52 protein-coding genes and 3 tRNA genes (1 of these 55 running past the window's edge) are annotated in these 57,671 nt (G+C 41.5%); 34 read left to right on the top strand and 21 right to left on the bottom strand.

The genetic code is table 11. The features are described 5' to 3' along the window. From PHF18_RS09600 to PHF18_RS09575, 6 genes are all read left to right on the top strand, one after another. A protein-coding gene (locus tag PHF18_RS09600; RefSeq protein WP_300101725.1) for a KUP/HAK/KT family potassium transporter crosses the window boundary here: on the top strand, positions 1–776 show its end. It extends 1,036 nt beyond the left edge of the window; the window shows 776 of its 1,812 coding nt (coding positions 1,037–1,812); its start codon lies off the left edge, out of view; it ends in the stop codon at positions 774–776. Between the two features lie 569 nt (positions 777–1,345). After that, positions 1,346–2,176 (top strand): phosphatase PAP2 family protein, encoded by an 831-nt coding sequence (locus tag PHF18_RS09595; protein ID WP_300101723.1) that lies wholly within the window; start codon positions 1,346–1,348, stop codon positions 2,174–2,176. Then, positions 2,148–3,293 carry a UDP-N-acetylglucosamine--N-acetylmuramyl-(pentapeptide) pyrophosphoryl-undecaprenol N-acetylglucosamine transferase gene (locus PHF18_RS09590; RefSeq protein WP_300101720.1) on the top strand — a complete coding sequence of 382 codons (1,146 nt, stop codon included), beginning with the start codon at positions 2,148–2,150 and terminating at the stop codon, positions 3,291–3,293. Before PHF18_RS09595 ends, PHF18_RS09590 begins: the two co-directional genes overlap by 29 nt. A 39-nt stretch (positions 3,294–3,332) precedes the next feature. Then, on the top strand, positions 3,333–4,361 hold the full coding sequence (locus tag PHF18_RS09585) for a flippase-like domain-containing protein (RefSeq protein WP_300101718.1): 1,029 nt from the start codon (positions 3,333–3,335) through the stop codon (positions 4,359–4,361). A gap of 892 nt (positions 4,362–5,253) precedes the next feature. Further along, positions 5,254–5,523, top strand: coding sequence for a winged helix-turn-helix domain-containing protein (locus tag PHF18_RS09580; protein WP_300101715.1), 270 nt, complete (start codon positions 5,254–5,256; stop codon positions 5,521–5,523). Positions 5,524–6,013: 490 nt separating this feature from the next. Beyond that, positions 6,014–6,568 (top strand): rhodanese-like domain-containing protein, encoded by a 555-nt coding sequence (locus PHF18_RS09575; RefSeq protein WP_300101713.1) that lies wholly within the window; start codon positions 6,014–6,016, stop codon positions 6,566–6,568. Between the two features lie 566 nt (positions 6,569–7,134). Here PHF18_RS09575 and PHF18_RS09570 read toward each other — a convergent pair. Next, complete coding sequence (locus tag PHF18_RS09570; RefSeq protein WP_300101710.1) at positions 7,135–8,085, bottom strand: PGF-pre-PGF domain-containing protein; 951 nt, start codon at positions 8,083–8,085, stop codon at positions 7,135–7,137. An 853-nt stretch (positions 8,086–8,938) separates the two neighbouring features. On the opposite strand from PHF18_RS09570, the gene PHF18_RS09565 reads away from it, so the two are divergent. Then, positions 8,939–9,199, top strand: a complete 261-nt coding sequence (locus PHF18_RS09565; RefSeq protein ID WP_300101708.1) for a hypothetical protein — start codon at positions 8,939–8,941, stop codon at positions 9,197–9,199. Between the two features lie 552 nt (positions 9,200–9,751). Next, positions 9,752–10,150 carry a DUF356 domain-containing protein gene (locus PHF18_RS09560; RefSeq protein WP_300101706.1) on the top strand — a complete coding sequence of 133 codons (399 nt, stop codon included), beginning with the start codon at positions 9,752–9,754 and terminating at the stop codon, positions 10,148–10,150. Positions 10,151–10,730: 580 nt separating this feature from the next. On the opposite strand, the gene PHF18_RS09555 is transcribed toward PHF18_RS09560, so the two are convergent. Continuing rightward, positions 10,731–10,874: a hypothetical protein gene (locus tag PHF18_RS09555; protein WP_300101703.1), complete on the bottom strand. Its 144-nt coding sequence runs from the start codon at positions 10,872–10,874 to the stop codon at positions 10,731–10,733. Here PHF18_RS09555 and PHF18_RS09550 point away from each other — a divergent pair. Beyond that, positions 10,833–11,048, top strand: a complete 216-nt coding sequence (locus PHF18_RS09550) for a DUF356 domain-containing protein (RefSeq protein WP_367279179.1) — start codon at positions 10,833–10,835, stop codon at positions 11,046–11,048. The two genes, PHF18_RS09555 and PHF18_RS09550, sit on opposite strands and share 42 nt — an antisense overlap. A 36-nt stretch (positions 11,049–11,084) precedes the next feature. On the opposite strand, the gene PHF18_RS09545 is transcribed toward PHF18_RS09550, so the two are convergent. Further along, a complete protein-coding gene (locus tag PHF18_RS09545) occupies positions 11,085–11,426 on the bottom strand; it encodes a MarR family winged helix-turn-helix transcriptional regulator (protein ID WP_300101804.1) in 342 nt (113 codons plus the stop codon). A gap of 231 nt (positions 11,427–11,657) precedes the next feature. On the opposite strand from PHF18_RS09545, the gene PHF18_RS09540 reads away from it, so the two are divergent. Both PHF18_RS09540 and PHF18_RS09535 read left to right on the top strand, forming a co-directional pair. Further along, positions 11,658–12,200: a flavodoxin family protein gene (locus tag PHF18_RS09540; protein WP_300101701.1), complete on the top strand. Its 543-nt coding sequence runs from the start codon at positions 11,658–11,660 to the stop codon at positions 12,198–12,200. 40 nt (positions 12,201–12,240) lie between these two features. Further along, on the top strand, positions 12,241–13,596 hold the full coding sequence (locus tag PHF18_RS09535; protein WP_300101698.1) for an MFS transporter: 1,356 nt from the start codon (positions 12,241–12,243) through the stop codon (positions 13,594–13,596). Between the two features lie 127 nt (positions 13,597–13,723). On the opposite strand, the gene PHF18_RS09530 is transcribed toward PHF18_RS09535, so the two are convergent. Continuing rightward, entirely contained in the window at positions 13,724–14,179 is a 456-nt protein-coding gene (locus PHF18_RS09530; protein WP_300101696.1) for a MarR family winged helix-turn-helix transcriptional regulator, read from the bottom strand. Positions 14,180–14,377: 198 nt separating this feature from the next. Between PHF18_RS09530 and PHF18_RS09525 the strand changes: the two genes are divergently transcribed. Continuing rightward, positions 14,378–15,154, top strand: coding sequence for a hypothetical protein (locus tag PHF18_RS09525; RefSeq protein ID WP_300101693.1), 777 nt, complete (start codon positions 14,378–14,380; stop codon positions 15,152–15,154). Positions 15,155–15,441: 287 nt separating this feature from the next. Here the strand turns inward: PHF18_RS09525 and PHF18_RS09520 are convergent, their stop codons facing one another. Both PHF18_RS09520 and PHF18_RS09515 read right to left on the bottom strand, forming a co-directional pair. Further along, positions 15,442–16,935 carry an acetate--CoA ligase family protein gene (locus PHF18_RS09520; RefSeq protein ID WP_300101691.1) on the bottom strand — a complete coding sequence of 498 codons (1,494 nt, stop codon included), beginning with the start codon at positions 16,933–16,935 and terminating at the stop codon, positions 15,442–15,444. Positions 16,936–17,142: 207 nt separating this feature from the next. Next, positions 17,143–17,499 (bottom strand): helix-turn-helix domain-containing protein, encoded by a 357-nt coding sequence (locus PHF18_RS09515; RefSeq protein WP_300101688.1) that lies wholly within the window; start codon positions 17,497–17,499, stop codon positions 17,143–17,145. A 147-nt stretch (positions 17,500–17,646) separates the two neighbouring features. On the opposite strand from PHF18_RS09515, the gene PHF18_RS09510 reads away from it, so the two are divergent. Beyond that, positions 17,647–18,318 carry an NAD(P)/FAD-dependent oxidoreductase gene (locus PHF18_RS09510; RefSeq protein WP_300101685.1) on the top strand — a complete coding sequence of 224 codons (672 nt, stop codon included), beginning with the start codon at positions 17,647–17,649 and terminating at the stop codon, positions 18,316–18,318. A gap of 94 nt (positions 18,319–18,412) precedes the next feature. Here PHF18_RS09510 and PHF18_RS09505 read toward each other — a convergent pair whose 3' ends face one another. Beyond that, positions 18,413–18,769: a helix-turn-helix domain-containing protein gene (locus PHF18_RS09505; RefSeq protein WP_300101683.1), complete on the bottom strand. Its 357-nt coding sequence runs from the start codon at positions 18,767–18,769 to the stop codon at positions 18,413–18,415. A 146-nt stretch (positions 18,770–18,915) separates the two neighbouring features. On the opposite strand from PHF18_RS09505, the gene PHF18_RS09500 reads away from it, so the two are divergent. From PHF18_RS09500 to PHF18_RS09475, 6 genes are all read left to right on the top strand, one after another. After that, entirely contained in the window at positions 18,916–19,575 is a 660-nt protein-coding gene (locus PHF18_RS09500; RefSeq protein ID WP_300101680.1) for an NAD(P)/FAD-dependent oxidoreductase, read from the top strand. Between the two features lie 191 nt (positions 19,576–19,766). Next, positions 19,767–20,105, top strand: a complete 339-nt coding sequence (locus PHF18_RS09495; RefSeq protein ID WP_048127382.1) for a cupin domain-containing protein — start codon at positions 19,767–19,769, stop codon at positions 20,103–20,105. A 44-nt stretch (positions 20,106–20,149) separates the two neighbouring features. Next, positions 20,150–20,494: a CGGC domain-containing protein gene (locus PHF18_RS09490; RefSeq protein WP_300101801.1), complete on the top strand. Its 345-nt coding sequence runs from the start codon at positions 20,150–20,152 to the stop codon at positions 20,492–20,494. Positions 20,495–20,662: 168 nt separating this feature from the next. Then, positions 20,663–21,118 carry a hypothetical protein gene (locus PHF18_RS09485; RefSeq protein ID WP_300101676.1) on the top strand — a complete coding sequence of 152 codons (456 nt, stop codon included), beginning with the start codon at positions 20,663–20,665 and terminating at the stop codon, positions 21,116–21,118. Between the two features lie 78 nt (positions 21,119–21,196). Then, positions 21,197–21,565, top strand: a complete 369-nt coding sequence (locus tag PHF18_RS09480) for an ATP-binding protein (RefSeq protein WP_300101674.1) — start codon at positions 21,197–21,199, stop codon at positions 21,563–21,565. Between the two features lie 141 nt (positions 21,566–21,706). Then, the gene (locus PHF18_RS09475) at positions 21,707–22,528 is read left to right on the top strand and encodes a TrmB family transcriptional regulator (RefSeq protein ID WP_300101671.1); all 822 of its coding nucleotides are present in this window, start codon (positions 21,707–21,709) and stop codon (positions 22,526–22,528) included. Between the two features lie 30 nt (positions 22,529–22,558). On the opposite strand, the gene PHF18_RS09470 is transcribed toward PHF18_RS09475, so the two are convergent. After that, positions 22,559–23,125 (bottom strand): hemerythrin domain-containing protein, encoded by a 567-nt coding sequence (locus PHF18_RS09470; RefSeq protein WP_300101669.1) that lies wholly within the window; start codon positions 23,123–23,125, stop codon positions 22,559–22,561. Positions 23,126–23,347: 222 nt separating this feature from the next. Here PHF18_RS09470 and PHF18_RS09465 point away from each other — a divergent pair, with 222 nt between their 5' ends. The 7 genes from PHF18_RS09465 (at position 23,348) to PHF18_RS09435 (ending at position 32,753) form a co-directional block, all read left to right on the top strand. Continuing rightward, a complete protein-coding gene (locus tag PHF18_RS09465; protein ID WP_048127390.1) occupies positions 23,348–23,710 on the top strand; it encodes a carboxymuconolactone decarboxylase family protein in 363 nt (120 codons plus the stop codon). Between the two features lie 217 nt (positions 23,711–23,927). Beyond that, positions 23,928–24,944, top strand: coding sequence for a prephenate dehydratase (locus PHF18_RS09460; RefSeq protein WP_300101664.1), 1,017 nt, complete (start codon positions 23,928–23,930; stop codon positions 24,942–24,944). Between the two features lie 267 nt (positions 24,945–25,211). After that, positions 25,212–26,108, top strand: a complete 897-nt coding sequence (locus tag PHF18_RS09455) for a hypothetical protein (RefSeq protein WP_300101660.1) — start codon at positions 25,212–25,214, stop codon at positions 26,106–26,108. 223 nt (positions 26,109–26,331) lie between these two features. After that, a complete protein-coding gene (locus PHF18_RS09450) occupies positions 26,332–27,306 on the top strand; it encodes a MoxR family ATPase (protein ID WP_300101657.1) in 975 nt (324 codons plus the stop codon). 216 nt (positions 27,307–27,522) lie between these two features. Next, entirely contained in the window at positions 27,523–28,404 is an 882-nt protein-coding gene (locus PHF18_RS09445; RefSeq protein ID WP_300101654.1) for a DUF58 domain-containing protein, read from the top strand. A gap of 3 nt (positions 28,405–28,407) precedes the next feature. Further along, positions 28,408–30,285 carry a BatA domain-containing protein gene (locus PHF18_RS09440; RefSeq protein ID WP_300101651.1) on the top strand — a complete coding sequence of 626 codons (1,878 nt, stop codon included), beginning with the start codon at positions 28,408–28,410 and terminating at the stop codon, positions 30,283–30,285. Beyond that, a complete protein-coding gene (locus PHF18_RS09435; protein WP_300101648.1) occupies positions 30,282–32,753 on the top strand; it encodes a VWA domain-containing protein in 2,472 nt (823 codons plus the stop codon). Before PHF18_RS09440 ends, PHF18_RS09435 begins: the two co-directional genes overlap by 4 nt. Before the next feature lie 226 nt (positions 32,754–32,979). Here PHF18_RS09435 and PHF18_RS09430 read toward each other — a convergent pair whose 3' ends face one another. From PHF18_RS09430 to PHF18_RS09395, 8 genes are all read right to left on the bottom strand, one after another. After that, complete coding sequence (locus PHF18_RS09430) at positions 32,980–33,576, bottom strand: diacylglycerol/polyprenol kinase family protein (protein ID WP_300101645.1); 597 nt, start codon at positions 33,574–33,576, stop codon at positions 32,980–32,982. 109 nt (positions 33,577–33,685) lie between these two features. Further along, positions 33,686–34,741 carry a flippase-like domain-containing protein gene (locus PHF18_RS09425; protein WP_300101642.1) on the bottom strand — a complete coding sequence of 352 codons (1,056 nt, stop codon included), beginning with the start codon at positions 34,739–34,741 and terminating at the stop codon, positions 33,686–33,688. Positions 34,742–35,524: 783 nt separating this feature from the next. Continuing rightward, positions 35,525–36,703 carry an NDP-sugar synthase gene (locus PHF18_RS09420; RefSeq protein WP_300101639.1) on the bottom strand — a complete coding sequence of 393 codons (1,179 nt, stop codon included), beginning with the start codon at positions 36,701–36,703 and terminating at the stop codon, positions 35,525–35,527. Positions 36,704–36,777: 74 nt separating this feature from the next. Further along, positions 36,778–37,176: a hypothetical protein gene (locus PHF18_RS09415; RefSeq protein WP_300101637.1), complete on the bottom strand. Its 399-nt coding sequence runs from the start codon at positions 37,174–37,176 to the stop codon at positions 36,778–36,780. A 172-nt stretch (positions 37,177–37,348) separates the two neighbouring features. Next, positions 37,349–37,843 (bottom strand): peptidylprolyl isomerase, encoded by a 495-nt coding sequence (locus tag PHF18_RS09410; RefSeq protein WP_300101634.1) that lies wholly within the window; start codon positions 37,841–37,843, stop codon positions 37,349–37,351. Between the two features lie 130 nt (positions 37,844–37,973). After that, entirely contained in the window at positions 37,974–38,525 is a 552-nt protein-coding gene (locus PHF18_RS09405; protein ID WP_300101631.1) for a peptidylprolyl isomerase, read from the bottom strand. 3 nt (positions 38,526–38,528) lie between these two features. Continuing rightward, positions 38,529–39,008, bottom strand: coding sequence for a peptidylprolyl isomerase (locus tag PHF18_RS09400; RefSeq protein WP_300101628.1), 480 nt, complete (start codon positions 39,006–39,008; stop codon positions 38,529–38,531). Positions 39,009–39,125: 117 nt separating this feature from the next. Next, the gene (locus tag PHF18_RS09395) at positions 39,126–39,776 is read right to left on the bottom strand and encodes an SdpI family protein (protein WP_300101625.1); all 651 of its coding nucleotides are present in this window, start codon (positions 39,774–39,776) and stop codon (positions 39,126–39,128) included. A gap of 652 nt (positions 39,777–40,428) precedes the next feature. Here PHF18_RS09395 and PHF18_RS09390 point away from each other — a divergent pair. Then, positions 40,429–43,110, top strand: coding sequence for a PGF-pre-PGF domain-containing protein (locus PHF18_RS09390; RefSeq protein WP_300101622.1), 2,682 nt, complete (start codon positions 40,429–40,431; stop codon positions 43,108–43,110). Positions 43,111–43,393: 283 nt separating this feature from the next. Here the strand turns inward: PHF18_RS09390 and PHF18_RS09385 are convergent. Further along, positions 43,394–43,465 (bottom strand) — tRNA-Ala (locus PHF18_RS09385). 227 nt (positions 43,466–43,692) lie between these two features. Here PHF18_RS09385 and PHF18_RS09380 point away from each other — a divergent pair. Both PHF18_RS09380 and PHF18_RS09375 read left to right on the top strand, forming a co-directional pair. Beyond that, a tRNA-Ile gene (locus PHF18_RS09380) sits at positions 43,693–43,769 on the top strand. Between the two features lie 62 nt (positions 43,770–43,831). Beyond that, positions 43,832–43,905: transfer RNA gene (locus PHF18_RS09375), tRNA-Ile, on the top strand. A 930-nt stretch (positions 43,906–44,835) separates the two neighbouring features. Here PHF18_RS09375 and PHF18_RS09370 read toward each other — a convergent pair. After that, on the bottom strand, positions 44,836–45,249 hold the full coding sequence (locus PHF18_RS09370; protein WP_300101620.1) for a transcriptional regulator: 414 nt from the start codon (positions 45,247–45,249) through the stop codon (positions 44,836–44,838). Positions 45,250–45,940: 691 nt separating this feature from the next. Next, entirely contained in the window at positions 45,941–46,342 is a 402-nt protein-coding gene (locus PHF18_RS09365; protein ID WP_300101617.1) for a transcriptional regulator, read from the bottom strand. Positions 46,343–46,937: 595 nt separating this feature from the next. Between PHF18_RS09365 and hdrA the strand changes: the two genes are divergently transcribed. From hdrA to PHF18_RS09345, 4 genes are all read left to right on the top strand, one after another. Next, positions 46,938–49,415: a ferredoxin:CoB-CoM heterodisulfide reductase subunit HdrA gene (hdrA, locus tag PHF18_RS09360; RefSeq protein ID WP_300101614.1), complete on the top strand. Its 2,478-nt coding sequence runs from the start codon at positions 46,938–46,940 to the stop codon at positions 49,413–49,415. After that, a complete protein-coding gene (hdrC, locus tag PHF18_RS09355) occupies positions 49,412–50,122 on the top strand; it encodes a ferredoxin:CoB-CoM heterodisulfide reductase subunit HdrC (RefSeq protein ID WP_300101611.1) in 711 nt (236 codons plus the stop codon). The genes hdrA and hdrC overlap by 4 nt, the downstream gene beginning before the upstream one ends. Beyond that, entirely contained in the window at positions 50,076–51,020 is a 945-nt protein-coding gene (hdrB, locus tag PHF18_RS09350) for a ferredoxin:CoB-CoM heterodisulfide reductase subunit HdrB (protein ID WP_300101609.1), read from the top strand. Before hdrC ends, hdrB begins: the two co-directional genes overlap by 47 nt. A gap of 403 nt (positions 51,021–51,423) precedes the next feature. After that, positions 51,424–51,747, top strand: a complete 324-nt coding sequence (locus PHF18_RS09345; RefSeq protein WP_300101606.1) for a hypothetical protein — start codon at positions 51,424–51,426, stop codon at positions 51,745–51,747. Between the two features lie 510 nt (positions 51,748–52,257). Here PHF18_RS09345 and PHF18_RS09340 read toward each other — a convergent pair. After that, on the bottom strand, positions 52,258–52,677 hold the full coding sequence (locus tag PHF18_RS09340) for a pyridoxamine 5'-phosphate oxidase family protein (protein WP_300101604.1): 420 nt from the start codon (positions 52,675–52,677) through the stop codon (positions 52,258–52,260). A 273-nt stretch (positions 52,678–52,950) separates the two neighbouring features. Between PHF18_RS09340 and PHF18_RS09335 the strand changes: the two genes are divergently transcribed. After that, complete coding sequence (locus PHF18_RS09335) at positions 52,951–53,790, top strand: metal-dependent hydrolase (RefSeq protein ID WP_300101602.1); 840 nt, start codon at positions 52,951–52,953, stop codon at positions 53,788–53,790. A 720-nt stretch (positions 53,791–54,510) separates the two neighbouring features. Here the strand turns inward: PHF18_RS09335 and PHF18_RS09330 are convergent. Next, positions 54,511–57,339, bottom strand: a complete 2,829-nt coding sequence (locus PHF18_RS09330; protein WP_300101599.1) for an NACHT domain-containing NTPase — start codon at positions 57,337–57,339, stop codon at positions 54,511–54,513. Positions 57,340–57,671 lie beyond the last annotated feature (332 nt).

The following is a 57,671-nucleotide window of genomic DNA, read 5'->3' as shown; positions in this document are numbered from 1 at the left end:
TTATTTCCGTCTTATTTATGATTTTTGAGTTCAGGGACTCTCACAGACTTGCGGCTGCATATGGGCTGGCAGTTACAGGAACCATGTCAATTACAGGCCTGATGATGACTTTAATATTTTATTTCAAAAAAATGCCGGTCAAATCTTTTGTATCCCTTCTTGTGACCGGTATCGACATAGTATTTCTTCTCTCAAACACTTATAAAATCCCGCATGGGGGTTACTGGTCCATTGTCATAGCAGCTATTATCTTTTCTCTGATCCTTATATATACTTCAGGACAAAAAAGGCTTTATGAACTGATGAAGCCCCTGAAGATTAATAATTTCCTTGAACAATATAAGCAGGTGTATGCAAGCGAAAATAAAATCAGTGGGACTGCTCTTTTCTTTTCCCGGGACATAACTAAAATCCCTCAATACATTTCTCACATAATGTTTGATAATAATATTATTTATGAAGACAACATCTTTATTTCAATTGTCAGGTGTGAAAGCCCATTTGGAGTAAAAAGCTCTTTCACAAAAGAGCTGGCAAAAGGCTTGAGAGTCTTTGAAATAAGTATGGGGTATATGGAAATTATTGATGTCGTACAGATCCTGAAAGACAAAGGCATCCATGAAAAAACAATCTTTTACGGAATAGAAGACATATTTACGAATAACTTGATATGGAGGGTCTTTTCCGTAATTAAAAAACTGTCCCCTTCTTTTGTCCAGTTCTACAGGCTCCCTACTGATGAGCTTCATGGAGTTATGACAAGGTTTGAAATGTGAAAGTAAGGAGGATGCTTCACTTTCTACTTACTTAATTATTGATCTGGGCGTAGTGGAATATTCAGGCCAAAAAAGAGTTTTATGGTCTGAATTCCTTTTATTTTATCATTTTTTACTTGGTTTTCAGATTCATTTTCTACTATGTTTCTGAATTTGTTCGCTTTTTCCTGTCAATTTTCTAAGCTTCACTCAAAATTTTTTAAGAGACGTGGCTTTATTCATAGAATGGAAGATTAAATAACTGATTCCAAAAACAATATCTATCGCCTGTAAATCTAAGGAGGAGCAGTCAAAAAAGTGAAAATGTGGACTTCCTCTCCACTTGTCATATATATTTAGTTCTCCTAAAGGGGAGCAGTCAAAAAAGTACAAATGTGGACTTTCTCTCCACTTATCATATATATTTAGTTCTCATTACGTAGAAGGAGCCAGATAGATAGTGTTAGAGGTGAAATACAGTGTTAGAGGTGAAATACAGTGTTATAGGTAAAATACGGTGTTACAGGTGAGATATTTAGTAACTGGCTATTTTTCGGATTAATTTATTCAAACATTGGGGCGCATGTGAAATGATATCTTCAAATCAAATGGACTTTATGATGATACTTTCCCTGATTTTTTCAGTAGCAACCGGTTATTTTATTTTTGTACCGGAGCCTCTTAAGCCTAAATATTACTATAAGAGTCAGAATTCATCCGGAATTTCGGAGTTCCTGCCTTATGCAATTTTGGTGGTCCTGATCTTTATACTTATGGACTCACAAACAGCCATTTCAAATTTCCTGGGCCTCAATCCTTCTCGAAATTATGATCAATATATGTTGATTCTGGAAGGCAATGAAGTGAGTCACTTCCAGAGTCTGGCTACTCCCATGCTGACATATTTTAGCGGAGTCATTTATTTACTGGGCTTTTCTTTCCTTTTGCTTTTCACATTTGTGGCGCTCCTGTGTACCCGGAATACCGAAGCTCTTAAAGAATATGTAATTGCTTTCACGCTCATATATCTGGCAGCTTACCCATTTTACATATTTTTCCCTGTAGATGTTACCGGAAATGTGCTGCCTGGCATGATCCCTCTTCTGTATCAACTGAATCCTGCCATTTTGCGAATAGTAACTATCTGTGATCCCAGCCTTAACAACTGTTTTCCCAGCCTGCATGCTGCACTCTCAGTAATGACAACGCTGTTTATACTTTTCAGGACAAATCTTAGTCGTTACAAAATTTTTGCGGTTGGGACAACCATTTTCATCCTTTTTGCGATACTGTATCTGGGCATACACTGGATCACGGATATGATTGGTGGCATCATACTGGCTTTTATCGCTTATTTTATAGCTACTCGAATTTTCAAAACGAGGTTCAAAGATGAAGATATTAGTCTTTATATGCGGTGAAGGGCTGGGTCACACGAGTCGCTGTATCGCGCTTGGCCAGGAATTATTGGCTGCCGGTCATGAGGTTTATTTTGGAGCATATGGCTATTCAAAAGAATTTATCGAAAGAAAAGGATACCAGACCCTTGAGATCCCTCCAGAGATCAAGCTTGTAGGCGAGTCTGGTTCTTTGAACCTAAAAAAGTCAATCATAGCCACTTTGAAAAGTGGAACCGCGTCTGGGATTTTTAAAGTCCTGAACCTGCTAAAAGAAACAAAACCTGATATTGTAGTCTCAGACAGTTATTTTACAGGAGTAATCGGTTCTAAGGTCCGAAGAATTCCGGTTTACTTAATGGTTAATCAGTCAAACATGGAGGATTTCTTTAAAAAAGGAGGTATGCCCCTTCGAGCCATTGGGGGGCTAATTAAACATTTTTACAGCTGTATTTTCAGAAAGGTTGATGGGATCATAGTCCCTGATTTCCCAATGCCTTATACAGTATGCAGGCGAAACCTTGCCTTTGAAACTGAAATCACCAAAAATATATTTTTCAGTGGTCCCCTGGTTTTAAAAAGATCAGATAATGTAAAAACCGCAAATCTACAAAAACCTCATGTGTTATCCCTTATAGGAGGTTTTGGATACCGGAAACCCATATTTACCAAAATTATCGAAGTTGCAAAACTCGACAGAAGCATAAACTACACTCTTCTTTCAGGGCCGAATCTGGATCCTGCTGTCTTTTCAGACCTGCCGGAAAACGTTACTATTGAGTGTTTTATTGACGATCAGTTTCCTTATCTTAAAGCCTCAGAACTTGTAATTGCTCCAGGAGGGCACAGCACCATAATGGAGGCTCTCACTTTTGGCATTCCTGTGCTTTCATTTCCTGACATGAACCACAGTGAGCAGGAGAGTAATGCCGATGTGGTAGATTCTGAAGGTTATGGCAGGCGCCTGGCTTACAGCACGCCTCCGGAACAGATCCTTAATTCGATCAGGGAGCTTATAGAGGACAAAAAAATCCACCGGAAAGTAGGGAATATGAAAAAAATGTCTGAGGATCTGAATGCTGCCTCTGCGATACAAAAACTAATCGAGTCAAATAGTTCAATTTCCAAATTAAAAGTTTGAATAGTCTCGAATCAAGTTTAATAACTGGATTGTGCTTTCATGAAAAAGTTCACTAAGTGGGTAACAAGCTCAATTTTGATTAGTATACTTTCGATAGCAATTGTCCTTATCTTCACTCTGGACACGACAACAACTGAAATTGTCAGGAAGATTCGGCCCGAATACATTTTAGCGGCTTTTGGTGTCCACATGCTTTCCTTCATTATCTGGGGCCTGCGCACAAGATCAATGGCATCTGCACTCGGGCATAAAATAGGAATTATAACAGCTCTCGAAATTGTAATCTCCAGCACTTTCGTTGCAGCAATTACTCCTTCTTCCATAGGTGGAGAACCTTTGAGGATTCATCTCCTCAACCAGAACAAAATGCCTATTGGGAAAGCTACTGCTGTTGTTTTGGGGGAACGTTTACTGGATGCGATACTGATCCTGCTAATCGCACCTTTTTCGTTACTTCTATTTCATGGTATAATGTCAAATCCAACTCTGGATATTGTGCTTATATCAGGAGAACTCCTTTTAATCGCTAGCCTTGCCCTCGTGTTGTATGCGGTCCTGCGGCCTCAACATGTTAAACTTGCCATAAATGTTCTTGTGGGATGGATTATCCGTCTTGGTGGAAAAAAAACAGGAAACAAACTGTACAAACTATCGGAGTCAATTGACCGGGAAATGGATGAATTCCATAAGAGCATACACATCTTTTTCACAGAAGGGCGTGCAGGCTTATTTTACGGGTCAATGTATACGGTTATATTCTGGATTGTTGAGTTCTCTCTCCTGCCGGTAATTCTTCTGGGCCTCAATCAAGCTCCTTCTGTGATGATTGCTTTTGCAGCACAGGTAATTCTTATGATTGTTCTGATTGTACCTTTGACTCCCGGTTCAAGCGGGGTGGCTGAATTTGCTGCAAGTACCCTCTTTTCATTCTTTGTGCCGGCAAACGTCCTTGGAATTGCAGTGGTGGCATGGAGGGCTTTTACTTTTTATGCGAATCTTTTAGTCGGAGGATTTGTGAGTTTTAAGTTACTGAAAGAGACGGAGCTGATACGGAAGTATATAAAATGAGCTTTGAGTTCTCTTTGAGGTTTATAAAATGAGTTTTAAGGGGTCTTTGAGGTCTATAAAATGAGTTTTGAGGGATCTTTGAAGGATATCTAAAGTGTTTTAGAAGGATATTGTGTTTTTATACCGACTGAAATTCCTCTGTACAGATACCTTAATTCTTTTTTTGCAATGCCTGTCGAGTCATTATATATTAATAATATAACGAAGTGTTATGAAGTGTTATTATGGATCCTGAATTCTTAGAACCTTTGTTCTTGATTGATTCCATTTATACCTTGATTTTGGTTATAATTTCTAGTTTAATTTATTCAAAACTTAATACTTATTATGGGCTAACAGCTTATGAGGGTTTGAAATACTTTAAAAATTCATTCATAACCCTGATATTTTCTTTCCTGATAATCTATGTCTTGAAAGCAATTGAACTTATTGAAAAAATGGATTCACTCTTTGAGGTCTACACTGCTATCAACGGAGAGTTATTATTACTGAGTTTACTCACAATTTCCATTTTATTGTTCCTATACTACTATTATATGACTTTCTTTTTTAATGACATCAAAGAACTAAACAGGACCCTCTATCTTATATTGAAAAATGAAAAAGTAGTCTTCCTGTGTATAATCGTATCCGGAATATTATTTACTCCTAAAATCGATCTTATAATTTTATTACTCCCCTGTCTCTCTTTTTATCTGGTCTACAGAAAAATGAAAAAAAGCCAGAAACGCTTGAATTATTTCATCATATATAACCTGCTAATTCTGTCTTATACAATAAACCTGATCCAGTTGATTCTCTTTGAAATCAGAAACTATTTTTTCATTGACATCCTACTGTATATTTTTCAAATGTTTATCTACGTGAAAATCTGGAATGAGGTTAAGAGTTGATGAAAAAAAGAGAAAGACTGGAGATAATATACGATATACTGGTTCTGATAAACAAAAATCATAACCAGATAAAACCTACTCCCCTCCTCAGGAAATCCAATCTTTCTTCAAGCCAATTTGATAAGTATATTCTGGAGCTTATTGAAAAAGATTTCATAGAGATTTGTATCGTTGATTCAAAAAAACATTATAGCCTTACTAAGAAAGGTTTTGAGTACATCAATAAATACAGAATAATCTTAAAAATTATAGAAGACTTTGATCTCTAGCTTTTAAACGTAGTCAAAGAATGGCTTAATATACACAATCTCATTGATGAATAAGCCATCAAACTTTATTAGCTTCGCCTTCATAAATGTCATCCTCTTTTTTCTGTCAATCCAGAGCTAATTCTCAGATAAAAACCTCACGCAATTAAACTTTATTAAAAGTATGTGGGTAAAAAAATAAACTGGATACTATATAATGGACAATTATTATAGGGAACAATTATTCCTAATACCATATATATTTTCAGTTAATACATTATGTAATTATTGAAATCCATATTTTGGTTCCTTGCTTTTTTGTGCCAATTTACTATACAATACGACAGATTGTAGCTAGTGGATATTGACAAATATCTGTATAAAGCAAATAACTGTCACTTCTGGGTACTATTTCAGAATATGGATTTTAACAATAGTTACTATGTTTAAATGATTTAGCCTAAAAATCTCAATATTTTAAAGTGGGAAAACTGGATCTGGAGGAGTTTAATTGAATAAGCGATATTTGTCGTATTTTGCTACAATTCTTTTTGTGCTTCTCATAATCGCACCTGGCATTGCGGCAGCAGATAAATGTACATACACAACTCAATGCACACACACAACTCAATGCACATACACAACTGTGAATATCTGTGACGCTAAACAGATGGTCGAAAATAAAGATGTATTTCTTCTGGATGTACGTATCCCGACTGAATATGACTCAGGGCATATTGAAGGGGCAACATTGATACCATTAAGAAATATTAAACTACCAAACCCACAGTTGCCTGATGAAGAGCTATTACCAGCAAGAATGAAAGAATTGCCGCATAATAAAAATACAAAAATACTCGTTTATTGTAAGTTAGGAAGCAGAAGTGCTGAGGCAAGCAACCTCTTGGTAGAAGCTGGATACAAAAATGTGTATAACATGGACAATGATGAGGACAGCACAAACAAGAATGGTGGAATCGCCCAGTGGGTAAGTGAAGAAAACCCAATTGTAGCTACCTATGATTCATGGACACATGAATGGTGTAAATTATTACCGCCGGAGTAAAAAGTATTAAAGGTGATAATAAAAAATCTGGAATCAGTTCCAAAATATTACGATCCCAAAAATATTAAATAATCAATTGCTATTGGATCATATACTGTGAATTATATTTCGTGATTCAATGAAAAACTCATTGAATCCCTTTACTTTTTTATATCTAGTAAAAATGTTTCATCCACATCTTGGAATTTAATTGAAACTTGATTTTCAACTAAAATTCCTGGTTTTACCTTTACATAATCCTTCAAATCTGCCCTCAAATACCTGTCAATTTATCAAAAGTTAATTTTCAATTGACGGTAATGATCTTGAAAATTAAGGTATCCAATCGAAACATGTGCATAGTTTGTTTTGTGACGACTCGTAAGAGGATGCTAAATGACATCAAATGGAATTCTAAGAAATTTATTTAAATAACTTAAAATCAAAATTATAATTAATATATAAAAAAAGATATTAATTGAGGTATTGTACCAACCACAAAATAAATTTAGAATACAGGTGAAAAGAAAAAGTCAGGCTAATTTTATCTGTTTACGCATGATACTTCATCAAAAAAATAAGGGAAATTAGTTTCCCTTAAGATATGAGAGAATCATTTCAAGTATATGTATTATCTCACTTTTTGTTAGACCATTTGTTTCTTCTGTATTATTATTCGAAGATGTTGATGTAAGAGTACTATCTACAGTTATTGTTTTGCTTGTAATTGCAAATGTGGAATATTCAGATACTTCAGCTGTAAAGTACACATACGTTGAATCCTGTCCTGTTATTGTAATTGGTACTGCTACCCATTTATCATTATCATACATATTCAGGACAATGGATGATTTCTCAAGACCATTTGCTTGAAGCCATGTCTTTTCAACTTTAAAATTAACAGCTGCATCTTCAATATCATTTGCATTATCACTGTCGATCCGTATGTTAAATGACTTGTAAATATCACCTGTTGGTTTCTCAACTAAAGATGTATCATCTTTCAGATCTTCAATAACAACTTTTGCCTTGCCTGAATCTGTTGTTGATTCAAAATATATATTGTTGACAACTGAATTGTCATTCTTAACATCAACAGTTACCTTCTGACTATTATCCATGTTTACCTGTGTTGTTTCTACATACTGGATATTAGTCTGTGATGAATCCTCTATATTTGTGACATCACCATTATATACAGAAGAATTGTTCGCTGTGATGTAATCATCGTCTGTGTTTACAGATGTAATAATATCATCATCTGAATACTCAGAATTATATTCAGTGTCAGAATTGTAACTATTGTTATTTGTTGACATTATTGTAGTATCAACTACAACAGAATCCTCTGCAACAATAGTATCTTTTTTTTCAACAGAATTTTCCTTAGTGTCATCAGAAACATCAATAATAGTAGTTTCCTCTTCAATAGTCGAATTGTCTCCTGATGAATTTGCCTTCGCCCCTGCAGTAGCGCACGGGAGTACAGCCCCAAAAATAAGGACTGACACTAATAGTATTGACAGATATTTTTTCATCCTCTATACCTCTTCCAGGGGATTACCTGTATAATTGTTTTGCAAAATATGTTTTTCAAAATTTTGGCTTTTGATCTCACCAGGAACTATTTTTCTCCAATAAGTACGTCCTGGGTTTATTGAGCCTATGGTTTAATTCACTTTCGGCCGGCTTACTGCAGTAAAATTATGGGAATTTTGTCTTCCAATTGCGATATTGTTGAAATCAGGATAATAGCTTCTGTATTTCTCCCGGCTTTTCCTTTGTATCATTTGTGAAAACTCACTAAAAAAATATATCTTAGGGATGGCAATATACTGGTAGTTTATTAAGAGTTGAGAAACACTACTTTTCTTAACTCCTTTTCAGGTCTCCCGCTAACCTTAAAATTATTTTATGTATAGAATTATTCATAACATTCTAAAAAAATCAAACTTAAAATTAAAATTGCAATTCTTATCCGTAAAAATTATATTTATTTGAGAAGTAGTGTTTTGAGGGCATAAGGAGCACAGGAGTATAATCGGTGAGATTACTTTTCCAGTGAGAAAGCCTTTTCGTCAGCTATCCTCAAGGGTCATCTTAAAAAGCCGGCTGGAGCTTTACCCTTTCTTGTGCTGTGACTTTTAGCTATCTGGCTTATTCTTATTGTTTTAATTCAAATTCACAAACAGTCAGTTTTTCAGGCTCATGGCAAGCCAGACATATCGTTTTTCCGAATATCCCTATACTCCAGACTATCACTACTGGAGGGGAATCCCAGCGGCCTCTATTATGTTGATGAAAACCGGCTGCTTAATTTGACTTTAACCGGGGGAGCTGTCCCTTATACGCTAAAGTATCTGGGCCAGTATATGGCCGATGGCCGGCCTGATGGGCAATGTGGAGGGGTATGAGATAAATTCTTCCAGAATAGACTCTCCGGTACTTTATGTCGAACTCGGAGGAGGCTTTGGCGATTACGGCGCGTGGTGGTACGAAGATGAGGTAGGAGAAACGAACAGCCGGGTTACTACTATAAGCTGGAATAACCAGGGGCGCGGTAGCCTGTTGATCGATCGCAATTCCTCTGAGTTATGGGCACTCATAGATGATTGGGTGGCTGGAAAACAACCAATAAAAAAGATCACATAAAAGATGAAAACAATCCTGTGTTAAATCAAGAAGGCAGTGCACCCCAAAAAAGGATAATTGATTCGCACCGCCTTTTTGATTGATGCGTTTACCTTTTCTTTTCCAGTGAACTACCCCACGCTAAAGCTGTGAGGCTTCCTGCTTCATACCTCGAACTACCGTTCACAAGTCCACAGGCTCTACCCTCTGTCCCAGAGGGGAAAAATTATTTAATACAAATATTTTTGGTTTCCTTGGCTTGGTTATCGCTTAGGAATTCAGTACATCGTAGAGGACTGAATTGTATTTCAAGGTTAGAGATAGCGAAAATGAGAGCAGTTTACGCCATTCATCCCGCAAGCTAAAGCAAGGGACTTTATGCCTGTCACAAGTAAATATCTGAACTCTACTAATATTTAAGTTGAAGATGGTTATGTCGATAAAATCTGGTATGAGGAGACCTGCTGAATATTCAAAAACTCATTTTTCACTGAAAATCTGATTTTTTGAGAAAAAGTTGGAAAAATGTTATATGGTTTGGGGGTGACTTCACAGGTTGTTGGTGTGTAAAAAATGAAATCTTTTGCATTAGTCCGGGCAGATGACCCGGTAAAAGTAAGAATCGCATTACACGATCTGGAAACATACGGAGACATTCAGTTTTCAACGAATCCCAGATGTATTGAAACTGATTATGCTGATGCGCTTCTGGTTAGCGTAATGGGAGTATCTCTCAGGTCAAGATGTAACTCTGCTGCACTTGTGGAACTGAAAAATAATGCAGGGGCAGCGATTAGCAGGTTGAAGAAAATTCATCCACCTGCACATGTAGTTATCATCAGTCCGAAACACCAGATATTTGAGGAGATTACAGGCGAGTTCCAGAAGTATCCTGAATTTGATCGGTTGTTCAGTCAGGAAGGATTGAATAAGGCTCAAGGAAAAGAGGAAGCAGACAAAAATGAAGAATGAATAAATAACCCGGTTTGTAGAAGTCCTGGCAGTCTCTGATTTTCATTATAATCTCCATGACTTCTGTATTTTCTAAGCGACAGACCCGACGCTTCATACCCCCATTCTATATTCGCCAGTTCAACATAAAATCTTAAACATTTTTAATGATGGTGTTTTTTAAACATTGTATTAATATATCGTGTATTTTAGGCGGATTAACATATAACCAAAATCCCACGACATATATAAACAATGAACCATTTTTGCAATAATGTTTAGGAACGATACAAATATAATATCAAGGATTTTGTTGCCAAGAATGGTTATTTGGGGAAATGGAACTGGAAATCGATTCCCAAACTGAAATTTAGAAGTTATATATTTATCATTCCTTAGTATCAGGGATAATGTGTTAGGGATAATGTGCCATCCCGTAAAAACGCTATCATTAAAAACGTTCTGAAAAAAACAAGTTATCTGCCGAAAGCAGGAAATTGGGTTTTATATTATTTTTTTCCGCTGCACAGAACTGCTGCCGCTCGGACCACGCTTTCAGGGCTGAAAAATACCGGCATTCCGGTGGCTGTAAAAGCTGAAGTCATTTCCCGGCTGAACTTTCCCCCGGAGAGCTGATCAGGATAGGTTTTCCGCAGCTGTCGGCAAAATCCCGGATTTTTTCCGCAACCCCCCCGGTAAGAAGATTCATCCCCCGGCGCATGTAGTCATTATCAGTCCCAAACATAAGGTATTCGAGGAATTGACGGACAAGTTCCGGCACTATCCGGAATTTGACCGGGTGCTGACCCCGCGGGAGCCTACGGAAGCCCCGAATACTGTTAAGGAAATGGCGGAATCAGGTAAACAGGAAGAAGAAAGCAAAGAATTGGTTGCAGAAAAGCCGGTTCAGAGTGAATAATGGCATGTGATCCGGTTTTGTGGAAACTTTCTCGTTTCACTCAAAAATCCCGGATACATTCTGCTCCATTCTTTCCAGAAAAGCAGCTTGTAACTGCTTTTCTTCTTTACTGAAACCTGACAATACGATAGAATCCCATTTTAGGGCTATTTCCATCATTTTTTCTTCCATACTTCTCCCTTTTTCAGTAACGAAGACCCTGTATGCCCTTTTATCTTCCGGGTCCTGCTGCCTGTACACGTAGCCGACATCTTCCAGCTTTTTTATTGCCCGTGCAGCGGTGGATTTGTCCATTTTATACTTTCTTGCAAGGTCTTCCTGCCTGACCCCTTCCTTTACCAGAAGGGACATCATAAAACTAAACTGTCCGCTGCCAATGCCGTATGGTTCCAGTTCCCTGTCAAGGAAGATCCGCTGATACCTGTAAATGTACGAAATTATTTTGCCTATCGGTTTTGAAGGGAAAGTTGTTCCTTATGCTTTATTTTTCATCTTTTTGTACATCCATAATTGTTGCATACGCAACTTTTTTATACACACTGCCGCGTTAACACCTATAGTTGCAAGCGCAACAATCGGTGACAATCTTTTGGAAAAGGAGCAATCTTCATGAAAGTTCTCGGATTGATAGGAAGTCCTCGGATTAAAGGAAACACTGCGAAACTCGTAAAGGAAATCCTTGCAGGCGCCTCGGAAAACGGAGCCGAGCCCGCCGTGTATAATCTCGCAAAAATGAATCTTAGTGGCTGCAATGCCTGTTCCGCCTGCCTGAAGAAAGGGACCTGTATCCTTGAAGACGATATGCAGGAACTCTACAGGGAAATAGAGGAAGCCGATGTCCCGGTGCTTGGTTCTCCCGTCTACATGGGGGAAATCAGCGCCCAGGCCAAACCTTTTGTGGACCGCTTACATCCCTTTGTCCATGACAGTTCAAAACCCCTGGCCGGAAAGAGGCTCGTGCTCGCATACACCCAGGGCAACCCCAATGTAGATATCTACGGTAAGTATTTTGAGTATCTGGAAGGAATCTTTTCACATGTGGGGTTCGACGTGAAATGCACAGTTGCCGCGGCCGGGACCATAGGGATGGACGACATTCTTGAGCAGGAAGAGCTGCTGGTAAAGGCACGGGAGATCGGAAAGAATCTGTAATAAAAGGATCCTTGAAAAACAGAACAATGAGAGTACTATTATGAAAACTAACAAAAAAATCCATCTTTTTATCATCTGCCTGACGGTCTTTTTTGGGATGTCGGCCGGTGCTCTGCTGGGGCCCGTGTTTCCGGAAATGGTAGGACCCCTGCAAACAACAGCGCAAAATATCGGGATGTTGGTTTCGGCCATAACCTTTTCCACAGCGCTATTTTCTCTGGTCCTCGGCCCCTTTACGGACCGCATACCGCGCAAAAAGATCCTTATTTTCTGCCTTGTTCTCTATGGATTTACAGGGCTTGCGGCTTATTTTGCAACGGATCTCGAAACCCTTCTTATCCTTCGTTTCCTTCAGGGAATAGGGGTTGCAGGCATGATGCTGGTCTCAATGCTGCTGATAGGGGATCTCTACTCTGGTCCTGAAAGGGTGCATGCTACAAGCAGGGTGGGCATGACAAATGCCATTGGTTCGGTGTTTTCCCCCCTTATAGGAGGCCTGCTTGCCTCACATAGCTGGAACCTGCCCTTCCTTTTCTATACCCTTACCTTGCCCCTGGCTCTATTTGCGGCGGTATGCCTTCCTGAAACAAATTCCTTAGGGCCGGAGTATAGAGGAAAGGAATGTGGAAATCCGGGCAGAGAAAATGGCAGAGAACAGAACAGAGAAAATGGTAATAATAAGAAAAACGGAACACCGAACAGAGCCCGAAACAAAAAGACTTTTGCGGAACTTTTAAAGCCATTTCTAGACATTAAAATCTTTTACACCATATTCCTGAGTTTTGCGGTTTTTTTCCTGCTCTATGCGCTGGTATTTTATCTGCCTTTCATGCTCAAGGCCGAATTCGGGTATACGTCACAGGAATCGGGGCTTGCATTAAGCCTTATGGGAATAACGGTTATTCTGATGGCGTCAAGGGTGAAGGTTCTTGCGTTAAGGTATCCTCTGGTTTGCCTAATAGGCGCAGGTTTCGGTTTTGCGGGCCTTTCCGTGGCAATGATAGGCATTGTACACTCAAAAATCATAATCGTTTTTCTTTTGCTTCTCTTCGGCATGGGCTACGGGCTTTCCCAGATCATAGCTGATACCCTGATCCTCCAGATTGCACCGGAGGATTCCAAAGGCAGTATAATATCGGTGTACAATGCCATGAAATACCTGGGACAAACCCTCTCCCCGATTGTATTTGGCTTTGTTCTGGCCAGTTCCGGGCTTGAAACGGTCTTTCTGTTTGCGGGAGCTTTTGGGCTGGCAGTCGCGGGCCTGAGTTGGCTTGTAAGGGGCAAATTCAGGGCTGGAAATGGACATGAAGAAGTAGGGGAGAATACACGCGAACATAGAAATGTACACGAACAGGAATATGAAACCGGGTCTTTGTTTGTGGGAGAGAATTAACTTTTGTTGCAGGAATGTAGCTAAGCTTTTCAATCTAGTACTTACGCAGTTGAACTGAAAAACAAAAAAGGAAAACACTTAACTGTATAAATCATAATACTATTGATAAGGCCGCATGTACTTGATTTCATTTGTCAAGTGCGTAAGTCCTACAATCAAAAAGTTCAGTTATATTCTGCTCCATCCTTTCAAGAAACGCAGCGCTAAGTCTTTTTTCCTCTTCACTGAAACCTGCTATCACGATATCGTCCCATTTTATGGCTATTTCTTTCATTTTTGCTCCTATGTCCTTTCCTTTTTCAGTTAAAAAGACATTGTATGCTCTTTTGTCTTCTGCATCCTGTTTCCTGTAGACATAGCCCGTGTCCTCCAGCTTTTTAATTGCCTTGGCAACCGTGGCCTTATCCAATTTATACGTCCTGGAAAGGGTCTCCTGCTTTACTCCGTCCTTTAAGTAAAGCGACATCATAAAGCTAAACTGCCCGCTGCCGATGCCGTAAGGTTCCAGTTCCTTGTTCAGGAAGATCCGCTGGTAGCGGTAAATGTATGAAATTACTTTGCCTATTGGTTCCAGTTTTTCCATTTCAATGTCCTCTTTAAATTGATATTCGGAGATTTTTTGATGTTGAGTGGTCTGGTTGGTTGTATATGCAACAAAGCTACTTTAAGCTACTTCATGCCGGAAAGGTTCGGGGGAATTCTTCAAACCTCTGGTATGTGTATATAGTTGCCAACGCAACCTATCTGTCCTCTGTCGCGTAAACAACTATTTGGTGATAAAATGGAAAGCAAAATTGCCAGTTCATTCAACCTTTCTTTTGAGCCGGTGACTGTTCTCTGGAGTGATGAAAAACCCGATGGGGCTCTTCAGTTCAAGCCTGGAAAGCATTCCTGTAACCGAGATTCCTTCCAAGTACGTGATCTTCAAACCGTTCCGGGAAGCAGGGGTCGGAGAGGAGATAATAGGCATCTTCTTTTCCGTAAATGCCCTCCAGTTCTCGGGGCTTGTGTGGTTGTTCAGGGCTTCGGGGCTGTTGGGAGGCAAGCTGCCCGTTTCTTTAACCAGAAAGGAGCTGTCCTTGTGGGAGTCGCCGATTCCAGGGGTACGGTCCATGACCCGAACGGGCTTGATGTGGATGTCCTTATAAGGCTTAAGAAAGAGGGCAAAAGTGTGCTTGACTATCCCGGAGAGGAAAAGCTTGGCATTGATGCAGTTCTTGCTGTTCCCTGCGATATCTGGATTCCGGCAGCCCGCCCTGATGTGATCAATGAGAGTAACGTCCATCTTCTGAACACTAAACTGGTGGTTGAGGGGGCAAACATTCCTGTCACGGAGGGAGCGGAAAAGAGCCTCTATGAAAAGGGGATTCTTTACGTGCCGGACTTTATAGCAAATGCGGGTGGAGTGATCTGTGCGGCTTCAGAGTACCAGGGGACTACCAGATGTACCGCTTTCGGTTCAATTGAAGAAAAGGTTAGAAGCAATGTAGCACAGTACTGGAAGCTGCAAAAACACAAGGAATCCAGCCACGGGAAGCTGCCGTGGAACTTGCCGTGAAAAGAGTTAAGAGGGCTATGAAGTACAGGCGCTGGTCAATCTTTTCGTCCGCCCCGGGATTTGTGTAACCTCTGCGAGATTTTCCGATTCAATCCTTTATTTTTTCAAACTTTGGGCAATTTTAGCTTTTTTTCGGCTCAAATTTTATTTTCAGTCGAATACCCCGCTAGCTTGCTGCGGGGATGGAAAACTTCCCCGGTAACCGTTAATAATAATATGATTTATCAATTCAATTTTTTGGTTGTTAACTCCTGCTCAAACTAAAGTTTTTAGGGTTATTGTCTTCTTTAACGGAATTTGGAGCGGTGGCGCGAACATACCCCGTTGCTTGCGGCGGGGTGCGCCAGCGCAACTTTGATTTCAGCTTGCCATTTTCCTCCGCAAAGCACGGCTGCCGCTCGGACCACGCTTTCAGGGCTGAAAAATACCGGCATTCCGGTGGCTGTAAAAGCTGAAGCCATTTCCCGGCTGAACTTTCCCCCCGGAGAGCTGATCAGGATAGGTTTTCCGCAGCTGTCGGCAAAATCCCGGATTTTTTCCGCAACTCCCCCGGTAAGAAGAGGTGGGCCCCAGAGCAGGCTGACAATTGCAAGGTCGTATTCTCCTTCGGGAGCCTCTTTCAGGGCAGCAATATAATGTTCATCCCGTACACTGCCTGTCAGGTCTATAGGGTTTCTTACGGAAGCAAAAGTCGGAAGCTTTTCTTTCAGCTTTCTTGCTGCAGCTTCGGAAAGTTCCGGGACTTTGAGCCCTGCTTCCTCACAGGAGTCGGCAATGGAAATGCCTATTCCTCCCCCGTCAGTTATTATCAGAACCCTGTTTCCTTCTACAGGGGAATACCTGTTGAGAACTTTGCAGGCATCTTTCAGCTCTTCGTAACTGGCAACCTCTATTATGCCTGTTTTCCGAAAAGCGGCTTCATAGGCTTCATACATCCCGCTAATAGCGCCGGTGTGGGAACTCGCTGCCCTTGCTCCCGGCTCCCGTTTTCCAACCTTAAGAGCCACCACAGGTTTCCTTTTTACGCAGCTGGAAGCAACTTCAAGGAATCTCCGCCCGTTTCCTACGGACTCAATGTAAAGGGCAACTGCCTTTGTGGCTTCGTCCTGTGCAAGGAATTCAAGGCAGTCGCTTTCGTCAACATCAACCTTATTCCCATAGCTTACAACCCTTGCAACGCCTGCCCCCTCATTTGCCAGTTCATCCATAATCATAGCGGCAAAAGACCCGCTCTGCGTAAGCACGGAAACTCTACCTCTGGCAGGTCTTTCTATCTTTTCCCCCTCTATGAAAAATGTATCTACTTTTGAGACTGTGTCATATATTCCAAGGCAGTTGGGTCCCATAGCCCTGATACCTTTCTCTATTAAAAGAGCTTTCAGCTCGTCTTCCATTTTCTTCCCGCCAGCTCCCATTTCCCTGAAGCCGGAGCTGACAATTACGGCTCCTTTTATGTTTTCGACAGGCCCTTTCAGAATTTCAAGAACAGCTTTAGCCGGGACTGCAAAAATAGCAATATCGATTCTGTCCTTAATCTCTCCGGGAGCCGAATAACATTTAAGCCCCTCAATCTCCCTGTAACCCGGGTTTACAGGATATATCTTTCCTTTAAAACCCATTTTCCTGAGGCTTTCCAGAACCGTATGGGAGAGTTTCTCAGGGTTCGGAGACGCTCCTATAAGGGCTATGCTCTCAGGCTTGAAGAAAAAATCCAGGTTTTTTTCAGTTCCAATTTTTCTTTCAGTTCCAATTTTTCCTTTATCCGTTCCCCCATTATTCATTCAAAGCCTCCCTGAGCATTTCCTTTTTTTCAGCATATGATATGTCTCATTTCACGATAAATTATGACCCGTTTGTATAAAAGAATTTCAATGCCATGAATCGGGGTCTTGTCCCCTTTTTGAGGGAAGCGAAACCTGAGAATTTTGCATATCTTCAAAGGCGGGAAGGCTCCTTCTTCTACTCCGAAGGGGGGATGGGTGGTTTACTCAGAGGTCACAGTATTTGCAAACAGACCTGTCGCATTCGCTGTTATTGAATTTCCACTTTGAACCCCATTTTTTGATTCCCTGGATAACTTTTATGAAGTCTTCTCCACTGTCTGTAAGGAAATATTCTGACCTGGTGGGGACTGTGGAATTGTCCACTTGCTTTACAATAAGACCTTCACTTTCCAGTTCTGTCATCCGGGCGGAAAGGATTCTAGGGGTAATGCCTCCAAGTTTGCGTTTGAGCTCGTTGAAGCCTTTTTCCTTCTTTTCCCCTTTATATAGCTCCAGCAAGATATGGATGGTCCAGCGTTTCCCCACGATGTTCATCGTTTTGTAGACAATACAGTTTTTCATAGTATAAACTATGATACTGTCCTTATATAAGCAATATCTTTAAAATACTACTATTAAATGATGCATGATGGATGTATACATTTCCAGAATATTCCTTTATTAAGGATAACAGTGTATAATTATTCACTTAGATAAGAGGCGATACCCATGAAGAAGACCATACCTGAAAAGAATGCTATCATCCAGCGCGACGGAGAAACCTATTTAATCGTTCCCAGAACCCCTGGGGGCTTTGTTGACCCTGCAACCCTCAGGAAGATTGCAGATGTTGCGGAGAAATACGGGGCTGCAACCCTGAAAATGACCTCCGAACAGAAGATGGCAATCGTAGGCTTAAAAGAAGAAGACATTGACGCCGCCTGGTCAGACCTCGGCATGGACGCCGGGATGGTTGCCGGACCTTTTGTAAAGGGTGTCAAGTTCTGCCTGGGGACGACTTACTGCAGGAAAGGCCAGCAGGATGCCGCAAGCCTCGGGATGAAACTGGAGGCGAGATATAGGGGGGTAAAACTTCCTTACATGATGAAAATGGCTGTTTCCGGCTGCCCGAGTTCCTGCTCCGAACCCGTGATTAAGGACGTAGGGGTTATGGGCACGGCAAAAGGCTACACCCTCATGGTAGGCGGCGCCGCCGGACTGAAACCGAGGCTTGCCGACGTTGTGGCAAAAGGTCTCTCTGAAGACGAAGTCCTGGAAGCTGTTGACAGGGTAGTCGAATTCTTCAAAGAATACGGGGAAAACAGGAAAAGGCTAGGAACAATCATAGACGAAATCGGTCTGGAAGAGTTCAAAAAAGAAGTCGGTCTCTGGGAAAAGTAAAAGACCTGCTTTTCCTTCTTTTTCCCTTTATTTTCCTTTCTTACTTGCTTTTATCATTTTTTTCATTACATGTTTTCCTTTATGTTTTTTGCCCTTAAACGTCACAGTACTTGCAGATGGCTTTTTCACATTCTTCATTCTGGAATTTCCACTTTAGCCCCCACCTTTTTATCCCCTGTATGATCTTTATAAAATCCCTTCCGCTTTCTGTAAGGTAATACTCGGATTTTGGGGGATTTGTGGACTCGTCAACCTTCTTCATGATCATACCTTCTGCTTCAAGTTCGGTTAGCCTTTCCGAAAGGATTTTCGGGGTTACGGATCCCAGCTTTCTTTTCAGCTCATTGAAGCGCTTTTCTTTTTTTTCCCCTTTGTGCAGCTCAAGGAGGATATGGATGGTCCATCTTTTTCCTATAATATTCATTGTCTTGTAGACTGTGCAGTCTTTCATAGTATAAACATAGAAACTGTCTGATATATAAGTTAGTATCTCTAATATACTGGTATCCAAAAGATACTATTATAATATTTAATTTTATAAAATATTCTTTAATGATATATTTCTGTAATAATAAAGATGAGGAGAAAGGATCAACTGTGAAAGACAATTTACCTGCAAAAGGCGCAATCGTTCAGAGAGACCGTGAGACATATGCAATAGCCCCCCACATTCCGGGAGGAGTTGTCGATCCGGATACTCTCATAAAAATCGCCGAAGTTGCAAAAAAGTATGGTGCAGCTGCCCTGAAGATGACCTCTGCTCAGAGAATTGCAATCGTAGGTCTTAAAGAAGAAGACCTTGACAATGCCTGGGCTGACCTTGGCATAAAACCTGGAGCAGCAATAGGGCTCTGCGTAAGAAGTGTTAAGATGTGCCCGGGAACAACTTTCTGCAAGCAAGCTAAACAGGATGCACTGGGTCTGGGCCTCAAACTGGATGAAAAATATCACGGGATGCCCATGCCTTCCAAACTGAAAATGGGAGTTAGTGGCTGCCCGAATTCATGCGCTGAGCCTGCTATCAAGGATATAGGGATAATGGGCACGGCAAAAGGCTATAATCTTATGGTTGGAGGCTCTGCTGCTGCATCTCCCAGGCTTGCGGATGTTGTGGCAAAGGCACTTTCTGAAGATGAGGTTCTCGATGCCGTGGACAGAATCATAACCTTCTACAAAAATTCCGGTACAAAAAAGAGGCTCGGAAAATTCATTGAGGATACGGGTCTTGAAGAGTTCAAAACTCAGGTTGGACTCTAAGCTCCTGCGGCTTTACAGTTTAGAAGATGCCCTACTTCACAACTGATTGAGTAGATTGGTACTGATCAGGCATATATAAAAACAGAACAAAAACAGAACAAAAACAGAATAAAAACAGAATAAAAACGGAATCAAAACGGAATAAAAACGGAATCAAAACACAGAAAAATGGTCAAAAAGGGGAGAACGAGATGAAAGTTGTTGAGATGAAATCCTCGCCGGAAAAACCGAACCCTCACAATGTGAGCGTACGGATGCTCTATGATACGGAACATGCCCAGGCAGTGCACATCGAACTCAAGCCAGGGGAAGCCTTAAAAAAACACATCACGCCTGTGGACGTCTTTTTTTACATTCTCGAAGGAAAAGGCGTAGTTGAAATCGGGGACGAACAGGAAGAAGTCAGCAGGGATATGCTGATCGAAAGCCCTGCAAAGGTTCCTCACCGCCTTCTGAACCCCGGAGACGGTATTTTCAGGGTGCTTGTTGTAAAAGTTCCGAAACCGACTGAATCTACCCGCCTGCTGTAAAACGGATTTATGACTAAAAGAATGCGTGCAGGACTGTGCAAAAATTGACTGCAAAAACAAAACCCATCAAAATAGCTGTAGTCCGCTGTGACATCGTCTCGGAAGCCTGTCCTGGCGTGGGCTGCTTCAAAGCCTTCAATGAGAGGAAGTCCCACTTTGAGGAATACGACGAAGAAGCGCAGATAATTGCCTTCTTTACATGTGGGGGCTGCTCGGGCAGGAGGGTTTACCGCCTGTTAAATGCTCTGAAAAAGCATGATCTCGATGTCGTGCACCTCAGTTCCTGCATGCTTATGGAAGACAGTTATCCGAAATGTCCCCATATAGATACCATCAGAAAGACGATTCAGGATGCGGGTATAAAAGTGGTGGAAGGGACACACCACTGAAAACCTCATTAATGCAAGCAAAAATCCAAAATTTACTTCTAGTTGGCATAAAGCAGCCTTCTGATGGAATCAAAACTCAGGTTTTTTTCTAACATATAAGTTGTGAATAATACAAGTTGACATAATATAATTTGTGAATATAAGTTGAGAATATACAAGGGTGATAAAATGGACTACGATACAACTCGGGACAAAAATACAGGTGAAAACGAATCTTATGAGGGCGCTCATCCTGAGCTTCAGGACCTTTCTCTTCCTCAAACCGATAATATGTTGTATTCAATTTTGAACTCTTTAAATCAGAACATAGCGAACTTTCATGCTTATCTAAAATTCAAGAGCTATATCTCCGAAGATACCTTAAATACGGAACTTTTGAAAAAAAGCATGGGCATTCACAGGGATTTTTCTGCTCTGTTATTACACACTAAAGAAGAAATGGTATTTATCTCTCCGGATCTTCTGGAGAAAGCAGAAAAAATGCTATTCAAAGGGGAAGCAGGCACGGACTTCATAAAGTATACCTGTAAAATGAGTAAGATAATAAATGATTATAAAGGAATGTTGTACAGGGAAGGGTATTTGCCGGATTTTAAGTGGCAGTTCATGTCAACTGATATTTGATTTTATTTCATGTCAAATTTTTTGGCATCTCAAATGATATTTTTTCATAAAATAATAATCTGACGGGGGTTAATCTTCATGGTAAAACGAACAATTATAAAAATTGACGAGGAAAAATGCACAGGTTGCGGGAAATGTGTTGCACCCTGCGCTGAAGGCGCTATTCAAATCATTAACGGGAAAGCAAAAGTCGTATCCGAAGAACTTTGTGACGGCATGGGATTCTGTATCGGAGTCTGTCCCGAAGGCGCCCTATCTATTGAAGAAAGATACACAGTTGAATTTAACAGGGAAAAAGCTGAAGCCCAGCCGAAAAAGGAAGATCTCTCAATCCGCTGCTTCGAATGCGGAGCCGGAGAAGACACCCACTACCTCATGCCTCTCAGGCACAACATGGAAAGCCTTTGGGTCTGCACTCGCTGCCTTCCCAAGCTGATTCACGGTTAATTCACGGTTGATCCATTAAGTCTCTTTACCAAAAAATAGTCCTCTTGAGCGCAGCGAAAAGGACCGCGGGCTCCCGAGTCGCAATTCGGGCGGTGCAACCAGGAAAACCAGGAAAACCAGGAAAACCAGGAAATAAGATCTATGCAAAAGAAAAGGCTTCTTCAGGACATCGGGCTGAATGCTTATGAAGCAGCCGCTTATCTCTCCCTCCTGAAGCTCGGAGTTTCAGAAGCAAGTACTGTTTGCAGGGACTCAGATGTGCCCTATGGGAAGGTATACACCGTCCTTGAGTCTCTTTCAAAAAAAGGTTTTGTCGAAGTCCAGGCATCAAGACCTAAAAAGTTCAGGGCAATTGATTCTGATGCGGCTCTAGACGCTTTTTTTGAGAAACGGAAATCCGAAATTGAAAAGGAAGTTGATATTTTAAAAGGTTCTGTCAAAGAAGCAAAAAATGCTTTGAAAGTCGTGCCTGCGCAGAAGCGAAAAGATGAGGTTTTCTGGACTACTGCAATAACCGAATCCGAAATCAAAAAATTTGCTTTTTCCATCTATGGAGAAGTAAAAAAGTCAGTTTATGTAATTCCCCCTACGATCGGAATGCCCGTCGTAGTCTGCCTGATACCTGAAATTTTAAAAGCCATTGACCGGGGAGTTAAAATCAGGCTGTTAATTTCCCCTCGATTTATGTATCTTTTTTCCGTGTTTTCAAGGCAGGAAGAGGAAGCTTTCAGTAAACTGAAAAATGGAATGAAGATCAGGCTTGTCCAGAACTTTAACTCTTATTTTGGAGTTGTCGATGAAAGTGTTGTAGTCCTGTTCCAACCCCACCCAAAGGATAAGGACCGTATCCTTTCGGCTGTGAAAATATGGGATGCAGGGCTTGCAAAAAATCTCGGGGAGGAGTTTGAACTCCTGTGGAACAGCGGAGAAGAGCTTGACCTCGAAAAGGGAGTAGAGGAATGAGATGCATCTCTCCTTAAAGGTCACTCATTTTTAAGACTCCTTCTCTTTTTCGGGCATCAAGTATATTTCTTTCAGACGGTGAAGCAGCCTGTGGAACTCTTCATGCTTGCCTGTACCTATCTCTTCATTTTCTACAACCTCAAAAGAGTCAAGTAACTCCTTCTGCACTTCCGGTGAAAGGCAGGCATCAGCCATCGGGAAAAGGTCTTTTTCCTCTTTCTCGGTATGCAAGGTTAAAAGCTGAATATATGCCCTTGCGTCCTCAAGAATTGTCAATCCTTCTTTATCCCATACCTTTCTTGAAACTGCCTCTTCTATTCTGCTGACATGCTCCCTTCCCTGTTTATGTTCCATTATAAGAGAGCCGATTAACTCTCTTGCTGGAATTCCAGCCTTTTCCATTTCAGGGAAAAGGTAAACCTCTTCTTTTGTGTGATGGCACTTATCCACAAATATTTTCATGAATTCTAAGAGTCCCTCAAGATGCTCCAGTTTAACGCTCCTTTCAGCTTCTATATCCGTGCATACGCCGTCAAGGATTCTTAGCATGAGTCTGACAGCTGTGTGTTCTTCTCTCAGGTCATCGGTTGGTTTCATTTTACTCTCCACGCTCTTTTACCTGTAAATTCAACATCTAAATTCAACATCTGGCTTTTTTCAAATGCCCGGTTGGTTGCGTTTTTTATTCCAGCCTATTATTTTTGATAGTTTGTATTTCTGAGGCTCAGGAATAGATAAATAATATGCATATAGATACAATATAGCTAATATAATCTTAGATAAATATAAACAAAAAAAGGCAATGGGGGTTTAGTTGGAATGAAAGAACACAAAGATCTGGAACATAAAGAGTTACTGGAAAGTATGAGTGAAAAGCTGGGTTTTACCCCGCATATTCTTGAAATCCTAGGCGAGCTTGATAGCGAATCTCTGCATAAGTATAACAGGTGCAATAAGAAATTACTATCAGACGGTGCCCTGCCTGCAAAGGTCAAGATCCTGATGGCTCTGGCAGTCGTTGCATCCAAGCAGTGCGAAAGATGTACTGTTGTACAGATGCAGAGTGCCCTCAAGAATGGCGCCACCAAAGAGGAAATAATGGAAGTTATGGATGTCATATTCATAACCTCAGGCGCGCCTGCCGTAGCAGCCTGCAGGGACGCACTGAAATTACTCAAATAAGACTGGTTATCCAGCCTCTCTTCGGAACCCGGGCAAAAGAAGCTGCAGAGGTTACAATACGACCTGCCTGCCCGGTTCCACATTTTAACTCCTTCTTTTTTCTTTTCGGTTCATTCCCCGGTGTTATGGGCTTTCAGCTCTATCCCTATTAATTGAGAACGTTCCTCTTTTTTATGAATGAAAAATTATTATAACCTTCCCTCCAATTAACCTTCAGATGATCATAGGTGTAATGGGGCCAGAAGGCTCGTATTCTGAAAGGGCTGCAAAATTGTGGGCTCTGAAAAATAGCCTGAAGGGTGCAGAGTTTCGGTACTTCGCAGATATAGAGGATGCGTTTCTGGCTGCAGTTAAAGGAAAAGCAGACATCTCTGTAATCCCTGTAGAAAACTCCATAGAAGGTTCCGTAGGAGTTACCCTTGATCTTCTCCTTGAAAACGAGGCCGTTATAATAGGAGAAATAGTCGTCAAAATCGAGCACTGCCTGCTCTCTAAAGGCGAGCCCGAAATGATCAGGGTCATCCTTTCTCACCCCCAGGGGCTTGCCCAGTGCAGGCATTTCCTGAAAAGGCATTTCCCTGAAGCAGAACTCAGGAGTACGGGCAGCACTTCTCATGCAGCCAGGCTGGCAGGGGAGTTTGAGGAAATGGCAGCAATAGCATCCCCTGAGGCTGCAGAGCGTTACGGGCTGAAAATCCTGCTCTCAAATATCCAGGACCGAAAGGAAAACCACACCCGTTTTATTGTTGTCCGGGCTGAAAATAAGATTTCATCGGAGCAGACCTCGGGAGCTGCAGGCGTTGATGCAAGTGTTGATGCAGGCATTGATGCAGGCATTGATGCAGGCGTTGAAGGGGAATTGAGCCTGGAGCCCTGCCGAAATGCAGAGCATGAGTTACATATTAAATCCGAAACCGGGAGAGAAAAAGTCAGCCATTCGGCCTGCAAAACATCTCTTATCGTATACCTGGAAAAAGACAGGCCAGGGGCATTATACGAACTTCTGGGGGCTTTTGCAAAAAGGGGAATAAACCTTACAAAAATCGAGTCAAGACCCTCTAAAAAGGAACTCGGAGACTATTACTTCTACATCGACTTTGAAGGGCATACAAGCGATGCACTTATAAAAGATGCCTTAGAAGATATAAAATCAAAAGCTGGTACAAAGTCAAAAACTAAAACTAATACATTAAAAGTACTGGGTTCCTATCCGGCCTTCAATATTTCCGGATAATCAGGAGCCTTCAGGTTCGGAAAAGAAATCTGACACGGATATTTAGTACGAAGGCATTTACGGAAGGCATTTAAGGAAGGCATTTACGAAAGGAACTTGCAGGTGGAACATGTACCTTTAGTTGGAACATGTACCTTTATATATTACCTTTATATAGTATCTTTCTGTAATATCTTTCTATAGTATCTTAACATGTCAGTGTGCTTCTTTATTATACCACTCTTAAATATAATAACACCGGGATCTCCGGTTGCAGAAGGGAGCGAGATGGCTCTAGAGATTGAAAATATAATCAACAAACACGAATCGGCTCTGAAGAAATATAGGGGACTCTATGTTTTCGCAGACCTTCTTGCAACGTTTCTGGTTCTATACGTCCTTTTTGTGCTCTTTAACATGAGGGATATATTTCTAATGTTTAGCACCTTTGAACCCTATACCGGTTCAAAATACAGTATTCTTGGGTCTGAAATTGTCTTTGAGACCCTGGGGCTGATTATTCTTGCCTTTATCTTCTCTATTATACTCACAGCAGTCAGATATTACAGGGCCAAAAAGAAAGATGCGATTTCCCTTATTGAAGAAAAATACCCTGTACTCAGGGAGAGGATGAGGACAGCCTATGACAACCGGGATATGGATAACGTTATTGTCCGTGACCTTATGGGCGGTGTCATAATTGATTCGAAGCCTGTGAAGTCCTCTGTCTTCCTTAATAGAAAAAAGCTTGCAAAAGATCTCCTGGTAACCGTGTTTGCTGTCATGCTTCTTGCATATGTTGCCCATACAGGATATCAGGCACCTATCGGCCCCCTCGACATGAGTGAAGTGATAGAAACTATTCCTTTCCCGGGTTCGGATTCGGATCTTGTTTCTTTAGAGGAAAATGGTGGGACTTCAGGAAATCAGCAGGATAATGAAGGACTCTTTGGAGAACCTGCCGTTATCATAGTTGAGGGCAAGGAAGTGGACTTAAAGATACCTCCGGGTGCAGGGCAGGGCTTTACGAGCCAGGAAGACGGAGAACAGAGAGACAACGAATCGTTTATTCAGTCGGATGCCTACAACCCGGAAGCCATTGCTTCTCAGGCTTATTATGAAAACCTTCCTGAAGGATACAGGAGTGTTATCCAGAGTTACTTTGAACAACTTGCAGAAGAATGATATGAAAAATGACCTTAAGTTAGACTTTAGACTTACATGTATTCAGTTTAATCGAAAGTTATTGGAAAGCAGTTTGTGAATAACAGGCTGTATTTTGAATAACAGACTGTATTTGGAGTAGCAGGCTGTTTTTGAATGGCCTTCTGTTGCAGGAAAGGATAAGGTTCAGCAGGAGCGGGTATCGAGACCCGCGAAAAACAGTAATTCAAAGGGTGAAGCAGATATGAGTGAGAATAATATCGATTCAGGGCAGGCCGGCACGACCTACCAGAACGCAGGCAGGATTTTTAAAAATTTCTTTGAAGAAATAGGGACTGTCATAGTGGGTCAGGACAGGGTAGTGGAACAGATTATAATCTCAATCCTCTGTGAAGGGCATGCCCTTGTGGAAAGCAATCCCGGGCTTGGAAAAACCCTGATGATCTCCACGATCGCAAAGGCAATGAACCTGAAGTTCAGCAGAATTCAGTGTACCCCTGACCTGATGCCTTCCGACATCACAGGGACCAATATGATTGAGGAGAAGGATAATAAAAAAGAATTCAGGTTTGAACCCGGACCTGTCTTTGCAAACATCGTGCTTGCAGACGAGATCAACCGTGCTTCCCCTAAAACCCAGTCGGCCATGCTTGAAGCTATGCAGGAAAAACAGGTAACAGTCGGAAACGATACCTTTCTTCTTGAACGCCCCTTCTTTATCCTTGCCACCCAGAACCCCATCGAAATGGAGGGCACATACCCCCTTCCTGAAGCCCAATTAGACCGTTTCCTCTTAAAGATCCTTGTAGGCTATCCCTCCTTTGAAGAGGAGATGGAGATCATAAACCGTTATACGAAATCCGAAGTCCCGAAGATCACCAGGGGCCTGGACAAGTCCACACTTCTCGATTTACAGAATCTTTCCCGGCAGGTCCCTATCTCCGAAGAACTCAAGCAGCGCGTTCTTTCTATTGTGTCAATGACCCGCAAAGACAAAGAGCACATCGAGTATGGGGCTTCTCCCCGCGCATCCATTGGCATGATCCTTGCAGCAAAGGCAAGAGCCCTGATACAGGGCAGAAACTTCGTGAGCAAAGAGGACATTGATTACATGGCTTACCCGGTTCTCCGCCACAGGCTGATCCTTACCTTCGAAGCCGAAAGAAGCGGGATGACCCCTGATGAAGCCATTGAGGAAATTCTCAAGAAGGTTAAATGAAACTTAAATGAAACTGAAATGAAACTTAAATGAAATTTAAATGAAATTTAAATGAAATTTAAATGAAATAGTAAGCCGATCAGATAATGAAATCTGACAGGCCTGTGATTGAGCAGGTTCTGAGACTCGAATTGCATAAAATGCAAAACAAAGTTAAAACCCTCAGGGTTTTTTCCAGGTCCGGGCAGAACCGGGCTTTTCGGTTGACGATCAAGAATGACTCGTACAAAACAAAAAATCGAAACGGATTTTTTCAGGCAGCTTGACCGCTTTACCTTTTCGGTCCGGAAGAGGGTATCTACGGTCTATGCCGGAAATCGTCCTTCAACCCGAAGCGGACACGGAATCGATACTATCGGGTTCAGGGAGTATGACTCAAGCGACGCTTTGAAAGCTATAGACTGGAAGGCTTATGCGAGGACTGAAAAGCTTTATGTTCGGCAGTTTGAGGAAGAAAAAACCCTTACAACTCATATCCTTCTGGACGCCAGCAAAAGCATGGACTACCCTGAAAAGGGGACCTCGAAGTTCGAGTATTCTGCCATGCTTGCTGCAGGTTTTGCTTACATGGTAACCAAATATAATGACAGGTTTGCCATATCCACTTTTACGGACGAAATTTATATCAATAAACCCCGCAGGGGCAGAAAAAACCTTATGCGGACAATCGACCGGCTTAGCGAACTTGAACTGTCGGGGGGGACTTCTATTAGTGAAGCCGTTATGAAGTACAGCCGGGAGATCAAGTCCAGATCCCTTGTAATCCTGATTTCGGACTTCATGCAGGACCCGGAAGCAATAGATACAGCTCTGTACCGGCTCTCCGACCACGACCTTATCGTTATACAGGTGCTCGATTCCACCGAAAAAGAACTTCCCCTTCAGGGAAACAGCAAGCTTGTAGACCTTGAAACAGGTGAAGATATAAGGACATATATCAGTGAAAAGTTCAAGGAACGCTATACTCAGAAACTGGACGACCACACTGCAAGGATTAAAAAAACCTGCATGAAGGTCGGAGCCGAGTTCTACACCTTTACAACCGACACTCCTATCTTTAATGCTTTTCACCATACGATCAGGAGAAGGAGACGCTAAAAAATGCCGTTTCAAACCCCCCTTGCTCTTGCTGCTCTCCTGAGTATTATCCCACTTATAATCATTTACATGCTCCGCCCAAAACCAGCGGTGCTTTCGATTCCCTCCTTAATGTTTGTCCTCAAGCTTGAAAGGGAACGAAAAAAGGTTTATGCTTCACTCACGAAAATCGTGCGGGATCCACTTTTCCTGATTCAACTCCTTATGCTGATCCTTCTTTCCATTGGGGCTGCGGGCTATTATTACACCTCAAATGAGCCTCTTAGCGGAGAGCATACCGTGATTATCCTTGATACTTCGGCAAGCATGCAGGTTGAGTCTCGTTTTGAAGACGCGGTTGGAATTGCCGATGGCTATGTGAGCAAGAAAAACAGCATAATCCTTGCTTCCAATATTCCCCTGCTGGCTCTTGAAGGTGGAAGCGCATCTGCTGCCGGGGAAATATTCAATAAGGTTAAGCCCGGAGCCGGCACTGCCGACCTGTCTGCAGCCATTACTACAGGCATGCGCCTCCTCTCAAACGAAGGGGGCAGGGTCATTGTCATTTCAGACTTTACAAATTGGGAAGGAGACGACCCTGTAGCTTCCAAGAACCTGGCTGAATCCTACGGGATTGGGGTCAATTTCGTAAAGGTAGGAAAACCTGCAGACAACATAGGCATCATTAATGGATGGATTGAAGCAGGGGCTGGAGAATACGGCTACACAGGTGTGGTCAAAAACTACAAAGGTGAAAGCCAAACTGTGAAAATAGAGGCCGGAAGAGGGACTTCGGGAAATGCTTCAAAATCTTTTACCCTGGCTATTCCTGCAGGTGGCACAAACCAGTTCACACTTGCAAATCTGGGGCCCGGAATTACTACAATCAGTCTCAATGTTAAAGACGACCTGTCTGTTGACAATAAGGCTTACATCTCCATTCCGGATGCCTCCGGGCAGCAGATTCTCTACGTCACGGATAATGGAAAGCTGCCTTCAAAAACAGCACTTTCCCTACTTCCCAATAGCGACCTTAAAATTCAGAAATCAGTGCCTTCTTCCCTTGATAATTACTCCCTTGTTGTGCTTGCCCAGAAGGAAACCCCAATTGCCAACGGCTCGGTGGACAGAATCGAAAATTACGTGCGGAACGGAGGGAATGTGGTTTTCATTGCAAGCGAAGCCCTTTCCCCTGAGAAAACCGAGGTTGGCCTTGTTAAGCTCCTGCCTGTAAAACCTATCGGAGTTGAAGAAGCCGAAAACGGGCTCGAGGTTGAAGAAACCCTTCAGAACAGCATTACAAAGGACATAAAAACCGAAGAGATCTCGGTCCGTAAATATATGAACGCAACTGAGAGGACAGGTTCTACAACCCTCGTAGCCACGGAAAATGGCATTCCTCTGCTGAGTTACTGGCAGGTAGGTAAAGGAACCATCTTTTACATGGGGCTTTCCGACGAGCTCGGGGATGGAGCCTGGAACAATTTCCATAACCTGCCTGAGTATCCGGTTTTCTGGATAAAACTTGTTGAATGGCTCGGAGGCATAGGGGAAATTTCAGAATACAACCTTGAAACCGGTACCTTGACCTCCCTTTCAAAGACCGAGGAAATCCGCACGCCTTCAAAGACCCTTACAGCAAACCGTTTGCTCTTTGACGAGGTGGGAATATACAAGATTTCGGACAAGAATATTGCAGTCAACCTCTATGATGACCGGGAATCGGATACTACGGTAGACGCCTCGGAACTTATCAGCCGGGCAGTTGCAGAAGATGAGACCAGGCTTGTCCGGGCTGACACCTATACTGCAAAAAATGATATTACCAATTATCTTATAGGAGTCCTGTTCCTGCTTATACTGCTTGAGCTCCTGATCGTCCGTGGGAGGGGTGAACTGTGAACGTAGCCCTTGAGAGCCCTGAGATGCTCTTACTCATTATTCCCGTGATTGTTGCGGGGTTCTATCTCCTGCGGAAAACAAAAACAAAACTTGTGGAATGGAGAATGCTTGTTGCCCTTCTCCTTGTCCTCGCCCTGGCTGCCCCCTATACAACGGTTACCCAGACTATCAGTGAAGAAGACCCTTCACTAGTGCTTGTTCAGGACCAGACAGCAAGTATGGGTATTTTCCCTGAAGAAACAGGTACCGACCTGTATCAAGCCCTCACAGCGGACACCCCGACAGCCCTTGTGCAGCTGACCGGGGAAAAGACCTCTCTTGGGGATGCTGTGACCCAGTACTCCGGGCTTGGCAACCAGATAGTGCTTGTTACCGATGGGAACAGTAACTCAGGAAAGGACTTTTCTGATGCTCTGAAATTTGCAAAAGATGCAGATACTCCGGTCTATCTTGTCCAGCCCGAGCTTGAGACAAATGACCTCAGCGTCGAGATGCTTGGGGACAAAACAGTTGTTGTCAACAATCAGAACGAGTTTGAGATAGTTGTCCGCCAGGCTTCGGAACAGAGTGTCAGCTATTTCCTTGAAATCTTTGTGGATGGACAACTTTCCCAGAGCAGGCAATTCACGCAGGATACCCGAGATAATACCATTCCTATCAATCAGGCTTTTAAAACCCTCGGCGCCCATAATATGAATGTAAGAATCACTCCGTCCGGAGAAGATTTAAACGCAGTTAATAACGAGTTCTACAAGTCCATTTATGTAATTCCCAAACCGAAACTCACGCTCGTTACAGGGGAAACCGGCTCTCCTCTCGCTAAAGTCCTGAGCAACCTTTACGAAGTTTCGGTTGTAAATGGTTATCCTGGAGCAGGGAATCTTACAGACAGTAAGGTTCTGGTGCTTGACAATCAGTTCATAGACACTTTTTCCGAGGCTGAGATAAAGGAAATTAAAAATTATGTCAGCAACGGGGGCGGGCTTATTGTCGTCGGAGGAAATCAGGCTTATAACTATGGGAAATATCTAAATTCTTCTCTTGAGGAAGTCCTGCCTGTAATTTCAAAACCTTCCGAGTATAAGGGGGGAAGGAATCTCGTCCTGATGCTTGATGTCTCTCCAAGCACAGCTGCCCACGGCACTCAGGGAGATATTCTGTCAAATGCCATCCACATCCTCAGGAATGAAAACATTAAAGATGCAAATGTTGGTGTTATAGCCTTCGGGAGCGTGGGATACGATGTTTCAGGAGGGTTTGTGTTCATGGGGCTCCCGCAGAACCTTGCCCTTCTGGAAGATCAAATCTCGCAACTGACGCCCGGTGACCAGACAAAGACTTCCCTTGACCAGGGGCTTTCTGTCACAAAAGAGATGCTTGAAGGCGAGGATGGCGAGCTCGATGCTATTATAATCTCTGACGGGGGGATCGAGGACTCTTATGACCAGAGCCTTACGGCTGCAAGAGAGCTGAAGGATATGGGTGTAAAACTGTACTTTATTCACATCCGCTCTTCTGCCCCCTCTCAGATTGACAAGACCAGAACCTTCTATGCTGAGAAGCTAATGCAGGAGTTGGGACTTGAAACTAACTATCAACATCTCGATATGGGTGAGAGAACGAATATCGGGTTTGAAGATATCGTTACGACTCCTGAAGAAGATGAAAATAAAAGCGAAGATATCGGTACCTACCCGCTTCTTGAGTACTCTCCGGACCACTTCATTACGAAGAACGTGAACCTTACTACCGCCAGTATCACAGGATATAATCAGGTTACGCCAAAAGCAGGGGCTGAACGCCTTGTAATCACGATTACAGGGCAGCCTGTGCTCACTACATGGCGCTTTGGGCTCGGGCGTGTTGCAGCCTTTACCACGGATAATGGTGGAAGTGAAGCTACTCGCTGGGCGTCTGCTCTTTACAACGGGACAAACAGCAAACTCATTTCAGGTACGGCTAACTGGGCAATTGGAAACCCTCAGGCAGAAGAAGGGGCTGTCGTTGAAGCTCTGGATACCTGGCTTGGCACCCCTTCCGACCTTACCCTGATAATGTACGACGAAGGAGTCCCGCAGCTTAAACTGGACGGTTCCCCGCTTGACCTTGCCCTTACAGGCAGGAATACCTACGAGGCAAGTGTAAACCCGGACAAAATCGGGATTCACGACATTTCCGGTTACCCGCTTGCGGTAAATTACCCGCTTGAGTACCTTGAAGTCGGGTTCAATAATGATATCGAGCCCCTTATCCTTGCAACCGGAGGGAAGATTTATACTGAAAAGGAGGCAAGAGCCCTTCTCCTGAAGGATGCGAGGCAGAACTCCGAAAGGGATTCAAACGATCCTGTGAGCCTGAAAGTGTATGTGCTTCTTGCAGCCCTTGTCCTTTACCTTGGAGAAATCCTTGTCAGGCGCATAAGGGAGATGAGAAGGCTTAAAAAATCCCAGGGTGAAACAGGAGCCTGAGTAAATTATTTTATATCTTTCTAGGGAGAGCCGCCAGACAGGCTGGCGGCTGGCTACAGCCCTGTGTAGCGCACGAGGAAAAAGCCTGAGATATCTTTTTCGGTATTCCTGAATAGTATCAACCGGTTAATCAGGGCTCAGTTTTTTCTATTTTTATCTCTGCAGGCGGGAAGATCCCTTCCTCAAAAATCTGCACCGTCAGGCGAAGATTTTAGGGAGGGGTAGTTCACAAATGCATCAGTAGAAGCACGGTCATCTGCCCGAAGAAACCGGAAAAAACGGGGACCACAAGGTTATCATCTATCTTGTTTACTGCAGTTTCCGTAAGGGTTGCAATAAAAGCCATTATGAGGGACACCAGGGGGTCTCCAATTATTACGAGTCCGACCAGCAGATCAATTATGAATTCGGAGGTTGAACCTTCAAGAGATTTGTCGTTTTTAAAGATTTTTTTGAAAATCCTTTTTTTTCCGTAAAATTTTCCTATCAGGGCTGCAGCCAGGTCTCCGAAGGTGGTCATAAGGACTGCAGCATAAGCGATTTCTTTGCTGAAAAGGGAGATTGTTGCAATTGCACCCAGGGCGAAGAAGATGTGTCCCCCACAACTATCGGCTTCATGTTCCCTGTACATCATATAGAAAATCGGAATTTTCATGCCATGTTCGAGCCGGAAGTATTCCAGGAAAAGGACAGTTATCAGGAAAAGCATGAGCACCCAGAGAATTGTGTCTTTCCCGTAAAATTCGTAGATGAGCACTATCAGGACTGAAACCAGATGTACACTTTTTCTCAGGACTTCAAAGATGACTTCTCTGGAGGGCATAGCATAAAGATTTTGTGAGTCTAAAATATAAATCTATACTGGTCTGTGGGCTTAGAGGAAACCGGGTTTCTTTGCTGTACAGTAATTTTTTCCGGCTCGAAATACTTTTTCAGGCACTTTGGGGGGGTTCGGCAGAGTCTCCTATTAGTTTTTTAATAACATTCATGTCTTTAAGTATTTTCAGACTCATTAGCCCTCCCATTAAAAGGTTCATATGGTATGTCAGGGTTCTCCAGGCAAGCACGGTAATTCCCAGGACGGATGAATCTACAAAAATAGAGAAGATGGACGCTGCTCCTAATTCAGCAATCCCGCTTGCTCCGGGAGTTGCGGGTATTACCATTATAACAGCCAGGAGCACCTGGGCTGCAAAGGCGGTGAGAATTGAAGGTGTCCGTGAAAGGCCCATCAGGATCAGGATGAGTATTGAAAATTCTGCGATCCAGAATATAAAAGTATAGGCAATTCCCCAGAGAAGTCCTCGTTTTCCTTCTGAAAAAAAGACTCTGACACTGTCATGAAAATTATCTATTTCCCTGTCTATCTGTTCCATTAAGTGTGAAACTGCAGCATCTGTCTTTTTTCCAAATAAAGGGGCAAGCCTCCCTGTCAGCATGTGAGTTACGTATTTTACTTTTTCGGGTTTCCAGACCCCGTAAATAAAGAAGACAAGGAGCACAAAGACAAGGATATTTGCTGTTAATAAAGCTGCATCAAATTCATAATTTGATAGAATGTCCCCAAGAATGTATAAGGCGAAAGGCAGACAGGAGAAGATGAAAATGGCGTCAAGCAGGCGTTCCCCTACAACGATGGCAGTAGCCTTTCCGATAGGAATTTTGTTCCTGCTCAGGCCGTGGACTCTCAGGAGCTCCCCACCTGCAGAAGAAGGAGTAATTCCTGCTAAAAAAGTACTTGAGATAACTATCTCTGTCATTTTTAGGATATTTATCCTGTATCCCAGGGATTTGCAGAGAGCCCGGGTCCGCATACCCCAGATAAAGTATGAGCTAATGTGAAGGAGGGCAGCTGCCAGAATGTACTCCAGCTTTATTCTTTTCAGGGCTTCAACAGTTTCCGAGTTAAAAGTCAAGCCTGTAACCAGGGCAATTGATACTGCGCTGATAACCAGCGATCCGATTAGCCATTTTTTATACCTGGTCATAAACCCTCTGAATGAAACCCGTTAAATCTTTAGATTTAGCGGGCAGTTGACTGAAATCTCTTAATTTTATCACTTAGTAAGTGTGTTATCATATTTAAGGAACCCTCTTTCTCCAATATATGATAAACGGTATAAGATAAGTTAGATATGTCACGGTCAACTGTTTTCTTAAGAGACTTGTACTACAAAATAAGGAAATGGAAATTATCCGTATCAGAAAGAAATTATCCATATCAGATATGGTATTTGTCCCCCGGCACACGGTTGAGATCTGGCATCAGGTTTCCAGCCCGTCTAATTTTTCGTTTTTATCTACTGTACGCAGGCGGGCTCAAGCCGGGCGCAGCGCGTGGAAAGAAGGCATGAGACTTTATTTGCAGGCATTTCAGAATAAATACCAGCCAATTGAAAAGGGAGTGCCGAAATGATAATATTCGAACAAAAATCCGGCAGAGAGCCGTGGAAAATCACAAAATCACAAAATCACAAAATCACAAAATCACAAAATCACAAAATCACAAAAGCAAAAATTCGGATCAGCGTTGAAAATTCAATTTGAATTTGCAAGAAACCCGTATTTCCAAGCTATGAATTATTTTTAATTGAGTCCGGGAAAATCCCGAACATATCTTTTGACCTGGAATTATGCGTTTGACCTGGAATACGGGTTCCGATGTAGATTCTCAATGCAAATTCTCGAGTATACTCACTCTTAATTTTGGATTTACTCTTAATTCTACTCTTAATTTTAGAGTGGTTTTTACTTTTTTAAAAACCTGTATTTCAGGAGCCTTCGTTTGTAGTATCATATTCCGAATTGACGACAGTTTCCTTTATGCTGGAATTCTTCTCGATCACTACTTTAGGCCAGATCTTTACTCCCGAATGTATAGTAGAATTGTTCCCTATAACGACTTTATGCCCTATTACGGTCCCATTCTCCATGCTGCACTCTTCTCCGACAGCGGTTTCATCCGCAACTATAGCTCCGGAGATGTTGGAGTTTTTACCTATAGATACACCATCAAAAAGGTACGAAGAAAGAATCTTTGCATTATTATCGATAGTACAGTTTGCACCTATCACGCTGTAAGGCCCAATAAGGACGTTATCGCCAATTACAGTGTTTTCTCCTATGACAATGGGCCCAACGAGGGAAGAATTCGATCCTATGGACACATTGTTTCCTATGGAGAGGGGACCTCGTATCCTCGCGTTTCTTGTTGTGAAGTTTCCTTCTATGGTGGTCCCGGGAAGGGCATCGAGCATCCAGCGCTGGGCCTGCCTGTAGGCTGCCGAACTCCCTACATCAGTCCATTTTCCCCGGACAAGCACGCCGTTAATTCTCTTATCTGCTGCTAGCAGGGCAGGGAAAAGGTCTTTTGCAAAATCATACTTTTTATTTTCAGGGATCCAGTCGAAGATTTCAGGGTCACATATGTAAATGCCTGTACTCGCAAGGTTGCTGAAAATCTGGCCGGACTTGGGTTTTTCGAGGAAGCGGTGGATCCGGTTGTTTATATCCATATCAGCAATCCCGAATTCCCTCGGGTCGTCAATGGAAAGGAGTCCTATGGTCACTATCGCATCGTTTGTCTCATGGAAGCGGTACATCTCCCTCAGGTCGAGGTTAAGAACGTGGTCTCCCCCAAGCACGATAAAAGGCTCATTTTTCAGGTACTCTTCAGCATTTTTTACCCCGCCTGCTGTCCCCATCTTCTCTTTCTCATACACATAATCTATGTGTACTCCGAACATGTGCCCGTCTCCAAGCTGTTCCTCTATGCGTTCTCCCATGTATCCAAGGGTCATGACTATTTCATTGAACCCTTCTCTTGAAAGGTGCTCTATCAGGTGCAGTACTGATGGTTTATTGAGAATCGGTATGCTCGGTTTCGGGTGTTTGAAGGTCAGAGGCCTGAGCCTTGTCCCTGTGCCTCCGCACATGATGCATGCTTTCATATTCCCTCAAATGTTATTATATAGATATATGGTTAACGATCTGTTCTTCCTGTTTCAAAGCTTGTTGATGACGATTATTTCAGAGTGATATCCTCTTTTCGTTCCACCCTTATCTCTTTTTTTCCCTCATATTCAGAAACAATTCCTGTTATGCTGATGAAGTCTCCTTCATTGATTAATCCGTTAAGGGCTTCAGCCCCTGCTGTCTTCGGGATAAATACGCTCAGGACTTCGGAATCAAAGTTCACTTCCAAAAGCAGGTGGTCTCCTGTATAAGTAAATCGTTTGCCTAATACCTCGGCATCAAGAGACACTTTTTCCCCAACTTCGGATTCGTGGGTGTACTGCAGGGCTTTTCCTTCTGACTGTTGTCCGGCTCCTGCAAGTTCCTGCCCGAAGAGCAGGTACGCTGTCGAAAGAGAGACCAATGCCATCACGAGCAGCACTACCACGACTTTCTCTTCCTTTTCCATTTTCCACCACTTTCCAGTTTGTGGGTCCTAAAATTATCTTATAGTGAATTATCTTGAATAAATTTATTTCAATGATCAACCAGATGAATTTATTTCAAGAATCAGCTAGATAAATTTATTTCAAGAATCAACTATATGAATTTATTTCAAGGATAAACTATTTAAATTTATTTCAAGACCAGCTTACATTTCCAGATCCGTTTACAATGGAAACAAGTTTTATTTCAAGGATCAGGGTTTTGCCTGCAAGTTCATGGTTGAAATCAAGGGTTGCGTAAGTTTCCGTGGAATTGAGCACTTTAACTTCATTTCCCCCAGGTGTTATTATTTTTTTTCCTGCCTCTGGAGGGTTCTTTAGTTCAAGCCTTGAAAGAGGAATTTTCTGAACGAGATAACTTTTAGATTCTCCGTAGGCGTCTTCGGGCGCGATTTTAAGGGTTTTTTCCTCTCCTTCTCGCATTCCAAGAACCCCGTCATCGATACCTTTTATTACCTGACCGGTGTATGTTCTGAAAAATAAAGGCTTGTATTCTTTTTTTTCGTCATATATTCCAGCTTCAAGAGCTTTTTCTTTTAAGGTGGTATCGAATACTGTTCCATTCTCAAGCTTTCCGGTATAATTAATAAGGAGATAATCTCCCTTTTCCACAGTACGAGAGTTCTCCATTGTCCCTTCTCCTGATTTTTTTTCTATATCGTTTTTCGGCAGTCCTTAATCTTTTCCTGGCTACCAGAGGGGTGCATCTTTTTTAAAGAAATATAAGCCGGGTTTTAAATCGGTTTAACTGAATCAAGCTTTATTCTATTGAAATAAGCTTTATCTCGAAAGTAAGAGTCTTGCCTGCGAGTTCGTGGTTAGAGTCAAGAGTAACATGCGTTTCATTTACATCAATTACTTTGAACTGGTTCCTGTTCATACTACTGCTTAATGTCTGTCCAATTTCAGGTTTCACTGGCAGATTCAGATCCGCAAGGGGTACTGCCTGAATTCTTGCTTCATCATATTCCCCATAAGCTTTTTCGGGAGGAATTGTCAAAGTCTTTTCTTCTCCTATTTTCATTCCTATTACGCCTTCGTCAAAACCCTTGATCAGCTGGCCCGAACCAACCTTAAAGGTCAGGGGGACATAGTTTCTCTGTTCTGTGTATACGCCCGCCTCTTTTGCGATTTCTTCTATGGATGTATCGAAAACAGTACCGGTTTCTAACTTTCCAGTGTAGTCCACCTGAATTGTGTTTCCGGTTTTTACAACGCGACTGTCTCCACTGCCAGCGCATCCGCTTCCGAAAAGGATACTCCCCAGAAGCAGAATGGATATAATTAAAGTTGCCCCCCTCCCCGCCCTCATTTTTTATGCCTCCACCGAAACGACTTTTATTTTGAATGTCAGGGTCTTGCCTGCAAGCTCATGGTTGAAGTCCACAATGAAGTTTTCCTCGCTTACCTCTGTGATAGTGCCCCTAAGCCCTGTTTCTGTGGCCAGCTGCATCCCCACTTCCGGAGTAAAATCGACAGCATTACGTGGCAGTTCCTTTGCGTACTCTTCCACATATTCTCCGTACGCTTCCTCGGGAGGAATTTCAAGAGTTTTTTCTTCTCCCACTTTCATCCCGACTACACCCTCGTCAAAGCCTTTAATCATCTGCCCTGCTCCCACGGTGAACGTCAGAGGTTCGTAGTTTCTCATTTGATTGTATATTCCTGCCTCAGTGGCAGCTTCCTTTTCCGAGGTATCGAAAACTGTACCATCTTCCAATTTTCCCACATAATCAACGGAAATAGTATCTCCGTTTTCGACTGGTTTGTTTAAATTTTTAATTTCTTCAGCCATAACAATCACTATGACAAATGAGAGCATGTTAGATAAACGTAATGATAAATAAGGCGTTAGAACCGGTTAAAACGATTCCTGGAAACGGGAAACACAGGAATCTTTAAACCTTATTTTTTACTTCCTTACATTTTCATTAAGTTCCTTTTGATATTCAATATATGAGTAAACAACAGTAATCCCGGCTACAAAAATTGCGGGTACAACGATGAAGTAGATTGCAAGTCCCGGGAAAAAAGCCCCGAAGATTGCTGCTATTCCTGCTATCTTGAATAGTTTCCCTCCAAGCCGGTTAGTTCTTTTCCACACTCTATCGCTGCTGAGAGTCCAGGGCGTCCTGATGCCTATGAACCAGTTCCGATCCGAATTTTCCATAAGAATCCCTATATAATAAAACAGAATCCCTATTCCTGGAGGAATCACGGCGTTGGGGCTGATCTGAATCCCTGTGTTCCATAACAGTGTCTGGAGGTGGACTGCAACCATAAACAAAATTAAAAGTACTATAAACCCGTCATAATATTTCCTGAATTTTGCTATATTTTCTTTCCTCGGGTCAATTCTCGGTATTACCAGGAACATGATTACAAGGCCCGTAATCATCAGAGGCATGAAAAAGAGCCCCCAGAGTTTCGACATATAGCCGTTTACTTCTCCCTGGGAGTTCCAGTGAGTTGCCATCTGTTCAGGTACCTGCGGGTAAAAATATATTGAAAGGATGAAGGACAGAAGGACGAGTCCTGTTATTGCGAATAAGGCTTTACGCATGTAAACTATTTTGATTTTTCAGATATTTAAAAACGTGGAGGACTTAAAGGTCTTCCAATGCTAATGGACTGGCTAAGGACCCAGTAATCCATATAAGCTTGGGAATGCTTATCGACCTTTAAGTTTTCCGAAAACCTTATCCTGGATACGATACTTTTTTTCCGGGCTTCATTCTAAACCCGGCAATCAGTGCTGCAATCCTGCCTCTATAAAGGGAACTCCCATATATCCGGGGCAGAACAACGGCACTTGCCAGGGGGTTCTCTCATAACTGGCCAAATTCTTTTTTGAATGCCCCATAGCATCTTATTTTTAATCTTTCCCATACCCCGAAAAATGGAATGTACATAAATCGAAAGATGAGAGTTATGAAAGTATGTGGATATTCTGAAAAAATTTCCGTTTATTATTCGCAGGTGACCTCAAAAATAAAAACTTCTCAATAAAATGTAGGACAAATTAGTAAATTTTATATCACATTGCCAATTTCGTAAAATAAATTAATTTAAAAACTCAATAAGTGTGGTTCAAGATATTTTTATTCTTTAAACCGAGTATTTCAACCAGACAATGCGTCTTATACAGTTTAAAATGGGGATTTACGGCAACTATTGATGTTGAGATGCTAAAATACTTTACAGGGGTTCTTCTTGTGTGGCAAATAAAAAGAGGATTATCGATTTTATTTACAGTGGCTCTTGCACTTCAGGCTATTGCTGGCAGTGCGGCAGCTGCAACGATTTATGTTGATGACGATGGACCTGGAAATTATACGACAATCCAGGCTGCGTTAAATGACGCGGTTGATGGAGATACGATTATCGTGCAGCCTGGAGCATATCCAAACGATGAACGAATCCAGGTAAATGTGTCTGTGACAATAAAAGGGGCTTCGGGATATCCTTCAGTTGGTGGTTTTAATCTATATATGTCATCAAGAATAGAGGCATTAACGATCACGAAGGGAGTTGATTTTGACCGGGCCGGTACGGAATGTACAATCCGGAACAATAGGTTTGAAGGCTGCGGTGTAAGTATGGGTAACAACTACCTGTATGGAAATCAGATAGTAATGAATAACCTCTTTACAGGGAGTCCAGCTGGTGTATCTACATTTGACAGTATTGATAATAAAATCACCGGAAACACATTCCAAAACTGTTACATAGGGATAGCATTTGGCTACGGAGGTGGCGGTCATGTCGTTACAGGAAACACATTCAAAGACTGTGATGTAGGTATACGCATAACCGATGACTCTGCTACAATATATAATAATTATTTTAGTAACGATATCAACCTGAAGCTGGAGTCTGACGGAAATGCCCAATTAAACACCTCAAAGACTGCAGGCAAAAACATCATAGGTGGTCCCTACATTGGTGGTAATTTCTGGGGTACACCTGCAGGAGATGGATTCTCACAAACACATCTTGACCAGAACGGCGACGGGATTGCAGAAGAAGCGTACAAGGTCGATGGGAATGTAATTGACTACTTCCCCCTTGTTACCCCCCGAACGGAGCCTGCACCGGTACTCCCTGTTGCAAATTTCAAGGCAAGTACGACCAGCGGTTCTGCTCCTCTTTCAGTTCTCTTTACAGACCTTTCACAAAATGCAGATTCATGGAGCTGGGACTTTGACAACAACGGACAAACTGACTCTGCTGTCCAGAATCCGGTTTATGTATATGAGGTTCCGGGAACTTATACTGTCAAACTGACTGCGATCAATCCAAACGGAACATCTTCAAAAACTGCTGCTATAACTGTACTGGAAAAAGAGAAAGAAGAAGTTGAGATCCTTCCTGTAGCAGACTTCAGCATGAATGTTACCAGCGGGAATGTCCCCCTTTCAGTTCTTTTTACCGACCATTCACAGGATGCAACATCGAGGAGCTGGGATGTTAACAATGACGGAACCAGGGACTCAAGTAAGGAAAGCTTTGTTCATGTGTACACAGTTCCGGGAACTTATACTGTTAAACTAACTGCGATCAATCCAAACGGAACATCTTCAAAAACTGCTACTATAACTGTACTGGAAAAAGAGGAAGAGGAAGTTGAGATCCTTCCTGTAGCAGACTTCAGCATGAATGTTACCAGCGGGAATGTCCCCCTTTCAGTTCTTTTTACCGACCTTTCACAGGATGCAACATCGAGGAGCTGGGATGTTAACAATGACGGAACCAGGGACTCAAGTAAGGAAAGCTTTGTTCATGTGTACACAGTTCCGGGAACTTATACCGTCAACTTGAGAGTAAGTAACCAGAACGGAACATCTTCAAAAACTGCTGCTATAACTGTACTGGAAAAAGAGAAAGAAGAAAATGAAAATAGAATTCTTCCTGTAGCAGACTTCCGTGCGAATATTACAAGTGGTTCTGCTCCTCTTTCTGTCCTCTTTACTGATCTTTCACAAGATGCAACATCGAGGAACTGGGACTTTAACAATGATGGAATTTCTGACTCTACCGATGAATCCCTTGTTTATGTGTTCACAGCTCCAGGGACATATAGCGTTAACCTTACTGCAGTCAATGTAAACGGGACAGCTTCGAAACATGCCACAATAACTGTTTCCAGTGCAGAAGAACACTACAGCAGCAGCGGAAGCAGCGGTGGAAGCAGCAGCGGTGGAGGCGGTGGTGGAGGGTCTCCTGAGCCTGCAAAGAATGTTGAAGTAAAGGAGCTTTCACAGGTATTTGTCACAAATGGCAAAGAAGTAAAGTTTGAGTTTACGAAGAAGGCAACCTGTGTTGTGTATGTGGGTTTTGATGCAAAGAAGAATGTAGGCAAGACCACAACCATTGTTGAACAATTAAAAAGTAAATCCGCACTTGTTTCCGAATTGCCTTCCGGGGAAGTCTATAAGTCCTTTAATGTATGGGTAGGAAACAGTGGATTTGCAACCTCAAAGAATATCGAAAACCCCGTCATCTGTTTCAAGGTTGAAAAGACCTGGATACAGGATAAAAAGGTAGATCAGGCTTCAATCGTCCTCAACAGGTACAGCGACAAAAAGTGGGAGCAGCTGTTGGCCAACCTCTCAGGGGAAGATGCAAATTATCTGTATTTCACAACCGATGTTCCTGGGTTTTCTTCCTTTGCAATAACAGGGACGTCAAAAGGTGCCTCTGAAAAAGTAACCGAACAAAGTACTGCTCTGGAAACCCGGTCCCTGCATAACGAAGGTAATGAAAGTATAGGTTTGGATACGGGTGCGGAGCAGGGCGAGAACACTAAATTTTCTGGTATCCCAGTCTATAATATAATTGGCATACTCTGTTTAGGCTTGATATGCGCGATCATTTATAGCCAGCTTCCAAAATGAGGGAATGAAAATGGAGCGCTTCACGGCGTTTCATTCTCAATTTTCGATCTTTTCTGTGAGGAAAGTTTTCAGAATTATTTTTGTGACCCGAAACTTGATTAAGTCTCCAAGAGCCGAGATTCAAAGAAGCAAATCTTAAAGAAGCAAATCTTAAGTTTCAGATCGGCTCATATACAAAACAATTTCAAAAAGGGATTCTATTTTAAAAAAGGACTGATATAGTAAAAGTAAAAACGAGATTATTCAAAAACGAGATAATTCAGAAATGTTTATTATTTTTAAGTGGACCGGTCGGGAATTGAACCCGAGGCCTCTACCATGCCAAGGTAGCGATCTACCCCTGATCTACCGGCCCACGTTGTATTTTGCTTCGTCAGCACTCCCTCATACACTCAGTATCTTATATAAAACTATCGCTATGTAGGCTCAGCTTCCTGTAAATAAAATTTCGGATCTGGGAAATCTTGAATATTCGAGCAAAAGTTATAAGTAGTAATTCGAGTATTAGAAGTGTTGTCGGATTGGGATGTTTTCCCGAAAAAAGCCTTTCAACTCCGGTAATTCGAAAAAAACCTGATATATGGGCCCGTAGCTTAGCCTGGTGGAGCGCACGGCTGATAACCGTGAGGTCCTGCGTTCGAATCGCAGCGGGCCCACCACAATTCAACAAATTCTTTTCGGAGAACTTTCAGGTTTTCTAAACTGCATTTACCTTCATTTCGGGCCCGTAGCTTAGCTTGGTGGAGCGCACGGCTGATAACCGTGAGGTCCTGCGTTCGAATCGCAGCGGGCCCACTATATTTTCTCTAACTTTCTACTAAATCTATTCTTTTTTGTTTCTCTGTTCTTTAATCTTTACAGGTCTTTCAGCGGAGTTTACCTGCTGGTTACTTATTTGTTTCTTATTTGTTTCTTATGCCTTCATCTTCGCTTTTACTTTCTGGTTTTTATTTCTGGCTTTTATTTCTGGTCTTTCCTCTTTTTCCTCTTTTCTTAATTTTCCTTCTTGAAAAGACCGCTCTCCTGCATCGAGCGTGGCAAGAACGCCCTAGTATGGTGAATCAGGTTGTACGGATCAGAGATCTTTGTAATTTAATCCGCTTGAACGAGCGAAATTCACTGCTATAACCCACAAATAGTCCTCTTGATCGCAGCTCAGCTAAAACCCACAAATAGTCTTCTTGATCGCAGCTCAGCTAAAACCCATAAAGTAGTCCTCTTGATCGCAGCTCAGCTAAAACCCATAAAGTAGTCCTCTTGATCGCAGCTCAGCTAAAACCCATAAAGTAGTCCTCTTGAGCGCAGCGAAAAGGACCGCGTACTCCCGAGACGCAATTCGGGCGAGACGCAATTCGGGCGAGACGCAATTCGGGCGAGTCGCAATTCGGGCTTGACAGGAACGACAAGAGACCGCGAATGATGTTGTAAGGATCAGAATTCAGGATTTTAGATAAGCCAGTTTTTCTTTTTCCTCTAAAAAATAAACTTTATCGATGTGGACACCAATTAGAAGTAGTTTTTGAAATAACATAGGGATTTTCTTAATTAGAGGTGAACTTGAAGGAAAGAAAACAATCGTAACAAAAAAGTTGTTGTTAGGAAAAAAAGTGAGGGTGGGGATAGTCCCCTTTAAGACAGAAAGGCTTCCGGACAGCAGAAATTCAGGTATTTACTGAATGAAATCCTGCCCCTAATTTCAGGCCATTCTATTCCCCATCATAAATTTCAGGCAATATGCTTCAGGCGTTCGATATTCCTCAGCACAAGTCTGCTTTCGGCTATGATTTCGTCTTCTATCTTGCTAACAATGCTGTCCATTGGAACCGTTAGCCTGTAGAGCTTGATTGGTCTGCCTTTACCTTTTGATTTCTTTTCTTCCCGGATGTTTATCCAGTCGTTTTCGCGGAGGTACCGCATTGCAACACTGACTTCCGGTTGCCTAAGGCCAGAGACTATTTCGATGCTCTGGGAAGAGATTTCCCTTCCTTTTGCCAGGCAGGTGAGGGTAAGAGCAATCGGCCTGCTGATATTGATCTTCCTGAATAATTCTATCATTTCATATTCGCTTGATCCCATGGATAGGGGAATCTCGTTCTTTATGTCGGTAGTTTCTAGAGCTAAACCACTTTCATCTACCATTAAATCACCCGAAGAACCATTATAGAGTGAATTAATATAAATATTTACTTATGTTTTATTATTAATATATATCAATCCATAATTATATCTCAAACTGTTTTTATGGTTGACATTCTATCTAATCTGTCTAATGATTCTGTTTTTCTTAATTGCTTGCAGTTAACACTTAGGAGGCATTTTTTCTATAAACGGTGTGAAGTGCCCTGACTTGCCTCTTATTAAAATAATTCTTTTATTAAAATAATTCTTTTTATACTTCCGAATCTTTATCTCTTTATAATTCTCTCTTTATAATTAATTGCCATATCATAAAATGCCAGTTTGCAGGTAGATCGGTAGATATATCAAAGATTTGTGGAACTAATTTGTGGAACTAATTTGTGGAACTAATTTGTGGCACTAAGACCTGGATTCGGCAGGACAGCGTTAAATTTTTCGAGTAGAAATAATTTGTTGTAGAAACAATAGGTGCTAAATATATTGAATAATTGATAAAATAATTATGGGGATCTCAAACCTGAACTGGAGTAAAAAAGAGAAAGTAAAAAGAGGATAAGAAATCTTTAATTTAACTGCCTTTTTGTGGAAAGGTATTCTCGGGTTATATTACCAGGTTTTTTATTTTAGAACGACCTTTCCCATATGAGATTGTAAGAAAAAATTGCTTTAACTCTATTTTTTCACCGATTCTTCAGGAAAGGTTCTTGAGACGTTCTATGTTTTGGAATATGGTATTGCTCTCAGCAATGATGTTTTCTTCGATTGTGTCAATAATTTTATCCATCTGGACTGTCAGTTTATACAGCTTTACCGGCCTGCCTTTGCCCTGGTTCTTCTTTTCTTCCCTCATATCTATCCATTCATTTTCCCGAAGGTAACGCATTGCAATGCTGACTTCCGGCTGTCTCAAGCCTGATACCATTTCTATACACTGGGAAGAAATCTCTTCTCCTTTTGAGAGGCATGCAAGTGTTAAGGCTACAGGTCTGTTTATATTAAGCCTCCTCAAAAGCTCGACCATTTCGTACTCAACCTCTCCCATTTTAAAATCATTTTTTTCTGATGTTAACCCATTATCTGCCACAACTATCATCTGCCGTTTATACCCTTAGAGCACCTTATATTCAGCTCCGGTATTATGTTTTATCCAGTATCATCAGATCATGGAAATATATTATTTTCAAACGAACAACTTTAATGAATTTTAATGAATTATTTATTTCAATTATTTCAAATGGATACTCTTTAATTCAAATGGATACTTTCTAATTTTTGTATTTAAATTTAAAATTTTGGAAAGTGCCGACAAATCTGACACCTTATTTCATTTAAATAATAATACTCTCTCCCTATATATAATTATATGCATATAAAAACTTTCTGACAATTAGAGGCATTAAATTTATCTCTGAAATCTATGGAGCGACAGATTACGGAACAAACTGAGCAACATGAGTTTTTGCAGTTCTCCATTCAGGTATATATAGGAGTAAAACATTTGAGAACATATATTATCCGATCTGAGGGTTTTAACCAGAGTACAACTGAAATTGATGTGCGTTAAAATCTCCTTTCTCTTTTAAAAATATCCGGTTTTTGCAACTATTTAACTCCAATTGTCCGTTTTGGGTTATTCTTTCATTTTTTCAGGCAAGCCTTAAATACGAATCCCTGTGAGATTTAGTATAATGATTGATGGGACGACTGACAGGCTGAACAAAGCTGCCGTATTTATCTGCCACTGCAGCGGGAACATTTCCGAACACGTTGATATAGATGCTGTAAAAAAAACCCTTAAGGCAGAAGGGATCTCGGTTTTTGATTATGAGTACCTGTGTTCAAGCCAGGGGCAGTCCCTTATTAAAAATAAGATTATGGAAGGGAATCTGGACAGGGTAGTAATAGGTTCGTGCACTCCTTCCAAGCATGGTACTCTCTTTAAAAAGTGCATCCAGGAAACCGGATTGAATAGGGCAGGGCTTGAAATTGCAAATTTAAGGGAACAGTGCGCCTGGGTGCATCCTGAAAGAACAGGAGCTACTGAAAAAGCTCTTTCCCTCCTGCGGGCCAAGCTAAAACGCCTGGAAAACATAGAACCTCTGGACGAAATAAAAGTGGATATTGCTCAGCAGGCCCTTGTTATAGGTGGGGGGATAGCAGGAATTACAACTGCTCTGAACCTTGCAGATAACGGGATTTCCACCTTCCTTGTTGAAAAAGATTCCAGCATAGGCGGGCAGATGGCGAAAATAGGGAAGATATTTTCCCCTGACAAACTTGCGGAAGAGTGTGCAATGTGCTCACTCAGCCCTCTGATGAACGAGGTTGCAGCCCACCCGAAAATTACACTTTTAACCTGGACCGAAGTTGAAAGCCTGAGTGGAAGCGCAGGAAACTTTACTATCAGGTTAAAGAAGAAGCCAAGATATGTGAAAGACAGCTGCACAGCATGTGGAAGGTGCAGCCGGGTCTGTCCTACCCTGGTTGAAGACGAGTTCAACTGCGGCTATATGGACAAAAAGGCAATTTCTCTTCGCTTCTCTCAGTCAGTCCCCAAGATTTACTGTATTGATCCCGATTATTGCCTCCAGTTAAACGGGGAAGCCTGCGGAAAATGTGCAGATGCCTGTAAAACCGGAGCAATTGATTTTTCCCAGAAGGAAGAAATTGTTGAACTTAACGTAGGTGCAGTTGTTGTTGCCACCGGTTTTGAGGAGTATGACGCATCCCAGAAACCCCAGTACGGATACGGAATTTTTGAAAATGTGTTGACCCAGATGGAACTTGCCCGAGTCCTCGGCATCAATGGCCCTACAAAAGGGGAACTTCTGAGGATCTCCGATTTCAGTAAAGCTTCTGCAGTTCCAACTCCTGCAGCCTGCACTTCAGGGCGCGAAAGTTCCTCTGCCCCTTCCTCTGACTCTTCCTCTGACTCTTCCTCTGACTCTTCCTCTGATCCTTCCTCTGCTCTTTCCCCTGGTGCCGAAACGCCGAAAAGAATAGTCATGATCCAGTGCGTGGGCTCAAGGGACGAAAAAGAGGGGGGAAACCGCTACTGCTCCAGATACTGTTGTATGGCGGCTCTGAAACACGCAAGCCTGGTTAAGAAAAAATATCCTGAAATGGAAATCACAATTTGCTATATTGATATAAGGGCTTTTGGTTTTTATGAAAACTATTACCGTGCAGTTCAGGAAACCGGAGTCAACTTTGTGAGGGGAAGGCCTGCCGAAGTTGTAGAAAAGCCGGACAAGAGCCTTGTTGTAAGGGTCGAAGATACCCTTTCCCAGAAAATGAGGGAACTTCCTGCTGATCTTGTTGTACTTTCCGCGGCCATGACCCCTTCTCCGGGGACCAGGAAAATTGCCAGTGTGCTGAACCTGAGCCAGGACGAAAGCGGCTTTATTAAGGAAAGGCACTCCAAATTAAAACCAGTAGACAGTTCCCTTGACGGAATCTTTGTTTGCGGGACTGCCCAGAGCCCTAAAGATGTTACGGATACCATTGCTCAGGCCGGACTTGCAGCTATAAGGGCGAGGGCTTTCATTACGGACAGCCCGAAAATGCTGGATAACGAAATTGCAGTCATCAACCAGGTGCTCTGCACACGCTGTGGAGAATGCCTTAAATGTCCCTTCGAGGCTCTCTCCCTGAATGAGAGCGGAAGGGTTGTTCTTGATCCACTTATTTGCACGGGCTGTGGGTACTGTACCGAGCTCTGCAAGGATGGAGCCATCCAGATCGCGGGCTTTACGAAACCCCAGCTAAAAGCCGAGATAGAGGGTGTGCTCGAAGAAGGAGATGTGCTTGGCTTTGTAAACAGCGGGATTTCTTCCCTTACCTGTGATAATATAGGTAATAGTGTGCTCACATACCCTTCAAATGTTAAATTGATTAAGGTCCCTACATGCCTGGTAGTGGACAGAGACCTGGTGTTGCATGCCTTTAAGCACGGGGCTTCATCTGTCCTTTTTGTAGAAGACCCGCCTGACAGCCCGAGAGCCGAGATAATATATCCTCTTACTACCAGACACGTTGAAAAACTCAAAGAAGAACTTGGAGATTCAGGAAACCGGATCTATTTCAAAAAAACCTATGTCCCGAACACAAAAGGGCTTGCAGGAACTTTTATCCGCCTTGCTCGGGAAGGAGAGGTGATTAGATGAAGCCATATGTAAACAAATTCGATACCCCCGAGTGTAAAACTCTTGCAGAGACCGCAAAAAAAAGTATCCGAACCCCTGAATCCATGGGACTGGACCGCTGTATTCAGTGTGGAGCCTGCACCGCTTCCTGTCCTGCAGCCCGGTTTACGGATTACAGCCCCCGGCAGATTGTGAAAAAGGTGATAGAAAACGACCGCAGCGTGCTTGAATCTGAAATGATCTGGTCCTGCTTCTACTGCTATTCCTGCAATTTACGCTGTCCCAGGAACAACAGCCCTGCAACAATCGTGCAGGTGCTGCGACAGATGGCTATCAACGAAGGAATCGGGGTTGAAAAGCTTGCCTATTTCCTTGAAATTGGAGAATTCCTTGCAGAAAACGGAGCCAGTAAGGTCCCGGGCGCCGGTGTCAAGAATATGGAAAAAGACCTTGGGGAGCGCTGGATTGGAATTAAAAGGAATCTGGAGCCTATCCGTTCCGAACTGGGGCTCAGCTCCAGGGATGTCAGAGATACCCATGGGGAAGTCCAGGCTATTCTTGAGAGCACGGGTTATTTTGAAAGGGAAAAATGGATTAAAGCAAGGATCCAGGAAAACAAAATTCACGGGTTCCTGAAGCCCGCCGGGACTAAAAACGAAAAAAAACGGGGAGGCTTCGGCTTTGAAAGCGATAGAGAGTATACCGGACAGCAAGCTCTTACTGTTTAAGAGCTGCATGGTCGGGCAGGAATACCCTGGAATAGAAACAGCTACCAGTTACGTGTTTGACCGGCTCGGGGTGGATTACTGTGTAAACGATGAGCAGTCCTGCTGCACGGGGATCGGGCACTACACCGATGTCTTTGAGGGGCTCACAACAGCAGCCATTGCAGCCCGGAACTTTGCAGTCGCCAAAAAGTGCGGGTATCCCAACATAACCTGTCTCTGTTCAACCTGTTATGCCGTAAATAAGGATGCATGTGAACTCCTTAACAACAACACTGAGGTCCGGGAAAAAGTTAATTCCATCTTCAGAGAAAAAGGTTTAGATGACCTGGTTTACGAAAAGGGCGATATGAACCCGCGGACCAACATCTATCATGCAGTTGAGGTCCTCCTGAGTAAAGTCAGCCGGATCCCTGATGAGAAGAAATTCGATTTCTCAGGAGTTAAAACAGCCTCTCATCATGCCTGCCATTACTATAAAGTCAAATATCTTGATGTAGTCGGAAACCCCGAAAACCCTCAGCTTATAGATACGGTAGCCGAAGCCTGCGGGGCATCCCCTGTCCGCTGGTACGAAGATCGCTCTCTTACCTGCGGAATGGGTTTTTCTCAGATCCACCTTAATAAAAACACCTCTCTTCAGGTAACAAAAGCAAAGCTTGACAGCCTTCAGAGGGAGGGGGTAGAACTGATGCTCCATATGTGTCCTAACTGTCAGATACAGTACGACCGTTACCAGCCCGTAATTGAAAAAGAGTTCGGGGTAGAGTACGACATGGTGCACATGAATATTGCCCAGTTCGTAGCTCTTTCAATGGGAGCAGATCCCTACAAAGTATGCGGTTTCCAGACTCACTCCGTGCCTCTGGAAGGTTTTCTTGAAAAGATGGGAATAATATAAAGCCTGATTTAAACCCCGCTTTAAAGTTGAACCTGTCATCTTTTTTATTTTGATTTTCTCTTTTTTCAGGCACCTTTCATGCAGGGCTTACTGTATACTGTCGATTTTGGAGCAAAAATTAGTCTCAAATTTGATACCTTGTTCCAGCTTCATACCAATATATGTTTTTGAGAGATGTTGTAGAAATAGGGCAACTTATCATGATTCCTCTCTTAACTGAAGATGCATGAATTAGGTTTGTAAATTATGCATAGAAGATCTTGTGCGAATCCTGGGCTAACATATATCCATGGAAATTTATTGACCTATAGACCTAAACTTTTGCAATGACAGTTACAATACAACTTTAAAATATTTATTCTATAACTTTTTTATAAATAATGAACTGCGAGAATATATAAACATGTTTACGGATCTATTTACAGAAGTTATTATGCCATACAATGCAAAAGAACCGAGAAAAAGTGTAAAATCAGAATGGAGAATGAGGGCTGCTGATTTTGAGACCAGTGAACCCTCCGAAGTTATCAGGTCATATGGGGGATCTGATCAAAAAGAGACCGTTGGAAAATGGATCAGCGATGATGTGTATGTCTCAATTGACGGTATTAAAAGCAGTGGGGGAATGCCCTATAAATTATGGACGAGAGACGAACCAATTCCAATATCTCCTACAGAAGCTCGTACATTGATTAGAGCACATCTGATCAGACGTGTAAAAAAATAATCATTTGAAATTATGTTCCTCCATGCCTCAATGAAAAAAATGTGCAACATGCCATAAATCAAATACTTTTTTAATCAGTGACCGTATTCGGGGGAAGTCACTGAGTTGGTGATATAAGAGAATTCACTGGATAATGGCTTTGGATCTGTGACCTCAATTTAAAAGGAAAGTCACTGACGAAAAGTAGCTGAAAACCTTGGCATGGGCTTATCTTATATAAGACTGCTAAATATTTATTACTTCAGGAGTGCAGAGGGTCACGAATATCCAGTCCTTTAGAGGCTGTCCGACAATTACTGCCAATAATAACTGAATTCCTTTTTTTTCGGTTTTAAGGCTTTAGATTCCTCAATTTTTACATATTTATTACCCAAAAATCGAATTATCGGACAGCCTGTTTAGGGTGGGGTGGCCACATGCAATTTGATTTTGATTTTGATTTTATCTTTTTTCAGGTACTTTTATGCAGGGCTTACTTTTTCCCGGCTTTATTCTGTAAATTCTGAAAACTCAGATTGATTTCTCCCAGCCCTGTCCCATATCAACGAGAGGTCTCAACTCAATGATCTCGAAGGTGGCAGTTGCGTATATCATCTTTGCCGCTTCCTCACCGGCCATTTTTGCGATCTGGCTTTTGATCATATCAAGCATTTCTCCTGAAGTCGCAGATTCTTTCATCTTCAGATAAACCCTGATCCCTTTCCAGCTCATAATATCTGCTCCTGGCTCCATTATCAGGAACATTGCGTAAGGGTTCTCCTGAAGGTTTGCAAACGTGCGGTTCTTACCTGTTGCAACTACAACGGTCTTTTCATCGGTCATCTGAGGCGAACCTAAAACAGCCGAATCTACCTTTCCGTCTTTACTTGCTGTGCTGAGAACCCCAATTCTCGGTTGCTTGTTAAAGTAGTCCATCAATTTTGACGTCATGTTAAATCCCCTATCACAAATTTCTTTTCTCGCCCTTCTCCTGAAAAATTGAATGAGCAGGCCGCTTGATCCGAAAGTACTGCCCGGAAAAGAGCTTTATTGGATATACAAGCTGCGATAAATATGAGTCGTGAGTATGTTTAATACTTCGCTTGATGTAAGAATTCCATTCTGAATTCAATTGGGGATTTTTTTATTTCAGAATATTCATTTGAGATTCCCCCGGCATCATATAAAATAAATTGATATAGTTTCAGACTTATCTTTTTATATATGTTGGGTAAAGATCATGTTTCTATAACACTTGGAACAGTATTTCCATTTACGATTCCACTTATATTTTCAGATAACCCGCAGCCTGTATATGCCTTCTGTGTACTTGTGGCTGCTATCATAGGCTCGCTAACACCTGATGCAGACTGTGGTGGAAAGCCCAAATTACACTATGATTTCAAAATCGTTTATGATCTCATGGTTCCTCTTCATAAGCTGATAGTTTTTTCTTTCAGTTTCTTCAATTTAAAAGAAAAAATGAATCTTGAATACGTTGTAGAGGAACAACATAGAGGTGTAATGCATTCTCCTATTGGAGTATTAATAAGCTCCTTTGTACTCACTTTGTTGACAACAATAGTTGGCTATTTCATTTTCCATGGAATAAATGCTACTCTTATAGGTTTCTTATTCTTAGGTTTGATATCTGGGCAATTCTTACACTTACTCGAAGATTCCTGCACGGTTTCCGGGATAAGGTGGTTATTTCCATTTGGAACCGGCGAATTAAAAGGTAGTATTTACACAGGTAACAAAATAGAAGGAAAAAAGGATATCAGGCCTTTATTATACAGAATCTCTCTATTGTTTTTCTCTGCAGGGTTGTTGATCCTTCATTCGCTGGGGGCTATAGACGTAAACGACTCGGGTATTTACCTCCTTATTTTTGCATTTGTTGCGTTAATATGGGGTTTGATATTTCTTACCGCAAAAATTGATAACGATAATCTATGGATGCAGGATGCTAAAAAGGTCCGGGAATTAGAGAGAGCAGTAAATAGAATTGGGAAGCAAGATACTGTAAAAAAAAGAAGGAATCTTGGGAACAAAAGATTGTGAGATTTAAATGAGGTTGAGCTAGAATCGAAAAAAAGAACGAGAATTAAGAGGGTAAACCTTAGAAGGTAATTATAGGTCAATTCCAGCCTATCTGGAGAAAAGTTTCCAAGGAAACTTAAGAATGAAGTTTAATAACCTGAGACTGTGAATGGCTGGAATCGTAAAGAAAAAAGAGCAACTTCACGCAACTGTGTCTCACTGGATCAAAAAACGATGTTTAGAGTTTAGCTGAAACTCCTAAGTTTTCAAGCGGTTCTGACATAGCATCCCAAGCACTATCCGAGTTCTTCGGGAAGTACGATTACATAAAAACCAAAGAATCAAAGGAAAGTGAAGATAGAATTCCTGATTTGTTTGATGCTCTCCTGAAATCAAAAGAAGGCAAATAATGGCTTCAATCTGCTTTTAAGGCGGAAAAAGAGCCTTAATAATGAGGATAAGTCCCGGAAGGTAATTATTGATTAACAATTAGTACTTTCAAGGAAAAGAAACCTCTGCATAACTACTGAGATGATCTCTTACCGCGTTCTGGAGTGGTAAAATTATTCAGTTATTTACGCATACATTGATTATTTATCAGGAGTTCCATCAAATTGGAAAGAACACTTTGTTTATTATTTCTTTTTATACTTAGGACACACCGCGAAATAAAATAGGCAACTTTTTAGACTGTACTCAACCATTTTCACAAGCAAGCCGCTCGAGTAACTTCCAAAATAATTATGCGTTACCGAGGTTATTTCGTAACGAGTCCTTAACAAAATCTCTATATCTCTTAATCTCTCTGTTTCTACTGGATACATTTAGAATGCAGCTCTTCTTTTGAACCCAATTTGCAATGAACTCTTTTTGTCTATCAGTGAATTTTATTTTATCAAGTTCATTTCCTATTTCCATGTAATCGCGATCTTCAGACCATATCAATAAAATATTAGTTAGAGGACTCAGATCTATTGTATCGATAAGCTCTTTAACACCCGGTTCTTTCGAACTGAGATTCAGTTCCAAAAAAATGGCAAATAGGCAAAACTCTCCAAAGATGGCTGCAGAATCTGAGTAATTAAATCCAATACTCAACTCATTTTTCTCACAACTAAGATTCTGAGACTCATTTCGCGAAAAATAAGGTGCCCAGTTTGTATACATTTCTGTCCCAGATAAATATGTTTCTTTTATATCAAGGGGCAGAGAGCACTCTAAACAAAATTCTCCAATTCTCTTTAATGTCTCTGATATTGTCTCTATATTTTGCTCTACATATGAATAAAAAACTTGATTTCCTGGATGACTACCATATTCAAACGTATTACTTAACAATCTTTGTCCAATCCCAGAAGTACGAGTGTTTGGAAGCATAGAATTAGAATAATCAAATAATATCCCTTTCAGACCATACAGTTTAAGGATAAGTTCTATTTTGTTATCAAATATGACATTGTAAGATTGTATACATAAATGTATATTCTCTTCAAAAACAGACTTGTTATGTGCATAACATTCTTTTATTATATCAATTGATACATTATCCCAGTAAAGTTGCTCTTTTTTATCAAAATCTTTGCCCATATTTAGAGATTCATTCAATCCAAAACCTATCTCTGCGGCTAGTATTGCTTCATACTCGTTTTGGCTATTAATATAGTATAATATCAAATTATTTAATGTTTCAACAACCTTGGTTCGGTTTTCTCTAACAGAATATTTTAAGTCTAAAATTGGTTTAATGGGATCCCCTAAATGCAAAATCTCTGTTTCAAATTCTCCTGATTCTATCATTTTTTCAATGGTATTTTTCCCAAGACAAAGAGAGAATTCAAAGCACTCTTTTGTAATTTCCTTAACTAAGTTTGGATTTGGAGTCATAAATTCCAAGCTTCTTGCTGCAAAGGATAGTAAATTTTTACGTTCCATAGTCGTTGATTCCTTTGCTACGCTCAATATAGTAGAAAGTATTTTATCTGTAGCACTTTCTGAGTATTCTCCCCTTATCTGAAATGCTAACTGAATTACCACATCCCATTCTCTTCTTTTAATTTTTGGAATCAGCTCATTGGTTAATTCTTTTGTTTCCTCATAATTTCTACAAAACCAATCTGCTGTGAAATATTCCAAAAAAGTCCTGTGTGTGAATTTATATAGCTCTTGGTCCTTCGTGGAACCAATGGCAGTAAGTATCCATGCGCTCCCCCTTGAGAACTTTACAAAATCTGTTGCCACCGCTTTGGCTTCATCTTTATCTTCATAGGTAGAGGGGTAAAGATACTCGGTTGATTTCTTTATTAATTCCTCCTCACTTACACCTTCTTTTGAAGATTCGTTTGTATATATCCAATGAGCCAGATGAGAAATTAGAGATTCTATTTTTGAGTCTTGTATCGTGATTTCGGGATTAATTCCTCTATGTTTATCCCATTTTTTGAACAACATTTCGGCGCATTTTTGATATATTTTAGGCCTATTTTCTGGAATGTAATTTTCTTGCTTATATATATTGCACATTAAAGATAACATTAAAGAATTAGAACGAAGATCAGAGACTTTTTCGCTTTCTATCATGAAGCGCTTTGCTTTCTCACTTCTTTCATTTGGCCTTAATTCGAAATCTAGATTAAACCATTTTTCGACATATTCTTTTATTTGAGCTTGATTAAAACAAGTCATTTCATATATCTCAAACATATCTTCTCTTAAAGCGGCTTGCTCATAACCTATTCTACGTGAAGTGATTATTATTGGAATCGACGGATAAAGAGCGCAGAATGATTCTATTTCGTTTACCATTTTTTCTCTATATCTTGTATCTATAAGTTCATCAAGTCCATCAAATATTAACAAAATATATCCGTTTAATAGCAGATATTCAAAAGTGCCTTTTGGTGGTTCTATTTGAAAGTCATTACTGAACTCTTCATTTATGAAATCGATAATCGAAATATTATTTTTCGTTTTTTCGGCATGATAATCTCTAATCACCACTACAAAAGGAACCATTTCTCTTCCTGCAAAAAGTCGTTCTGAATATCTAGCAGAAAGTTCATAGCATATTTTTTTGGTGAAGGTAGTTTTTCCATTACCTGGATCACCCAACAATACAACACGATGTACTTTTGAAAGAAAATCAAAAAACTCGAAAGGGTTATTATTTTCATTTTCTTTACTTCTCTTGATGAAATTTGGGCAGACATAGATTTTCTCGATGGGTTTTCTTACACCGCCCTCAAAGTTTGAGATTTTTATGTATTCATTTCTGTTTTTCAAGACATTGCGGTATTTCTCAAAAAACTCCTTAATTTCTTTGAAATTTAATTCATCTGTTGAGAGAAATTCTATATTTTTTTTGATTCCAGTTAATTCATCTATAATTACTTTTGAATGATAATTTGATGTAGCTAATAGTGCTGCAATTTCCCCATTAGAAATTTGCTTGTTGAGTGTTTCTTGACATCCTTTGAGAAATATATTAAAAAGTAATGAAGAAAGACCCGAAATTATTTCCTCTTTAATCTCAAAGTAGTTTGACAATAAAAGCGTGAATTCTTTGTTAATCATTTCAATGTTTTCATGAATGTTATCTTGATGTATATTTGCTGCATATATTTGGCGTATTATACACTCAATTCCAGGATACTTAAAAAATAGGCATATCGATTTACACAGGCTGTCTCAAAACTATACACGATCGTACATTTGGGTAAGAAATATCGAAATGCTTATCTTCTTTAAAAATAATTATTTCTTAAAAAGTATACTTTTTAAGAAATTAATACCAGTGTTTCACCATGTTCAAAAGGTACGATCAAAAGCAGCAATTTTTACTTCCATTTAACTTGGAAGAGTTTGTTCCTGAAAATCATATTGCCAGAGTGCTAAACGACATCATA

The sequence above is a fragment of the Methanosarcina sp. genome, from assembly GCF_028693135.1.
GTDB lineage: Archaea > Halobacteriota > Methanosarcinia > Methanosarcinales > Methanosarcinaceae > Methanosarcina.
This window is presented reverse-complemented; position numbering and strand designations above follow the sequence as displayed.

What these genes read in the sequence shown, in the direction of transcription:
- PHF18_RS09585 (WP_300101718.1), top strand. Translation starts at nt 3,333, where the DNA reads ATGAAAAAGTTCACTAAGTGGGTAACAAGCTCAATTTTGATTAGTATA.
- PHF18_RS09460 (WP_300101664.1), top strand. Translation starts at nt 23,928, where the DNA reads ATGATCATAGGTGTAATGGGGCCAGAAGGCTCGTATTCTGAAAGGGCT.
- PHF18_RS09395 (WP_300101625.1), bottom strand. Translation starts at nt 39,776, where the DNA reads ATGCGTAAAGCCTTATTCGCAATAACAGGACTCGTCCTTCTGTCCTTC.
- PHF18_RS09515 (WP_300101688.1), bottom strand. Translation starts at nt 17,499, where the DNA reads ATGAAAAACTGTATTGTCTACAAAACGATGAACATCGTGGGGAAACGC.
- PHF18_RS09430 (WP_300101645.1), bottom strand. Translation starts at nt 33,576, where the DNA reads ATGCCCTCCAGAGAAGTCATCTTTGAAGTCCTGAGAAAAAGTGTACAT.
- PHF18_RS09455 (WP_300101660.1), top strand. Translation starts at nt 25,212, where the DNA reads ATGGCTCTAGAGATTGAAAATATAATCAACAAACACGAATCGGCTCTG.
- PHF18_RS09470 (WP_300101669.1), bottom strand. Translation starts at nt 23,125, where the DNA reads ATGAAACCAACCGATGACCTGAGAGAAGAACACACAGCTGTCAGACTC.
- PHF18_RS09480 (WP_300101674.1), top strand. Translation starts at nt 21,197, where the DNA reads ATGGTAAAACGAACAATTATAAAAATTGACGAGGAAAAATGCACAGGT.
- PHF18_RS09405 (WP_300101631.1), bottom strand. Translation starts at nt 38,525, where the DNA reads ATGAGGGCGGGGAGGGGGGCAACTTTAATTATATCCATTCTGCTTCTG.
- PHF18_RS09540 (WP_300101701.1), top strand. Translation starts at nt 11,658, where the DNA reads ATGAAAGTTCTCGGATTGATAGGAAGTCCTCGGATTAAAGGAAACACT.
- PHF18_RS09335 (WP_300101602.1), top strand. Translation starts at nt 52,951, where the DNA reads ATGTTGGGTAAAGATCATGTTTCTATAACACTTGGAACAGTATTTCCA.
- PHF18_RS09505 (WP_300101683.1), bottom strand. Translation starts at nt 18,769, where the DNA reads ATGAAAGACTGCACAGTCTACAAGACAATGAATATTATAGGAAAAAGA.
- PHF18_RS09445 (WP_300101654.1), top strand. Translation starts at nt 27,523, where the DNA reads ATGACTCGTACAAAACAAAAAATCGAAACGGATTTTTTCAGGCAGCTT.
- PHF18_RS09530 (WP_300101696.1), bottom strand. Translation starts at nt 14,179, where the DNA reads ATGGAAAAACTGGAACCAATAGGCAAAGTAATTTCATACATTTACCGC.
- PHF18_RS09465 (WP_048127390.1), top strand. Translation starts at nt 23,348, where the DNA reads ATGAAAGAACACAAAGATCTGGAACATAAAGAGTTACTGGAAAGTATG.
- PHF18_RS09570 (WP_300101710.1), bottom strand. Translation starts at nt 8,085, where the DNA reads ATGAAAAAATATCTGTCAATACTATTAGTGTCAGTCCTTATTTTTGGG.
- PHF18_RS09400 (WP_300101628.1), bottom strand. Translation starts at nt 39,008, where the DNA reads ATGGCTGAAGAAATTAAAAATTTAAACAAACCAGTCGAAAACGGAGAT.
- PHF18_RS09345 (WP_300101606.1), top strand. Translation starts at nt 51,424, where the DNA reads ATGTTTACGGATCTATTTACAGAAGTTATTATGCCATACAATGCAAAA.
- hdrA (WP_300101614.1), top strand. Translation starts at nt 46,938, where the DNA reads ATGATTGATGGGACGACTGACAGGCTGAACAAAGCTGCCGTATTTATC.
- PHF18_RS09410 (WP_300101634.1), bottom strand. Translation starts at nt 37,843, where the DNA reads ATGGAGAACTCTCGTACTGTGGAAAAGGGAGATTATCTCCTTATTAAT.
- PHF18_RS09415 (WP_300101637.1), bottom strand. Translation starts at nt 37,176, where the DNA reads ATGGAAAAGGAAGAGAAAGTCGTGGTAGTGCTGCTCGTGATGGCATTG.
- PHF18_RS09365 (WP_300101617.1), bottom strand. Translation starts at nt 46,342, where the DNA reads ATGATAGTTGTGGCAGATAATGGGTTAACATCAGAAAAAAATGATTTT.
- PHF18_RS09595 (WP_300101723.1), top strand. Translation starts at nt 1,346, where the DNA reads ATGATATCTTCAAATCAAATGGACTTTATGATGATACTTTCCCTGATT.
- PHF18_RS09510 (WP_300101685.1), top strand. Translation starts at nt 17,647, where the DNA reads ATGAAGAAGACCATACCTGAAAAGAATGCTATCATCCAGCGCGACGGA.
- PHF18_RS09420 (WP_300101639.1), bottom strand. Translation starts at nt 36,703, where the DNA reads ATGAAAGCATGCATCATGTGCGGAGGCACAGGGACAAGGCTCAGGCCT.
- PHF18_RS09425 (WP_300101642.1), bottom strand. Translation starts at nt 34,741, where the DNA reads ATGACCAGGTATAAAAAATGGCTAATCGGATCGCTGGTTATCAGCGCA.
- PHF18_RS09485 (WP_300101676.1), top strand. Translation starts at nt 20,663, where the DNA reads ATGGACTACGATACAACTCGGGACAAAAATACAGGTGAAAACGAATCT.
- hdrC (WP_300101611.1), top strand. Translation starts at nt 49,412, where the DNA reads ATGAAGCCATATGTAAACAAATTCGATACCCCCGAGTGTAAAACTCTT.
- PHF18_RS09475 (WP_300101671.1), top strand. Translation starts at nt 21,707, where the DNA reads ATGCAAAAGAAAAGGCTTCTTCAGGACATCGGGCTGAATGCTTATGAA.
- PHF18_RS09590 (WP_300101720.1), top strand. Translation starts at nt 2,148, where the DNA reads ATGAAGATATTAGTCTTTATATGCGGTGAAGGGCTGGGTCACACGAGT.
- PHF18_RS09580 (WP_300101715.1), top strand. Translation starts at nt 5,254, where the DNA reads ATGAAAAAAAGAGAAAGACTGGAGATAATATACGATATACTGGTTCTG.
- PHF18_RS09535 (WP_300101698.1), top strand. Translation starts at nt 12,241, where the DNA reads ATGAAAACTAACAAAAAAATCCATCTTTTTATCATCTGCCTGACGGTC.
- PHF18_RS09560 (WP_300101706.1), top strand. Translation starts at nt 9,752, where the DNA reads ATGAAATCTTTTGCATTAGTCCGGGCAGATGACCCGGTAAAAGTAAGA.
- PHF18_RS09495 (WP_048127382.1), top strand. Translation starts at nt 19,767, where the DNA reads ATGAAAGTTGTTGAGATGAAATCCTCGCCGGAAAAACCGAACCCTCAC.
- PHF18_RS09555 (WP_300101703.1), bottom strand. Translation starts at nt 10,874, where the DNA reads ATGTTTGGGACTGATAATGACTACATGCGCCGGGGGATGAATCTTCTT.
- PHF18_RS09340 (WP_300101604.1), bottom strand. Translation starts at nt 52,677, where the DNA reads ATGACGTCAAAATTGATGGACTACTTTAACAAGCAACCGAGAATTGGG.
- PHF18_RS09370 (WP_300101620.1), bottom strand. Translation starts at nt 45,249, where the DNA reads ATGGTAGATGAAAGTGGTTTAGCTCTAGAAACTACCGACATAAAGAAC.
- PHF18_RS09565 (WP_300101708.1), top strand. Translation starts at nt 8,939, where the DNA reads ATGGGCAATGTGGAGGGGTATGAGATAAATTCTTCCAGAATAGACTCT.
- PHF18_RS09330 (WP_300101599.1), bottom strand. Translation starts at nt 57,339, where the DNA reads ATGATTAACAAAGAATTCACGCTTTTATTGTCAAACTACTTTGAGATT.
- PHF18_RS09450 (WP_300101657.1), top strand. Translation starts at nt 26,332, where the DNA reads ATGAGTGAGAATAATATCGATTCAGGGCAGGCCGGCACGACCTACCAG.
- PHF18_RS09525 (WP_300101693.1), top strand. Translation starts at nt 14,378, where the DNA reads ATGGAAAGCAAAATTGCCAGTTCATTCAACCTTTCTTTTGAGCCGGTG.
- PHF18_RS09520 (WP_300101691.1), bottom strand. Translation starts at nt 16,935, where the DNA reads ATGAATAATGGGGGAACGGATAAAGGAAAAATTGGAACTGAAAGAAAA.
- PHF18_RS09440 (WP_300101651.1), top strand. Translation starts at nt 28,408, where the DNA reads ATGCCGTTTCAAACCCCCCTTGCTCTTGCTGCTCTCCTGAGTATTATC.